The following is a 56,449-nucleotide window of genomic DNA, read 5'->3' on the forward strand; positions in this document are numbered from 1 at the left end:
CTGGCCGTCCTGCGCCGATCGGGAATCGTCACCTCGACACGGGAAGGGTCGACGGTGGTGTACTCACTGGCAGGCGGGGACGTCGTCGAATTGCTGCGCGCGGCCCGGCGCATCCTCACCGAACTCTTGGCCGACCAGAACGTCCTGCTCGCCCAATTGCGCGACGCGGACTGACGCGGTGGCGGGATCGAGGCTTTCGGGACTGCGTTCCCTCCTGCCCGGACGCGAAGACCTGCGCACGCTCACGCGGGCTCCCCGGCGCGATCTCACGGCGGGTTTGACCGTCGCGATCGTCGCCCTCCCGCTGGCGCTGGGCTTCGGCATCTCATCCGGCCTCGGCGCCGAAGCCGGGCTCGTCACCGCGATCGTCGCCGGTGCGCTGGCCGCCATCTTCGGCGGCTCCAACCTCCAGGTGTCCGGCCCGACCGGGGCGATGACCGTGGTGCTGGTGCCGATCATGGCCACGCACGGCGCGGGCGGAGTGCTGACGGTGGGCCTGCTCGCCGGCGTGCTGCTGCTCCTGCTCGCGGTCGCCCGCGCCGGCCGGTACATGCGCTACGTCCCGATCCCGGTGGTCGAAGGCTTCACGCTGGGCATCGCCGGGGTGATCGCGCTGCAGCAGATTCCCGCCGCGCTCGGGGTCGCCACCCCGGAAGGCGAGAAGGTGGCCGTCGTCGCGGCGAAAGCGGTGGCCGACTTCGCCGGGCACCCATCCTGGCCGTCGATCGCGATCGCGGCCGGGGTCGCCGTCCTGATGCTGCTCGGCGCGCGGTGGCGGCCGTCGATCCCGTTCTCGCTGGTCGCCGTGGCGGTCGCGACACTCGTATGCCACTTCACGCAGCTGCCGGTCTCCCGCATCGGCGCCCTGCCCGCCGGTCTTCCCGCGCCCTCGCTGGCCTTCCTGGATCTGTCCACTTTGGGCGCGCTGGCGCCCTCCGCCGTCGCGGTCGCGGCGCTGGCCGCGCTGGAAAGCCTGCTTTCGGCCACGGTCGCCGACGCGATGAGCGTCAACGAACGCCACGACCCGGATCGGGAGCTCTTCGGGCAAGGCCTCGCGAATCTGGTCACCCCGCTGTTCGGCGGAGTGCCGGCCACCGCGGCGATCGCGCGCACCGCCGTCAACGTCCGCGCCGGCGCGAGGTCCCGTCTCGCCGCACTCACCCACGCGCTGGTGCTGGCGGTGATCGTCTTCGCGGCGGCGCCGCTGGTGGCCGCGATCCCGATCGCGGCGCTCGCCGGGGTACTGCTGGCCACCGCCATCCGCATGGTCGAGGCGGGCTCGGTCCGCGCGTTGCTCCGCTCCACCCGCCGCGACGCGCTGGTCCTCGTGCTCACCGCGGCCGCGACCTTGATCCTGGACCTGGTCACCGCGGTCATCCTCGGTCTCGTCGTGGCCGGCGCCTTGGCGCTGCGGGCGATCGCGAAGGCGGCCCGCGTCGAAGAGGTCCCCCTTGACCACGCCGATCACGGCGCCGAGGAGCGGGCGCTGCTGGACGAGCACATCGTCGCGTTCAGGCTCGATGGCCCGCTGGTCTTCGCCGCGGCCCACCAGTTCCTGCTGGAGCTGTCCGAGGTCGCCGACGTCCGGGTGGTCATCCTCCGGATGTCACGGGTGTCGGCCATCGACGCCACCGGCGCCCTAGTCCTGCGAGATGCTGTCGATCGGCTTGAACATCGTGGGATCACGGTGCTGGTGTCGGGGATCAGACCCGGCCACGAAAAGGTGCTCGACGAGCTCGGTGTCGCGGACCGGCTTCGCGCCGAGGGCCGGGTCTTCCCCGACACACCGCATGCCATCGAGTTCGCGCACGCCCTGCTGACGTCACCCTCAAGCGAGGAACGCGCGAAGCAGTGAAGCCGTCCCTTCGACGTGCTCCGTCATCGCACGGCGGGCCGCCTCCGGATCACCGGCCAGGATCGCGTCGACGATGGCCTCGTGCTGGGCGTTGGAGTGCTCCAGATTCGGTTCGAGCAGCGGGATCATGTCGAGCAGCTGGTTGACCCGCATCCGCGCGTCGGCCATCGCCGTGGTCAGCGAGCCGGACGCGGTGACCTCGGCGATCGCCAGGTGCAGCCGCGAATCCTTGCGCCGGTAATCGCCGACGTCGGCCGCCGCCGCCTCGGCGAGCGTGCTGGTCAGATGCTGCCGGTCGGCCGGGCTGAGGGAGCGCGCAGCCGCCATCTCGGCGGCGCCGGTTTCCAGGACGTGCCGCAGGCCGAGCGCGTCTTCCAGGGTGGCGTTGTCGACCTTCCGCCCGTCGGCGGCGGGCGGGTCGGGCAGGACGTCGTTGACGAAAGTGCCGCCGTAACGGCCACGCCGCGACTCGACGTAGCCCGCGTCGGACAGCGCGCGGATGGCCTCGCGCAGCGTCACCCGGCTGACCCCGAGCCGCTCGGCGAGCTCACGTTCCGACGGCAGCCGCTCCCCCGCGCCCACCACTCCGAGCCGGATCGCCTGGAGCAGCCTTTCGACGGTCTCCTCGAAGGCGTTGCCCGCGCGCACCGGGCGGAACAGCGCGTCACCCGCGTTCGCGACCGTGCTCGACTCCACCCTTCGAGTTTAGGCCGCCCGCAATTCGGCACCTGGTTGCGGTACTTGCGCACGCATACATCGCAACCAGGTGCCGAATTGCGTAGGGATCAGCACTCGATGACGTTCACGGCGAGACCGCCGCGCGAGGTCTCCTTGTACTTCACGCTCATGTCGGCGCCGGTCTCGCGCATCGTCTTGATCGCCTTGTCCAGCGTCACGATATGCGAACCGTCGCCGCGCATCGCCATCCGTGCGGCGTGGATCGCCTTCGACGCTCCGACGGCGTTGCGCTCGATGCACGGGATCTGCACCAGCCCGCCGACGGGGTCGCAGGTCAGCCCCAGGTGGTGTTCGACGCCGATCTCGGCGGCGTTCTCCACCTGCGCGGGCGAACCGCCGAGGACCTCAGTGAGCCCGGCGGCGGCCATGGCGCTGGCCGAACCGACCTCGCCCTGGCAGCCGACCTCGGCGCCCGAGATCGAGCCCGTCTGCTTGAGGATCGAGCCGATCGCGCCCGCGGTGAGCATGAACGTCACGATGCCGTCGTCCGACGAGCCCCGGATGAACCGCTGGTAGTAGTGCAGAACGGCCGGGATGATCCCCGCCGCGCCGTTGGTCGGCGCGGTGACGACGCGGCCGCCCGCGGCGTTCTCCTCGTTGACCGCCAGCGCGTACAGGCTCACCCAGTCCATCGCGTACAGCGGGTCGCCGACGCCGTCCTCGGCGAGCAGCTTCTCGTGCAACGCCTTCGCACGGCGCGGCACCTTCAGCCCGCCCGGCAGGACACCCTCGTGCTCGCAGCCGTTGCGCACGCATTCCACCATGACCTGCCAGATCTCCAGCAGACCCTCACGGACCTCCTCGCGCGTGCGCCAGGAGAGTTCGTTGCGCAGCATGATCTCGCTGATCGGCAGCCCGGTGTCCTCGCAGTGCTTCAGCAGATCCGCGCCGGTGCGGAACGGGAATTCCAGCCGAGTCGAGTCTTCGACGACGACGGTGTCGGTCTCGTAGGACTCATCACGCACGAACCCACCACCGACGGAGTAGTAGGTCCGCTCGCGCAGCACCTTCCCGTCGGCGTCGAACGCGCGGAAGATCATCCCGTTCGGGTGCGCGGGCAACGACTTCCGCCGGTGCATGGTCAGATCGGTGTCCTCGGTGAACACGATCTCGTGTTCACCGCGCAGCTTCAGCAGACAGGATTCGCGGATCTCCGCGATCTTGCCCGCCACCGTGTCGGTGTCGATCTCCTCCGGACGCTCCCCGGACAGCCCGAGCAGCACGGCCTTGTCGCTGCCGTGCCCGAACCCGGTCGCGCCGAGCGAGCCGAAAAGCTCACTCTGGACACGCGTCGTGGCCGTCAGGTCACCATCCGCGGCCAGACCGTCCACAAAGGTCAGTGCCGCACGCATCGGGCCCACCGTATGGGAGCTGGAGGGGCCTATGCCGATCGAAAACAGGTCGAAGACGCTGATCGCCATTGATCTGCCCTCCTTCCTATCTGGCCAGCAGTGAGCTGGCTTCTTGGGCCGCGGGCCCTTCGGCGGCGAGATGGGCCAAGTTCTCCGACAGCGCTTCGCCGCGGTGGGCCTTCGTCTGCGCGAACAGCCGCCCGGCGCGGTACGACGAGCGGACCAGCGGCCCGGCCATGACGCCGGCGAAACCCATCGCCTCGGCGGCGTTCGAGTGCTCGACGAACTCCTCGGGCTTCACCCACCGGTCCACCGGGTGGTGACGAGGCGAGGGGCGCAGGTACTGGGTGATCGTCAGGATCTCGCAGCCCGCGTCGACCAGGTCCTTCATCGCCGGAGCCACCTCCTCCGGAGTCTCGCCCATGCCCAGGATCAAGTTCGACTTCGTCACCAGACCGGCCTCACGGGCCCGCGTGATCACTTCGAGCGACCGCGCGTACCGGAAACCGGGCCGGATCCGCTTGAAGATCCGCGGCACCGTCTCCACGTTGTGCGCCAGCACCTCGGGCCGCGAACCGAACACCTCGGCCAGCTGATCCGGATCCGCGTTGAAATCCGGGATCAACAGCTCCACACCGGTACCCGGGTTCAGCGCGTGAATCTGCCGGACGGTTTCAGCGTACAGCCACGCGCCGCCGTCTTCGAGGTCGTCACGCGCCACACCGGTCACGGTCGAGTAGCGCAACCCCATGGCCTGCACCGACTCCGCCACCTTGCGCGGCTCGGTCGTGTCGAGCGCCGCCGGCTTGCCGGTGTCGATCTGACAGAAATCGCACCGACGCGTGCACTGGTCCCCACCGATCAGGAACGTGGCCTCACGGTCTTCCCAGCATTCGTAGATGTTGGGACAGCCGGCCTCCTCACACACGGTGTGCAGGCCTTCACGTTTGACCAGGCCCTTGAGCTCGGTGAACTCGGGGCCCATCCGCGCGCGGGTCTTGATCCACGGCGGCTTCTTCTCGATCGGGGTCTGCGCGTTGCGGACTTCGAGCCGGAGAAGTTTGCGCCCCTCGGGGACCGCGCTCATCGGTCGAGGTCCGCGTACAGCGGGTGCTTCTTGGCCAGCAGTTCGACACGGGCGGACAGCGACTGGCGCAGGGCCTCGTCGAAGTCCGGGCGCAACGCCTCGGCGATGATGTCGCCGACCTCGGCGAAGTCCTCGGCGCCGAAGCCGCGGGTCGCCAGCGCCGGGGTGCCGATGCGCAGGCCCGAGGTGATCATCGGCGGGCGCGGGTCGAAGGGGACGGCGTTGCGGTTGACCGTGATGCCGACCGAGTGCAGCCGGTCTTCGGCCTGCTGACCGTCCAAAGTGGAGTTGACCAGATCGACGAGCACCAGGTGCACGTCGGTGCCGCCGGTCAGCACGCGGACGCCCGCTTCGGAGCAGTCCGTGCGCGAGAGGCGGTCGGCCAGGATCTTCGCGCCTTCGAGCACGCGCTGCTGACGCTCGCGGAACTCCTCGCTCGCGGCGATCTTGAGCGCGACGGCCTTGGCGGCGATGACGTGCTCCAGCGGACCGCCCTGCTGGCCGGGGAACACCGCCGAGTTGATCTTCTTGGCGAGTTCCTGGCGGCACAGGATGATGCCGCCGCGCGGGCCGCCGAGGGTCTTGTGCGTGGTCGTGGTGACGATGTCCGCGTACGGCACCGGGCTCGGGTGCAGGCCCGCGGCGACGAGACCGGCGAAGTGCGCCATGTCGACCATGACCTTCGCGCCGACCTCGTCGGCGATGCGGCGGAACTCGGCGAAGTCGAGCTGACGCGGGTACGCCGACCAGCCGGCGATGATCAGCTTCGGCTTGTGCTCCTTGGCGAGGCGCTCGATCTCCTCGACGTCGACGATCCCGGTCTCCTTGTCGACGTGGTAGGCGACGACGTTGTAGAGCTTGCCGGAAAAGTTGATCTTCATCCCGTGCGTCAGGTGACCGCCGTGGGCGAGGTCGAGACCGAGGATGGTGTCGCCGGGGTTGAGCACCGCGACCATGGCGGCGGCGTTGGCCTGCGCGCCCGAATGCGGCTGGACGTTGGCGTGCTCGGCGCCGAACAGGGCCTTCGCACGGTCGATCGCCAGCTGCTCGATGACGTCGACGTGCTCGCAACCGCCGTAGTAGCGGCGGCCGGGGTAGCCCTCGGCGTACTTGTTGGTCAGCACCGAACCCTGCGCCTCGAGCACGCCCACCGGGGCGAAGTTCTCCGAGGCGATCATCTCCAGGGTCGACTGCTGCCGGTCGAGTTCGGCGGCGACGGCCGCGGCGACCTCGGGGTCCACATCGGACAGGGCAGCGTTGAACATGTCAGTTCTCCTGGGTCAAGACGGCGTACGCCTGGGCGTCGAGCAGGGCGGGCACGTCGCCGGACAGACGCACCTTCAGGAGCCATCCTTCGGCGTACGGGTCCGAGTTGATGAGCTCGGGGGTGTCCGTTGTGGCCTCGTTCACCTCGACGACCTCGCCGTCCACGGGTGCGTAGAGCTCGCTGACCGACTTGGTCGACTCGACCTCGCCGAACACCTCGCCCGCGGTGACGGTGTCGCCGACCGAGGGAAGCTGGACGAACACGATGTCACCGAGCGACTCGGCGGCGAAGGCGGTGATACCCACGGTGGCGACGCCGTCCGCGACGTTCAGCCACTCGTGTTCCTTCGTGTACTTCAGGTCCTGGGGGATGCTCATGATGTCGAAAGGGCCTTTCAGGCGCGGGAGTAGAAGGGCAGGGCGACGACCTCGACGGGCTCGATGCGGCCCCGGATGTCGACGGAAAGCTCGGTGCCGGGCTCGGAGTGCTCCCGGTCCACATAGGCCATGGCGATCGGGTAACCCAGGGTCGGCGACAGGGCACCGCTGGTGACCTCGCCGATCTCGGTCTCGCCCGCCAGGACGGTGTAGCCGTGGCGCGGGGCGCGGCGGCCGGAGCCCTTGAGCCCCACACGCACCCGGGGAACGTCCTTCTTGGACAGCTCCTCGAGCGCGGCCTTGCCGACGAAGTCGCCGGGCTTCTCGAACTTGACGACGCGGCCGAGGCCGGCTTCGAACGGGCTCAGCTGGAGGCTGAGTTCGTTGCCGTACAACGGCATCCCGGCTTCGAGGCGCAGGGTGTCGCGGCAGGCGAGACCGGCCGGGAGCAGACCGTGCGGCTCGCCCGCGTCGGTCAGGATGCGCCAGACGGCGGGGGCCTCACCGGCCGGGACGTACAGCTCGAAACCGTCCTCGCCGGTGTAGCCGGTGCGGGCGAGCAGGACGTCGTGACCCTTCACGACGGCCGGGACGCTCGCGTAGTACTTGAGCGCGCCGAGGTCGGCGTCGGTGACGGCGCCGAGGATCTCGACCGCCTTCGGGCCCTGGACGGCGATCAGCGCGACGTCCTCGGACTTGTTCTCGACGACAGCGTCGAAGCCGGAGACTCGCTCGGCCAGTGCCTCCGCGACCACGGAGGCGTTGCCCGCGTTGGCCACGACCAGGAACTTCTCGTCGGCGAGGCGGTAGACGACCAGGTCGTCGAGCACGCCGCCGTTCTCGTCGCAGATCATCGTGTAGCGCGCCCGGCCCGGCTTGACGCCGGACAGGTTGCCGACCAGCGCGAAGTCGAGGATGTCGGCCGCTTGCGGACCGGTCACCTCGATCTCGGCCATATGGGAGAGGTCGAACAGGCCCGCGGTCTCGCGGACCGCCTTGTGCTCCGCCAGTTCGCTGCTGTAGCGGATCGGCATCGACCAGCCCGCGAAGTCGGTGAACAACGCACCCAGTCCTTTGTGGACTCCGTGCAGGGACGTCTCTTTCGACATCAGTGCCTCAGTTCTCGTAGGCGTTGAGCGGCGGGCAGGAGCAGACGAGGTTACGGTCCCCGCGCGCACCGTCGATGCGGCGCACCGGAGGCCAGTACTTGGCCTTGCGATTCACTCCGGCGGGGTACACCGCCAGTTCGCGGTCGTACGGCAGGTCCCAGTCGCCGACCAGGGTCTCGGCGGTGTGGGGGGCGTTGCGCAGCGGGCTGTTGTCCGCGGCCCACTTGCCCTGCGCGACGGCGTCGATCTCCGCGCGGATGGCGATCATCGCCGCGATGAAGCGGTCGATCTCGCCGAGGTCCTCGGATTCGGTCGGCTCGACCATCAGCGTGCCCGCGACCGGGAACGACATGGTCGGGGCATGGAAGCCGTAGTCGATCAGGCGCTTCGCGACGTCGTCGACGCTGACGCCGGTCTCCTTGGTGAGCCCGCGCAGGTCGAGGATGCACTCGTGCGCGACCAGGCCGTCCTGGCCGGTGTAGAGCACCGGGTAGTGCTGGTTGAGGCGTTTGGCCACGTAGTTCGCGGCGAGGACGGCGACCTGCGTCGCGGCGGTGAGCCCACCGGCGCCCATCATCCGGACGTACGCCCACGAGATCGGCAGGATCGACGCCGAGCCGAACGGGGCGGCGCTGATCGGGCCGACACCGGTTTCGGGGCCCGCCTTCGCCAGCATCGGGTGGTTCGGCAGGTACGGCGCGAGGTGCGCGCGGACCGCGACCGGGCCGACGCCGGGGCCGCCGCCACCGTGCGGGATGCAGAAGGTCTTGTGCAGGTTCAGGTGCGAGACGTCGCCGCCGAACTCACCCGGCTTGGCGAGACCCAGCAGGGCGTTGAGGTTCGCGCCGTCGACGTAGACCTGGCCGCCCGCGTCGTGCACGATCTTGGCCAGCTCGTCGATGCCGTGCTCGTACACGCCGTGCGTGGACGGGTACGTGACCATGATCGCGGACAGCGTGTCGCGGTTGGCCTCGACCTTGGCGCGCAGGTCGTCGAGGTCGACGTTGCCCTCGTCGGTGCACTTGACCACGACTACGCGCATGCCCGCCATGACCGCGGAGGCGGCGTTCGTGCCGTGCGCGGACGACGGGATCAGGCAGACCTCGCGTTCGGCCTGACCGTTGGCGTGGTGGTACGCGCGGATCGCGAGCAGGCCGGCGAGTTCGCCCTGGCTGCCCGCGTTCGGCTGCAACGACACCTTGTCGTAGCCGGTGACCTCGGCCAGCCAGCCGGACAGCTGCTCGACCAGCACGTGGTAGCCCTCGGCCTGGTCGGCGGGCGCGAACGGGTGGATGCCCGCGAACTCGCGCCAGCTGATCGGCTCCATCTCGGTGGTGGCGTTGAGCTTCATCGTGCAGGAGCCGAGCGGGATCATGCCGCGGTCGAGCGCGTAGTCGAGGTCGGACAGGCTGCGCAGGTACCGCAGCATCGCGGTCTCGGAGCGGTGGGAGTGGAAGACCTCGTGCGTGAGGTACTCGCTCTCACGGTGCAAACCGGCGGGAAGCGCTTCGGTGCTTTCGGCCTCGTTGTCGACGCCGAACGCGTTGAGCACCTTCGCGATGATCGCGGGCGTGGTGACCTCGTCGACGGCGATGCGGACGTGGTCGGCGTCGACCGGGCCGAGGTTGATCCCGTGCTCACGCGCGACCGCGACGACCGCTTCGGCCTGTCCGGGCATGCGGGCGAGGACGGTGTCGAAGAAGCCCTCGTGGACGACCTCGACGCCGGCCGCGCGGAGAGCGCCCGCCAGTGTGGTGGCGAGTTCGTGGACTCGGGTCGCGATGCGCTTGAGGCCGTCCGGACCGTGGTAGACCGCGTACATCGCGGCGAGCACGGCGGGCAGCACCTGCGCGGTGCAGATGTTGGAAGTCGCCTTCTCGCGGCGGATGTGCTGCTCGCGGGTCTGCAGGGCGAGGCGGTACGCGGGGTTGCCGTCGGCGTCGACCGAGACCCCGACCAGGCGGCCCGGCAGCGAACGCTCGAGCCCGGCGCGGACGGCCATGTATCCGGCGTGCGGCCCGCCGTAACCCAGCGGGACGCCGAAGCGCTGGGTGGAACCGGCGGCGATGTCGGCGCCGAACTCACCCGGCGCGGTGATCAGCGTGAGGGCGAGCAGGTCGGCGGCGACGGTGTACAGCGCTCCGGCGGCCTTCGCGGTCTCGGAGATGGCGGAGTAGAAGCCCGCGCCGCGCAGCACGCCGGAAGCGCCCGGGTACTGGACGACGACGCCGAAGAACTCCTCCGGCAAGCCGGTGAGCAGGTCGCGGACCTCGACCTCGACACCCATCGCCTCGGCGCGGGTGCGGACGACGGCGATGGTCTGCGGCAGGCACTCGGCGTCGAGGACGACCTTGTCGGACTTGGACTTCGACACGCGGCGCATCAGCATGACGGCCTCGGCGACGGCGGTGGACTCGTCGAGCAGGGAGGCGTTCGCGGTGGTGAGACCGGCCAGCTCGGAGACCATGGTCTGGAAGTTGAGGAGGGCTTCGAGACGGCCCTGCGAGATCTCCGGCTGGTACGGGGTGTACGCCGTGTACCAGGCCGGGTTCTCCAGCACGTTGCGGCGGATGACCGCCGGGGTGACCGTGTCGTGGAAGCCGAGGCCGATCATCTGCGTCATCGGCTTGTTGAGCGCGGCTAGCGCGCGAAGCTCGGCGATGGCGTCCTCTTCGGACGCGGCGGGGGGAAGTTCGAGGTCACGCGTGACCCGGATCGCGGACGGCACCGCGGCCTGCACCAAGGCGTCGAGGCTGCCGTAGCCGACCTCGGCGAGCATCTTGGCCTGCTCGGACTCCGAGGGGCCGATGTGCCGGTCGTCGAAGGACGTACTGGTCAAGGGAGCTCCTTGGGTCAGGCGCCGGATAGACCGGTGCGCTGGGAACTCCCCCTCTGTCATGGCACCTGAGAGTTTCACCGCACGTGATGCGGCTTTCACCTTGGGTGAGGCGCACTTGCGCGCCTGCTTTCCAGAGTGGCCTCGCGGAAGCGGTAGTGAGTACCTGAGAGATTCCGGGGAGTTTGCTCCTTCGGTGCCCCACCACGTTCGTGAGGGCTCTCCCGCTCCAGCTCGACGGCCCTGTCTGTAGTTGTGCGCACACCGTACCTGGCGTGTTCGACGCACGTCTACTTCGACCCGACGACGTCACTTGCGTGCTTGGAGCCGTAACTCACGTGATCAGAGCCGTAACTCGTGAGTTACGCCTTCAATCACGCGAGTGACGGCTCTGATCACGCGAGTTACGCGTTCTCCATCATCATCTCGGCGGTGATGGTGCCGCAGAGCTCGGCGCACCGCGTCATCATGTCGGCCGCGTCGGCAAGCTCGGCATCACCGGTCTTGGCGCACTCCTGGGCGCACATGCGCATCATCTGGGAGGCGAGGCCGCACATCTTCGCGCACATGCGCATCATCTCGAGGTCGGCGACCATGGCGGAGCAGCGCATCATCATGTCGGCGCACATGCGGGACATGTCCGCGCAGGTCACCATCATCATCCCGAGTTTCGCGCCGCCCATCTCCATGCAGCGCGTCAACATCTCCTCGCACCTGACGTGGCACTCGTTGCACAGGTCGATGCAGTCACGCATGGCGGTGCTCATCTGCCGGGTCATTCTTCGGGCCTCCCGCGCTTTCGGATCGTGGAACCGTGCGGCTCCGCGTCTCAGGACTACAGCGCAGGTCAGCGACCCGCCATCCCAGCCACCGGGACGAGTGACAGGGGTGGCGGGCCGGCGCGACGCAATCAGGTGACGAATTGCGACGGTCAGAGAGGGGTCACGTAGGCGCCCGAGATCCCACCGTCCACCAGGAACTGCGAAGCGGTGATGAACGAGGCGTCGTCGCTCGCCAGGAAGGCGACCGCGGCCGCGATCTCCTCCGGCTCGGCGAACCGCCCGACCGGCACGTGCACCAGCCGCCGCGCCGCCCGCTCGGGGTCCTTCGCGAACAGTTCCTTCAGCAGCGGGGTGTTCACCGGGCCCGGGCACAGCGCGTTGACCCGGATGTTCTCCCGCGCGAACTGCACGCCCAGTTCCCGGCTCATCGCCAGCACCCCGCCCTTGGACGCGGTGTAGGAGATCTGCGACGTCGCCGCGCCCATCACCGCGACGAACGACGCCGTGTTGATGATCGAGCCCTTCCCCTGCCGCTGCATATGCGGCAGGACCGCCTTGCAGCACAGGTACACCGACGTCAGGTTGACCTTCTGCACCTTCTCCCACGCGTCGATGCCCGTGGTGAGGATCGAGTCGTCCTCGGGTGGGGAGATACCGGCGTTGTTGAACGCGACGTCGACCGAGCCGAAGGTGTCCACAGTGGTCTGGAACAGGGCCTCGACCTGCTCGGCGTCGGTGACGTCGGCCTGCACGAACAGGCCGCCGACCTCGTCGGCCGCGGCTTTGCCCGCCTCGGCGGAAATGTCGCCGATGACGACCTTCGCGCCTTCACTCGCCAGCCGCCGCGCGGTGGCGAGTCCGATGCCGCTGCTGCCACCGGTGATGACCGCGACGCGGCCTTCGAAACGCTGAACCATTCCTTAATCCTCCGTGCTGATGAAGACGTTTTTGGTCTCGGTGAAGGCGTCGACGGCGTCCGGACCGAGTTCCCGGCCCAGCCCGGACTGCTTGAACCCGCCGAAGGGCGTCCAGTACCGGACGGACGAATGCGAGTTCACCGAAAGGTTCCCCGCCTCGACACCACGGGCGACGCGGAAGGCGCGGCCGACGTCGCGGGTCCAGATCGAGCCGGACAGGCCGTACTCGGTGTCATTGGCCATGGTCACCGCGTCCGCCTCCCCGTCGAACGGGACCACCGCGACGACCGGGCCGAAGATCTCCTCCGAAGCCAGCGGATGCCGCAGATCCGGCGGGGTGACGACGGTCGGCGCGAACCAGTATCCGGGGCCGACGGGCGCGTTGCCCCGGAAGGCGACCGGCGCCGCGTCGTCCACATAGGACGACACCTTCGCATGATGCCCCGCCGAGATCAGCGGCCCCATCTCGGTCACTTCCAGCCGCGGATCCCCCACGACCACGCCGTTCACCGCGGGTTCCAGCAGTTCCATGAACTTCTCGTACGCACTCGACTGCACCAGGATCAGCGACCGCGCGCAGCAGTCCTGCCCGGCGTTGTCGAAGACGCCGTACGGCGCGGTCGCCGCGGCCTTCTCCAGGTCGGCGTCGGCGAAGACGATGTTCGCGTTCTTGCCGCCGAGTTCCAGCGTCACCCGCTTCACCTGTGCGGCGCAGCCCGCCATGATCTGCTTGCCGACCTCGGTCGAGCCGGTGAACACCACCTTCCGCACCGCGGGGTGGTCCACGAACCGCTGTCCCACCACGGATCCCTTGCCGGGAAGCACCTGGAAGACGTCTTCGGGGATCCCCGCCTCACGGGCGAGCTCGCCGAGGCGGATCGCGGTCAGCGGCGTGAGCTCGGCGGGTTTGAGCACGACGGTGTTCCCGGCGGCGAGCGCGGGCGCGAACCCCCAGCCCGCGATGGGCATCGGGAAGTTCCACGGCACGATCACCCCGACCACGCCGAGCGGCTCGTGGAACGTCATGTTCACCCCGCCGGGTACCGGGATCTGCTTGCCGCTCAACCGTTCTGGCGACGCGGAGTAGTACGTCAGCACGTCGCGGACGTTGCCGGCTTCCCAGCGCGCGTTGCCGATCGTGTGGCCGGCGTTGGCGACCTCCAGCGCGGCGAGGTTCTCGATGTCGGCGTCGACGGCGTCGGCGAAGCGGCGCAGCAGCCGCGCCCGGTCGCCGGGGGCCACCGCGCGCCAGGCGGGGAACGCCGCGTGCGCGCGGGCGATCGCCGCGTCGGTCTCCTCGGCCGAGGTCGGCTCGACCGACCGCACCACCTCTTCGGTGGCGGGGTTGATCACCTCGAACGTCATGCGCGCTCCTTAGCTGCTTCTACCAGCGCCTCGAAAAGCCTGATGTCGTCGGGATTCTGTTCGGGATGCCATTGGACGCCGAGGACGAACCCGTCGCCGGGCAGTTCGGCCGCTTCGATGGTGCCGTCGTCGGCCCAGCCGACCGGGACCAGCCCGTCGCCGAGCTTGTCGATCGCCTGATGGTGATAACACGGCACCTTGGTCTCGGTGCCGAGGATCGCCGCGACCCGGCTCCCCTCCGCAAGCGTCACCGTAGTGGTGCCGAAGGTCGCCGGCGCGGGCTGGTGATCAGCACTGTCCAAAGTGTCCGGCAGGTGCTGGGCGAGCGTGCCGCCCAGCGCGACGCTGAGCACCTGTAGCCCGCGGCACACGCCGAGCACCGGCTTTCCGCTGTCCAAAGTGGACCGCAGCAGGCCGAACTCGAACGCGTCCCGGTTCGGCCTCGTGTACGTCGTCGCGTGTTGTTCCTGGCCGTAGCGTGCCGGGTCGACGTCGGCGCCGCCGACCAGCACGAGCCCGTCCACGGCGGACATCAGCCGATCGTGTGCCCCGCTCACCGGCGGCAGCAGGACCGGGATCCCGCCCGCGGCGACGATCCCGTCGACGTAGACCCGGTGCAGCAACGCGGCTTCGGTCTCCCACACCAGGAACTTCGCGGGCTCCAGGTAGGAGGTGAGGCCGATGATCGGTTCAGAGCCGTTCGAAGCCACGGATCCTCTCCCAGTCGGTGACGGCGGCGTCGTACGCGGTGAGTTCGACCTTCGCCGCGTTCAGGTAGTGGTCGACGACCTCGTCCCCGAACGCGGCCCTGGCGAGTTCGCTCTTGTCCAGCAGAGCCGCGGCTTCACGCAGAGTCGTCGGTACGGTCGGTTTGTCGGACCCGTAGGCGTTGCCTTGGAACTCCGGCTCCAGCTCCAGTTCGTTCTCGATGCCGTGCAAGCCGGCCGCGATGAGCGCGGCCACCGCGAGGTACGGGTTCACGTCGCCGCCCGGGACCCGGTTCTCGGTGCGCAGCGAGTCTCCGTGCCCGACGACGCGAAGCGCGCACGTGCGGTTGTCGGTGCCCCATGCGACGGCTGTCGGCGCGAAGCTGCCGGGAACGAAACGCTTGTAGGAGTTGATGTTCGGGGCGAGAAAGTAAGTCAGCTCACGCAGCCCGGCGAGCTGACCGGCGAGGAAATGCTCCATCAGCGGCGAGAACCCGCCGGGGCCGTCGCCGGCCAGGACGGGCTCCCCCTCGGCGGAGCGCAGGCTGATGTGGATGTGACAGGAGTTGCCCTCGCGTTCGTTGTACTTCGCCATGAACGTGAGGCTCTTGCCCTCCTGCGCGGCGATCTCCTTGGACCCGGTCTTGTAGACGCTGTGGTTGTCGCAGGTGGTCAGCGCGTCGGCGTAGCGGAACGCGATCTCGTGCTGGCCGGGGTTGCACTCGCCCTTGGCCGACTCGACGTACAGTCCCGCCCCGCCCATGTCGTTCCGGATGCGGCGCAGCAGCGGCTCGATCCGCGAGGTGCCGAGCATCGAGTAGTCGACGTTGTACTGGTTGGCCGGGCGAAGGTCCTGATACCGCTTGTCCCATGCCGACTCGAAGGTGTCGTCGAAGACGATGAACTCCAGCTCGGTCCCGACGTACGCGGCGAGACCACGCGCGGCGAGCCGGTCGAGTTGACCGCGCAGGATCTGGCGCGGCGAAGGGGCCACGGCGCCGCCCTGCACCCGTTCGAGGTCGGCGAGGACGAGCGCGGTGCCCTCCTGCCACGGAAGCAGGCGAAGCGTGTCGAAGTCCGGGCGCATGACGAAGTCGCCGTAGCCGGTCTCCCACGACGACATCGCGTAGCCGTCGACGGTGTTCATGTCGACATCGACGGCGAGCAGGTAATTGCACGCTTCGGTGGCGTGCTCGACGACCTCGTTGAGGAAGTACTCGGCGGCGCAGCGTTTGCCCTGCAGCCTGCCCTGCATGTCGGTGATCGCCACCAGCACCGTGTCGACCGTGCCGTCCTCGACCAGTTCCCGGAGCCGATCCAGCGTGAGCATGCCGCGCCTGTTCGCCATCAGCCTCACCTAAAGGTTCGAAGCGGTACCTTTGCGGCTTCTTCCTACCGGGTGGACCCGACCTGGTCAACTCGACCAATGGTCTGGTTCGTTACCCATTGCGGACTGTAGTTGATCCCTGGGCGGATTGTCTGCGATGCCCGGCTGAGAAGATGCTGTGAATCCCGCCGGACGGGAGGAGATCCGCACACCCGGAACGTTGTACGGATCAAGAGAGGTGAGAAGGAATGACACAGGCATTCACGCAGCAGACCACGTTCACCGAGCCCCAGGGGCGGGCTCAGCTCCCGACGATGCCCAGTGGGTGGCCGATCGGCTCGTACGAGTCGTACTCCGAAGCGCAGCGTGCCGTCGACCACCTCGCGGGAACGGACTTCCCGATCACGGACGTCACCATCGTCGGGGTCGAGCCGGTCCTGGTCGAGCGGATCGCCGGGCGGATGGGCTGGAGCAAGGTACTGACCAGCTCGGCGCTGTCGGGCGCGATGTTCGGTATGTTCCTCGGCCTCGTGCTGAGCCTGCTGAACCCGGGCGCCGGGCTGGTGCCGATCCTCGTCGGCCTCGTCGGCGGTATCGCGTTCAACCTGCTGTTCGGCGCGCTGGGGTACGCGGCTTCGAAGAACAAGCGCGGGTTCATCTCGCAGAGCCAGCTGGTCGCCCGGCGTTACGACGTCCTGGCCCAGCCGCGCAACGCCGAGAAGGGCCGCGCCCTGCTGGCCGACCTGGCCGCCAGGAGCGCGTTCCTCCACTGAGCCTGTTTCCCACGCGAGCCGGCACCTCAGCACGAGGTGCCGGCTCGCGGCTTTACGGGGTCAAGCGGTGCAGGTCACGCGGGAACAACGTCGCCTGACGGACGTTGGGCAGCCCGAGCAACCGGGCCGTCCAGCGTTCGAGACCCAGCGCGAACCCGCCGTGTGGCGGCATCCCGTGCGCGAAAACGTGCAGGTGTCCCGGTACGGCCTGGGGTCAGCCGTGCCCGGAGTGCCCACAAGGGACATTCCCTGGCGAGTAAGTGTCCCGATTGATGGCTAGTGTGCGGTTTCGCTTAGGGGTCGTGAGTGGCGTTTCGGGCTCTAACCCGAATCGCCACTCACGAGTCCCGCGCAATCGCCCGAGGCGGGCACCACCATCCAGAATGGTGGGAAGGTGCCGGGACGCGGGGGTTCGCTCGCGGCCGTGGGGCACCCAGGTGTCGCGAAAGCCACTTTCGGGACCTCAGGCGTCGCGAAAGTGGCTTTCGCGACGCATCGACCATGGGTTCAACGACGGCACCGGCGCAGCGAAGTCACCCCTGCCTCCGACGTTGCGAAAGCCACTTTCGCAACGTTGAACGTTGCCAAAGTGGCTTTCGCAACCTGCCACCTTCGCCTTACTCCCAATAAGCCGAACGAATCGCCCAAGTCAGGCACCACCATCTCGCATCACATCCATCAAGGACAGAGAGAAGGCGTCGCCTTACCCGTCCAGACCACCCACGAAATCGGGCGGAGGCGCCCCCGACGGCCGCCTCCACCCGGACCACCTAGCGCGTCGGCTGGGCGGAGTTCGGCGGAGGCGCCACCGAGGAGGACGACGGCGGGGCGGCCGAAGAAGGCACCGGCGCGCCCTTCGGGATCGCCGCACTGAACGGGACCTCGGTCTTCTCCTGGCAGTAGGAGCGACTTCCGTTGTAGCCGTCGCGGTTTCCGTCGTAGTCCTGGACACCCCGCTCGATCTGCGGACGCGGATAGCGGTTGTCGTCACCGGCCTTCCGCTTCTCGCCCGTACTCCTCTCGCAGGCGTACCGCGTAGTGCTGAGCGGACGGCCGTTCTCGTCGTAGAGGTAGATCTCGGTCAGCGGCTTGCCTTCGGCGTCGAACGCGTAGATGTTCTCCACGTCCTGGCTGCCGTACATCAACTGCGGGTTGCCGTAGTTGTCGCTGTAGTTCGGCGTGTAGCCGCTGTTGTAGGAACCGTTGCCGTAGGACCGTTTCGCGATCAGGTCGACCGCGGCGCCCGCACCGCCGAGCATGCTTCCGATGACGAAAGCCGAGATCGGCACGGCCAGCCACAGCAGCCGCCGGTCGGTCTTCAGCTTCGGCCCCGCCCACACCACGGCGACGGCCGCCAGCAGCATCAACGGCAGCAGCAAAACGGCCTCGGTATCGCGGACCACGAGCAGCAGGCCGAACACGACCAGCACCGCCGCGCACAGCACCCACCACGCCGGCTTGAGTGTGCGGACGTAGTTCAGCCCCTTGCTGTTCCGGTCTTTCCGGAACGAGGCCACGGTCTCGCGGAGTTTGACCACCTCGGGCAGTTCCGCGATCGGGGCGACGCCCTTGCGGACCACGTAGGCGACGCTGATCGCGAGCACGGGGGCGACGAAAAGCAGGCCCAGCAACGGTTCCACCCGGACCCACACCGCGGCGGCGAAGCCGAACAGCGCGAAGCCGCCGACGGAGAACACCAGGCCCCAGAACGCGAACCGCGCTCCGCCGATCCCGGTCTTCACCTTCAGCACGGTGGTCTTGTCGCCCGCGTCGGCCGGACGCGGCGGATAGCCACCTGACGCCCGCAGTTCGGCCGCATAGCTCTCGGGGCTACCCAGCCGCTCGATCAAGGCGTCGACCTTGGGGTTCTCCCCCAGTTCCGCCTCCATCTCGGCGAGATGAGGCCGGACGTCTTCGAGGATCTCCTCGACTTCGCTCTCGGGAAGGTCGGCGAGCGCGCTCCTGACCCTCGCCAGATACACCCGCACGGCGGTCGGATTCTGCGTGCTCATGCTGCCTCTCCCAACAGGCTGTTCATTGTCGTGGCGAAAGTCCGCCAGGTCTGCCCCGACTCCTCGAGGCGCTGACGACCCGGTTCGTTGAGGCTGTAGTACTTGCGGTGCGGGCCTTCTTCGCTCGGCACCACGTACGACGTCAGCAGGCCTGCCTTGTACAGCCGCCGAAGCGTTCCGTACACCGAAGCGTCGCCCACTTCCTGCAACCCCGCGATGCGAAGTCTTCGGAGTACGTCGTAGCCGTAGCCGTCCTCTCCGCGAAGTACCGCGAGAACGGCGAGGTCCAGCACGCCTTTAAGTAGCTGACTGATCTCCACAGTCGCGTCCCTCCCAGTCTTACGCAACAGAAGGTACCACGCATTGCGCAGTAGTGCGCACGGCGGAACCCGCTTGCGTCAAAGGGGTGGTTCATGGGTTACTTACTCTAGTAATGAACCACTGCACCCGGCACGGGTGCACGAAGACTGGGAACGGAGGTGTCGTGCTCGACGAAGGAACACCCCTGTTCGTGCAGATCGCCGAACAGATCGCCGACGACATCGCCGAGGGAAGCCTGGCCGAGGGGGAACGCGTGCCGTCAACCAACGAACTCGCCGCCTTCTACCGGATCAATCCGGCGACGGCGGCCAAGGGGATCAACGTGCTCGCCGACGACGGACTGCTCGAAAAGCGGCGCGGTATCGGCATGTTCGTCGCCGGCGGCGCGCGGCAGAAGCTGCTCACCGACCGGCGGCAACGATTCGCCGAGCAGTACCTCGACCCGATGCTCATCGAAGCGCGGCGCCTCGGCATCGACGACGAAACCCTGATCTCGCTCATCCGCGGGAACGGACACCGGAACGGAGGACCCGCCGCATGACGCCGACCATTTCGACCACCGGCCTGACCCGGCGCTACGGCGACCACCTCGCGCTCGGCGATGTCTCGGTCGACATCGAAGAAGGCAAGATCACCGGCCTGCTCGGCCGCAACGGCGCGGGCAAGAGCACCTTCCTGCGCATCGTCACCGCACAGGAGTTCGCCGGCGCGGGCTCGGTCCGCGTGTTCGGCGAGAACCCGGTGGAGAACGAACGCGTGCTCCAGCGCCTGGTGCTCGTCCGCGAGGACCAGCAGTTCCCGGACTTCAAGGTCCGGCACGCCCTTTCGGCGGCGTCGTGGTTCTACCCGAACTGGGACGCGGAACTGGCCGACACGCTGCTTCGCGACTTCGACCTGCCGACGAAGCGCCCGATCAAGAAGCTCTCGCGAGGGATGCGCTCGGCGCTGTCGATCACGATCGGGCTGGCGGCACGGGCGGAACTCACGCTGCTCGACGAGCCGTACGCGGGCCTCGACGCCGTCGCGCGCCAACTGTTCTACGACCGGCTGCTCGACGACTATTCGGCCCATCCGCGCACGGTCCTGCTGTCCACGCACCTGATCGACGAGGTGGCGGATCTGCTGGAGCACGTGGTGATGATCGACAAGGGCCGCGTCGTGCTCGACGCTCCCGCCGACGAACTGCGCGGCTCGGCCGCCACGGTCAGCGGGCCGGCCACGGCGGTGGAATCCTTCGTCGCCGGCCGCCGGGTGCTGCACCGCCGCAAGATCGGTTCACGGGCTTCGGTCACCGTCGCCGACGCGCTCGACGCCGCCGCGAAGGCGCGGGCACAGGCCCTGCATCTGAAGCTCGAACCGCTTTCCTTGCAGCAGTTGATGGTGCACACCTCCAACACCGGACAGACGACAGCGGAGGAGGCGTCCGCATGAACACCCTGGTCAATGTCGCGCGCTACCACCTGGTGGACCGGCTCCAGTTCCTGGTCCTCCCGGTCGGCGTCACGTTCTTCGCGTTCCTGGTGAACCTCACCATCTTCGCGGTGATTCCCGAGACGCCCGAGGAGAACTACTCCGGCGGCCTGTTCACGCTGTACGTGTTCATGCTCGTCTGCGGTGCCTTGAGCATGACGAAGTCGCTGCCGTTCGGGCTCGCGCTGGGCGTGTCGAGGCGGTCGTACTACCTGGGCACGATCCTGCTGGTGACCGGGCTGGCCGCGATGTACGCGGTGGGGATCGTCGTGCTCCAGGCGATCGAGAACGCCACCGGCGGCTGGGGGATCGGCCTCAACTACTTCCGGGTGCCCTGGCTGCTCGACGGTTCTTGGTATCTGACCCTGCTCACGTCGTTCGTGTTGCTGACGCTGATGTTCGTCTACGGCATGTGGTACGGCCTGATCTACCGGCGCGCCGCGGTGCTGGGCGTGGTCCTGTTCGCCGCCGCGCAGGTACTGGTGCTGGTGGGCGGGGTGCTGCTGCTCAGCTGGACCGATTCCTGGCCGAAACTCGGCACGTTCTTCAGCACGCTGACCGTCGGCGGCGTGACCGGGGTGCTCGCCCTGCTGGTCTGCGTCGCGGGGGTGGGCGGCTTCGCCACGATGCGCCGCGTGACCGTCTGAAATCCTTCCGCACCAAGGAGTTCCGTTATGACCGTAACTCATGTGGTGTTGTCGGTGCTGCTGGCCGCGATCTTCGCCGTACTGGGGGTGGCGAAGGTCCTGCGTCAGCCGTCGTTGATCTCCCGGACCGAGAGGCTCGGCTTCTCGGTCCGGGAGATCCAGGGGATCGGCGCTCTCGAGATCGCCGGAGCGGCGGGCCTGGTGGCCGGATTCTTCTGGGCGCCGCTCGGGATCGCCGCGGCGATCGGCCTGGTGGCGTTGCTGATCGGGGCGGCGATCGCCCATCTGCGGGCGGGTGACGGGATCAAGGACGTCGCCCCGCCGATCTGGCTCGCGCCGGTCTCGGCGGCGGCCGCCGTCACCGCGATCGTTTCGGCTTAAGCAGCAAGCGTTTCACGGGCTCGGTCGCGAATGCGTCCGACCACGGTGGACCGTCGCCAGGCGCGCGTGACCTCCACCAGCCACGCCGCTTCGGTGGCGATGTCCGGCTCGTCGAGGTAGGTCGCCGGAACGTCGTCGGGGGCGTACCGGCGGCCGGCCTCGGAGGCGACGAGCGCGGCGGCCAAGGCCGCGGCTTCGATCGTCGCGGGGACCCGGGATTCGGGGATCTTCGCCTTGCGTGCTTCGGCTTCCGCCACCGGCGGCACGTCCGGATCGAAGTAGGGACGCAGCGCGAGATGGCCGTCCCGGATCTCGATGACCCTGCGGTACAAGGCGAACTCGACGCCGCCCGGCATACCGGGGCCCGGGTCCAGGGCGATTCCCGGGACGGCTTCACGCAACGCGGTCCACAACGGCTCGATCCGGCGATAGGTCCGGTACGTGCCGATCAGGCGGAACGGGGTGGCCAGCGCGGGCCCCCACACGCTGAGCGTCGCGCCCGCCCCGGCGAGCCCGACGCTCAGCGCCGCCAGGATCGACGAGACGGTTTCCTCACCGGCGTTGACCTCGCCGGTGGTGGCGAGGATGTAGATGTCGTCGACGTCCCAGAAGGTCCAGCCCAGCGCGGCGACGCCGCCGCCGACGAGCAGCCACAGCCCGGTGCGAAGCGGGCCCGGATCTGCATGGCGTGCGAAGCGGGCGAAGACGATCGAGAAGGTCAGCAGGCTGATCAGACCGTAGACGAGGAAAAGGACGTTGTACGCGACGAACCAGCCGAGCCTGCCCGGCCCGGCGGCGGTGTGTTCGCCGACGCGGTAACTGTCGGAGAGGAAGAAGAGCACGATCTCGGCGGCCACGACGATCCAGGACAGCAGCGCGTGCCAGCCGATCCGCTTGCCCTCCCCCAGTTTCAGCGAATGCGCGAACGCGACCGCGAAGGCCATCGCGCCGATCTTGAGCAGATCGGCCGCGAGGTTCAGAAGGCTTCCGATGGGTTCTTCGACGCCGACGGCGTTCTCCATGGCCGGGGTGAGCAGCATGATGCCGCCCGCGATGCACATCCCGAACGCGCTGAGGAACCACATCCGCCGCAGCGGCTGGGTGTGCCGCGCCTGGATCAGCTTGTACCCGAATCCAGCGAAAGCCACCACGCAGCAGAAATACGCGATGGTCTCGGTCACGGCCGGCGCCGTTTCCGGCTGCCGAAGAGGTTGTCGACCCTGGCCATCCCACCGGCGAGGTCGCTCCCGCTCTCGTCGAGACGCGCCGCTCCACGCACCGTCGTCCGTGCGACGCGCTGCGCGAGCAGACTGGCGAGCAATTCGGCCTCCTGCTCCTCGACGGCGCTGTAACTCGTGCGGCCGAGGACACGGCGGACGAGTTCGGGCGACAGGTTCGGCATGAGGGTCTTGCCGGCGGCGGCGTCGAGCACGATCCCGTCGGCGCCGACGTCCGAACCGGTGTGGCCGCACAACAGGTGGCCGACCTCGTGCAGGAGGATATGCCGCCGGTGCAGGGCGGTGGTGTTGGTCGGATAGAGGATGTAGTCCGCGCGCTCGGTGCTCATCAACAGCCCGCAAGGGCCGCTGGAGGGGACGCTGACCTGCATCAACTCGATCGGGCGGCCGCGTTCGGCCGCCAATTCGGCGGTGAAGGCCTCGGCGTCGAAGGGTTCGGGAAGAGCGACGCCGTCGGCGAGCCCCCGGCAGCGGCGCCACAGCTCTTTACGGCGGCGGTCCACTCACGTCTCCTTCTTCGTGCCGCCCCGTCCGGATTCCCTGCGGGCGATCGCGTCGATCATGTCGCTGATGGTGTCGAGTCCGTCGGGGGAGAGTGTTACGGCCCGCAGCGCGACATCCCGGACGCCGGCGTCGCGGAGGGCGCCGAGCAAAGCGAGCTCCTCGGCGATCTTGGCGCTCTGCACGTCGTCGAAGAAGTACGCCGGCGAGACACCGAAGAACTGGGCGAGGGCCTCGAGGTGGCGTTTCGTGGGATTGTCGCGGCGACCTGTGCGCAACTGCCACAGGTACGTCGTCGAGAAGCTCTCGCCGGTGGCTTCACGGCACGCCTTGGCGACCTCTTCGTGGCTGTACGGCTCACGATCGGGCCTCAGCACGATCTGGAACAGCTTGTCGATCTTCTCGGCGAGCGTCGTCTTGCCGGGCTCGGTCGCGGCCACCATCCCACTCCCTCAATGTCGTGCCCGTTCATGCTAGTTGACGCGACACCCGCGCCGTACACGACAGTTTTCACCTCAAGCGCGGACGCGGCTGGCACCGGGGGCACGAAAAGGACGAGCGGTTCATGAAGGGATCACGCCGGATCGCGGTTCCGCACCGGCCACAGGGCAGGCCTTCCTGGCCATAGGCGTCGAGCGATCGGTCGAAATACCCGGATTCGCCGTTGATGTTGACGTACAAGGCGTCGAACGACGTCCCGCCCGCGACGAGCGCGGCGTCCATGACCTCGCCGGCGGCGGTGAGGACCGTCCGGCCCTGTGCCGCGGTGAGCTTTTCGGTGGGCCGGGCCCAGTGGAGCTTGGACCGCCAGAGGGCTTCGTCGGCGTAGATGTTGCCGATACCGGAGACGAGGGTCTGGTCGAGCAGGGCGCGTTTGATCTCGGTCCGCCTCGACCGCAGCGCGCGGACGGCCTGGTCGAGGTCGAAGCGCGGGTCCATCGGATCGCGAGCGATATGCGCGATGGTGGACGGCAACGCCGTCCCGTCGACCTCGGTGAGTTCCGCGAGCGCGAGACCACCGAAGGTCCGCTGGTCGACGAAGCGCAACTCGGGCCCGCTGTCGGCGAAACGGAATCGCACGCGAAGGTGCTTCTCGTCAGGCGCTTCTTCGGGCTGGACCAGCATCTGGCCGCTCATGCCGAGGTGCGCGAGCATGGCCTGGCCGTCGGAAAGCTCCAGCCACAGGTACTTGCCGCGACGGCGGGCCGCGGTGATCTTGGTACCGGAAAGGCGTCCGGTGAAATCCTCGGCGCCGAGTTCGTGACGGCGGATCGCGCGGGCGTGGAGAACTTCGACCTCGGTGATCGTCCGGCCGGAGGCATGCGCCTCGAGCCCGGCGCGAACCACCTCGACCTCGGGGAGTTCGGGCATGACGTCGATTCTCCCACCGGCCCTCGTGAGTGGTAATGACGGCCAGAACCGTTATTACCACTCACGAGGGAGTGCGGGACTCAGGTGGTCTTCGGCGGCTGTTCGACGTCGAGTTCGGCCGAAAGCTGTCGCCAGGCCGTCTCGGCGGCCTTCTGCTCGGCTTCCTTCTTGGTCGTTCCCGAGCCGTAGCCGAGTTCACGCCCGCCGACGAGGACGGTCGCGGTGAACTCCTTGCGGTGATCGGGACCGGTGTCCTCGACCTTGTACTCGGGCACGCCGAGCCCGGCCGACGCGGTCAGCTCCTGGAGGCTGGTCTTCCAGTCCAGTCCGGCGCCACGCAGCGGCGCTTCGGCGAGCAGACCGTCGAACAGGTGGTGCACGAGCTTACGCGCGATGTCGATGCCGTGCTCCTGATACGCGGCGCCGATGACGGCCTCGAGACCGTCGGCGAGGATGCTCGCCTTGTCCCGGCCGCCGGTGAGCTCTTCGCCCTTGCCCAGCAACAGGTGCTTGCCGAGCCCACCTTCGCCGAGGCCGCGCGCGACCCTGGCCAGCGCGTGCATGTTGACCACGCTGGCGCGAAGCTTCGCGAGCTGACCTTCGGCCAGGTCGGGATGGGTGTTGTAAAGGTGGTCGGTGACGACCAGACCCAGCACCGCGTCCCCGAGGAACTCCAGGCGCTCGTTCGGCGGCAACCCACCGTTCTCATAGGCATAAGAACGGTGGGTCAGCGACAATGTCAGCAGCTCGGGCTCGATCGTGATCCCGAGTGCTTCGAGCAGTGGTGCGGTGTCCACGGGTGGTCCACCGGCCGACTTGCCCCCCATGTCGTCAGCTGCCGATCAGGCGGGCTCGACGACCTGGCGACCGTTGTGCTGGCCGCAGGCCGGGCACGCGATGTGCTGGAGCTTCGGCTGCTTGCAGGCGCGGTTGGAGCAGGGCACCAGCTGAACCGGAGCCGCCTTCCACTGGCTGCGGCGCGCGCGGGTGTTGGATCGCGACATCTTCCGCTTCGGGACGGCCACGAGTAGATCTCCTTCAGACGGTCTGCCCGCGGTCGCGAGCGAACTTGCTTCTCCGGAACGAGCTGGTGCTCGTCAGGCTTGCTTTCCGGGGCCATCAGCCTGGTCATCGGCCGTTTCGTCGCCGAAACGCCTCACCAGCGTGGCCCACCGAGGGTCTATCTTCTCATGCCCGTGCCCGGGCTCGAGATCGGCCCACTTGACACCGCATTCGATGCACAGTCCCCGGCAGTCCTCGGTGCACAGCGGGGCCAGCGGCAGCGCCAGCACCACCGCGTCCCGGACCGTCGGCTCGAGGTCGATCCGGTCGTCCACCAGGCGAGGGATCTCGTCCTCGTCGGTGGTCTCCTCGGTCGCGGAGCCGGGGTAGGCGAAGAGCTCGGTCAGGTCGACCTCGACGTCTTCCGTGATCGGGTCGAGGCACCGCGAGCAGTGCCCCGTCGCGACGGCGGACGCCGTACCGCTGACGAGCACACCCTCGACGACGGATTCGAGCAACAGGTCGAGTTCCAGGCTGGAGCCGGCGTCGATGGTGATGACGTCGGGCACACCGAGCGCGGTCTCGACGGGAATGGCGCGTTGGACGGCCTTGCTCAGGCCGGCGTGACGGCCGAGTTCGCGGGTGTCGAGCACCCACGGGTTCCGGCCGTCCAGTTGCGCAGGCCTGGCCTGCGGCGACTTGTTCTCAGACATCGATGACCAGGGTACGCAGTCCCCGCCACCGACTTTCGGGCACGCCCCGCGAAGCCCCGGCGGGCAGCTGCCCGTCCGTGAAGGACTCCTTGAGGCACCAAGCGTGGAGGTCCTTTCCCGTGTACATGAAGGCCCCCTTCCTGTACCTGGGCGCGAGGAAGGGGGCCTTCATGTACTTCAAGCGAGCAAGGGGGCGCCGGAACGCCCGGGTCAGGACTGGTAGTCGTACAGCGACGTGCGGCTGTTGCCCGGCAGGTTGACCGGGGACCGCAGGTGGTTGCGTCCGGAGTCGACCGTCCGCAGCGTGGTCGCCAGCAGTTCGGAGAACTCGGCCAGCTTGCCGTCGACGTAGGCGTCGCAGTCGCTGCGCTGCTTGTCGGCCTCGACGTGCGCTTCGTCGACGATGCGGGCCGCCTCGCCGTGCGCGGCTTGGACGACCTCGGTCTGGGCGACGAGCCGGGCCTGTTCGGCGCGGCCGTCCTCGATGGCGCGCTCGTAGGCGTCGCGGCCGGCTTGGATCATCCGCTCCGACTCCGCGCGGGAGCGGTCGGTGAGGCTCTGGAACTCGGCCTGTCCGGCGGCGACCATGCGCTCGGCCTCGCCGTGCGCGTCGCTCATCATCTGCTCGGCGCGGGCGCGGGCGTCGGCGAGGATGCGCTCGGCCTCCGCCTGGGCGTCGGCGACCGTGCGGTCGGCCTCGGTGTTCGCCGTGGTGATCGTCTCCGCCGCTTCGGTGCGGGCGGTCTGGATCAGCTGGTCGCGCTTGTCGAGGACGTCCTGCGCGTCGTCGACTTCACCCGGGAGGGCGTCGCGGATGTCGTCGAGCAACTCGAGGGTGTCCCCGCGTGGAACGACGCAACTGGAGGTCATCGGCACGCCGCGGGCTTCCTCCACGATGGTGACGAGCTCGTCGAGCGCCTCGAAAACCCGGTACACGGCCCACTCCCTACCTACTGCTACAGCGATCCCCACATTCCCTGAGATCAGTTTGCCCTCATCGCCGCCGTAAGGGGTGAAAGCGCGCGGTACCGGGCGTGTCCCCACCGGTACCGCGCGCCACCTACCGGAGGTTGAGCTCCGGATCCGTGACCAGTCCGATCAGCTGGTCGTCGGCCGGAATCGAGCCGCCGCCGCCCGTGCCGGCGGTCACGGTGACCGACGTACCGGCGGTCACGGCGACCGACGTACCGTCGGCTCGGTACATGGTCACGCTGCGGGCAGGTTCGACGTCGCCGGCGGGCAACGTCGGGACGAGTCCGGAGACGACGACGGTGCTTCCGTCGGCTCGGGGCGTCTTCGTACAGTCCACCGGTTCCCCGCTCGTCACCCCGCCGATGTCCGCATCGAATCCGTTGATGGCCTTCCGGCCGGGTTTGCAGCTGTCTTCCAGGGAGAAGCCGAGCTTGGCGGCCTCGGTTCCGCTGATCGTGATCACCAGGGGCCGTTCGGCGCCGGCGGCGTCCCGGTAGCCGACCATGACGACGAGCACGTCCCAGTCGTTCTCGGTCCGCAGCTGATGTACGGAGCGGACCCGAATGTCACTGGTCCCGGCGAGCACGGTGGGCAGGGTGGCCGCCAGATGCCCGGTGATCCGCGCTTTCTGCGCCGTCAAGTCCACCTTCGGCGACACCGGCGGTTTCGGGGTTTTCGCCGGCCCCGCTTGGACAGTCGTCGGGGATGGCGGCCCGGCCGGTGCGACCACGGGATCGTGACCTGGTGCCACGAACACCACCGCGGCCGCGATGATCGCCAGTGTCGCGGCCCCCGTCACCGCGACCGCCCGCCGGTTTCGCACCTTCTTCGCCGCCGTCCCGGCGACTTCGTCCGGGTCGAAGCCGAGCGGTGGCTCGGCCAGTTCGATCCCGCGCAGCCTGTTTTCGAGTTCGTCCATCACGCGCTCCTCCCGGAGACAGCCTCGTCATGCTGTCTCTGCAGGGCCGCACGCAGGGCGTCGAGCCCTCGCGCGGCCTGGCTCCTGACCGTCCCTTCCGAACAGCGCAGCGCGACGGCGACCTCCGCGACCGGGAGATCGGCGCAGTAGCGCAGCACGACGACGGCGCGCTGTTTCGGCGGAACTTCGGCGAGGGCGCGAAGCAGCGAATCCGAGACCCCGGCATCGGCCGGGGCGGCGGGCTCTTCGGGGACGACGCCGTCGCGGTTCTCTCTGCTCCGCCAAGGTCGTCGCCGCTCGTCGAGCCAGCAGCGCATCAGGATCTGCCTCGTGTAGTTGTCGACGGGCCCTTTCCGGCGGACCTTCGGCCAGACCCGGTAGAGCTTGATGAGCGCGGTTTGGACCAGATCCTCCGCGAGATGCCAGTCGCCGCAGAGGAGATACGCCGTCCGCCTGAGCGGTAGCGCCTTGTCCCTGGCGAACTCCCTGAAGCTCGCATCGTCCCCAGACCGCATCGTGCCTCCTCGTCCGTGTTCCGGTGTATCTCACGGACGAGGAGGCACGAAATGTTGCATGAGCGGATCAGCCGTCGAGGTTCACCAGCTTGAAGGTCGCGTAACGGTCCGGGGTGTAGACGATCTCGCCGCCCTTGCCCGAGATCACGCGGTCGCTCGTGCCCACCGGGAACAGCTGGTAGTAACCGGCCGCGCACGACGGCAGCACGCCTTCGCGGTTCTCGTAGACCGTGCCGGTCGCGCCACCGCGGGCCTTGTCCACCACGGACTTCGCCGCGGAGGACAGCGTCGAGTAGCCGACCTTCGTCAGCTTCGAGGTGTCGCCGCAGGACGGCGACGGCGTGCCGTCGGCGTCGATCACGGAGAAGGTCTTGTAGTGGTCGGCGGTGTAGAAGTGCTCGCCGGCGTTACCGGTGACGATGCGGCGCGCACCGCGATCGGGCGAACCCGGGGTCGGGACCGTGTACTCGCGGTAGTAGCCCGAAGCGCACTTCGGGAGGATGTTCTCGCGGTTGGAGAAGACCGTGCCGTCCTTGTCCGGGTACGGGAACGGGCCACCCTTCTGGATGAGGTTGTAGGTCGTCGTCGCCTCGGCGGGCAGCGACGAGAGCGACACATGCTTGAACCCGGTGAGATCCCCACACGGATTCTGCTGGATCGAGACCGGGGCGGCCGTGGCCTGCGCGGCACTCAGCCCGCCGAAGAACGTGACAAGCAGAACGAGCAGCGCGGCGGCGATCCGCGATCGTTTGTTGGTCATTTTCGGACCGTAACCCGATCGTGTATTCACCAGAAGGCGCCGAGATGAACTCTTCACCGCCGTTCACCGTTGACCGACCAACGGCTTCGGCCGTTCGGGTCAACCTCGTTCGGAGTGCTTCTCCATGAGACGTTTGAACACTATCGGCGGGACGAGGTGCTCGATGTCGCCCCCGAGCGCGGAGACCTCTTTGACCAGCGAGCTCGACACGAACCCGTACGCCGGGTTGTTCGCCATCAGCAGGGTTTCCAGCCCGGTCAGCTCACGGTTCATCTGCGCCATCTGGAGCTCGTAGTCGAAGTCGCTGACCGACCGCAGCCCCTTCGCGACCGCGACGATGTCGTTCTCGCGGCAGTAGTCGACCAGGAGGCCCTGCCAGGAATCCACGCGCACGTTCGGCAGCTTCGCGGTGATCTCACGCAGCATGTCCATCCGCTCCTCGGTGGTGAACAGGCCTTTCTTGCTCTTGTTCACCCCCACCGCGACGACGACCTCGTCGAACAGCCTCGCCGCCCGCTCGATGATGTCGAGATGTCCATTGGTGGCCGGGTCGTAGGACCCGGGACAGACCGCACGCCGCATGCGCGGACGCTACCAAGGAGAAGGGACCCCTGCGCGTTCATCAGTGCGCCGTCTCACACCTGATATTCCGCCCAGTAGAGCGCGGTGTCGCCGTAGCGCTTCGTGCGCATCGGTTCGAACCCGGGCGGCCAGTCCGGTTCACCGTCCCGCGCGGCCCGTTCGATCACCACCAGCGCCCCGTCCACGACCCACCGGCCTGCGGCGAGCGCGGCCATGACCTCGCCCAGGCGGGTGGAATCGACAGCGTACGGCGGATCCGCGAGGACGATGTCGAACGTTTCCGGCGCCGGAGCGGCGACGACGGACTCGACGGTCCCGGCCCGGACCGTGCCGCCGAGCCCCAGCGCGGCGACGTTCCCCTTGAGCACTTCGACCGCGCGCCTGTCGTGTTCGACGAACAGCGCGCCCGACGCGCCGCGGGACAACGCCTCCAGCCCGAGCGCGCCCGAACCGGCGTAAAGGTCGAGGACCTGGGTCCCCTGGAGCTCGCCGGCGACCTCCAGCGCGTTGAACAGCGCCTCGCGCACGCGTTCCGACGTGGGCCGCGTGCCCTTCGGAGGGACCTTCAACCGCCTGCCGCCCGCGGTCCCCGCCACGATCCTGGTCATTGGAGCATCGTGCCTCAACGCCTTCGGCCGTGACGTTGGCCGGGACTTGGTGAAGCCGCCGCCCAGCTCGCGTAGAGTCGTCCTTCGCCCTCGGAGGCGATAGAAGCGTTTAGGAGCGTTGCGTGTCCGAACCTCGGGTCAGACGGGCCGAGATCGCCATCGAGCAAGCCCATGTGGACACGGTCTACACCCGGCTCGCCGAACTGCGAGCCCAGGCAGAGGCCATGCGTACCAAGGGCTATGAAATCGGCCATGGCGCCGGGCGGGAAGCGATCTTCGAGCAGGCGTCGATGCTGTTCGAACGGGACATGATGGTGTACCACGCCAATCAGACCCTGCAGACCCTCGACGCGGAGTACGAAGGCCTGGTCTTCGGCAGGCTCGACCATCTCGACAACGACCACATCTACGTCGGCCGTCTCGGCATCCGCGACGCCGAGTTCGACAACCTCGTCACCGACTGGCGCGCGCCCGCAGCGGCGGCGTTCTACCAGGCGACGGCCGAAGAGCCGATGGACGTCGTCCGGCGCCGGGTGATCCGGTGCTCCGGCCAGAACGTGCTCGACGTCGACGACGACGTCCTGATCGCCGACGCGGTCCCCGAGAACATGCAGATCGTCGGCGAAGGCGCGCTGATGGCCGCGCTCGGGCGGTCGCGCGGCGAGAAGATGCGGGACATCGTCGCCACCATCCAGAAGGAGCAGGACGAGGTCATCCGGGCGCCGTGGCGCGGGGTCACGGAGATCACCGGCGGCCCCGGCACCGGCAAGACCGCGGTCGCGTTGCACCGCGCGGCGTACCTGCTCTACCGCTACCGCCGCCAGCTCGGCGGCGCCGGCGTGCTGGTGATCGGCCCGTCCGGGGTGTTCACCAGCTACATCTCGCGGGTGCTGCCGTCGATGGGTGAGACGAACGTCGAACTGCGCGCGCTCGGCGAGGTCCTCGACGGTCTCGAAGCGACCCGTCAGGACCCGGCGCCGCTGGCGGCGATCAAGGGATCGCTGCGGATGCGCAAGATCCTGCTGCGCGCGCTGCGGGACACGCCGGAAGACGCGCCCGAGGACATGAAGATGGTCTACCGCGGCGAGGTGCTGCGGCTGAACGCGCGCGAACTCGACAAGGTGCGCCGCAAGGTGCACACCGCGGGCGGGCCGCCGAACCGGTCGCGGATCCGCGCCGCCGAACTGCTGCTCGACGCGCTCGCCGCGAAGGCCGACCAGCACGCGAAGGACGACGGCCGTCAGATCGACAAGGCCGAGCTGATCAGCGAACTCGGCGAGCGCATCGAGTTCCACCGGTTCCTGGTGGTCTGGTGGCCGATCCTGTACCCGGCGCAGATTCTGCGGTGGCTCGGCGTGGAGAAGCGGCTCGCCGCCGCGGCGAAGGGCCTGCTCAACCGCAACGAGATCAGCCTGCTCGCGGCCGACTTCGCCGACCGCTCGCGCGGCTGGACCATCGCGGACGTCGCACTGCTCGACGAGCTGCGCGTCCTGATCGGCGAGCCACCGAAGCGGCGCAAGGGCAGGCAGAGCATCGAGGTCAACCCGGAACGCGGCGGCGCCCCGACCCGGCCCCGGCACTACGACGAGTACTCGCACGTGGTCGTCGACGAGTCGCAGGACCTCTCGCCGATGCAGTGGCGGATGGTCGGGCGGCGCGGGAAGTACGCGAGCTGGACCGTGGTCGGCGACCCGGTGCAGAGTTCGTGGCCGGATCCGGCAGAGGCCGCGATGGCGCGTGACCAGGCCTTCGGGCTCAAGACGACGCGGCGCCGGTTCACCCTGCGCACCAACTACCGGAACTCGGCGGAGATCTTCGACCTGGCCGCGAAGGTCGTCGCCGGGCACGCCGAGGCCGACGAGCTCCCGCGCGCCGTGCGGCAGACCGGCATCACGCCGGAGGTCCGGCCGGTCGAGGCCGCCGGCCTGGAGGCGGCGACGCAGGCCGCGGTGAAGGAGCTGATGGGGGCCGTCGAAGGCACCGTCGGCGTGATCACCGCCATGGACCGGGTGCCCGAGGTCGAGGGCTGGCTCGACGGGCTCCTCGACGAGCGGCTCAAGGTCGTCGGCAGCCTCGACTCCAAGGGCCTCGAATACGACGCCGTCGTCCTGGTGGAGCCCAACGACCTCATCACGGAGTCGACCACCGGACGCCGCGTGCTGTACGTCGCGCTGACCCGCGCGACCCAGCAGCTGACCGTCCTCGCGTCGAACCCGGACTGGATCCCGGCCGCCTGACCCCCGCAATTCGGCACCAGGTTGCGGTAGTTCGCATCGCCGACTACCGCAACCTGGTGCCGAATTGCGTGACGGGGCGGGGCGACAAAAGCTGAAGGGCTCCTTCAGGACACTGGTGAATGCCCTGAAGGAGCCCTTCAGACCCCCGGTGAGTGAACGATGTGGGGACGCATCGCACGTCCAGGGGTATTTCTAGCGCCTCTTCGTTGTTCGGTGTCACGACCGTTCCACCGAACAACAACGCCGAACAACGAATCGGCCGTGGTCACGGGCACGGCGGCCGGTAATCGAGCCCCGGCAGGTGTTGTTCCCACTCTTCGGGCGTGATCCGCGGGTACACGGTCGCGCAGATGCGTTCGGCGGCCCGTTCGGGGCTGGTTTCCCACAACCGCACGCTGCCGTCCGCTACGGAACCCGCGAGGGTGTGCCCGTCGGGAGCGAACGCCACCGCGTTGACCCGATCGACGTCGTCGGTCAGGTTCGCCGATTCCCGGACGGCTCCGGGATCGGAGACATCCCATAGTCGCACGGACCGGTCGTAGCTGCCGGTCGCGAGCGTCTTCCCGTCCCCGCCGAACGCGACCGAGATGACGTTGTCGGTGTGCCCGGACAGCAGCGCAGCCTGCCGGGGAGCCGCCGGATTCGTCACGTCCCACAGCCTGCCGGTGCGATCGGCGCTCCCGGTGGCGGCGAGTTTTCCGTCCGGGCTGTAGGCCACCGAGAACACCGTGTCGGAATGTCCCTCCAGCACCGAAAGCTGCTTCGGCGCCTTCGCCATCGAGATGTCCCACAGCCGCGCGGTGTGGTCCCAGCCGCCGCTCAGCACGGTGCGGCCGTCCGGGCTGAACGCGATCGAATGGACGTCGTCCTCGTGCCCGGTGAGAGTCGCGAGTTCGACGGGCCGCCGGATGTCGGCCACGTCCCACAGTTTCACCGTGTGCCCGCTGCCCGCGGTCGCGAGCGTCCGGCCGTCCGGGCTGAACGCGACCGGGTCGATCTCCTCCTCCGGCCGGTAGAAGACGCCGGTGTCGACCGGCTTCCGCGGATCGGTGACGTCGATCAGCCGCATCGTGTGGTCCCAGGAGCCGGCGGCGAGCGTCCGGCCGTCCGGGCTGAACGCGAGACCGCAGACACCTTGGCCGAAGCCCGCGATCTTGCCGAGCTCACGCGGGTTCCGGGTGTCGGCGACGTCGACCAGGCGCACCACGCCGTCCTGGCTGCCGGTGGCCAGCAGTTTCCCGTCGGAGCCGTAGACCGCCCGGCAGGCCGACCTCGCCGGACCGCTGATCGCGGGCCCCGGCAGATCCCACAGCCGCACCGTCTGGTCGTCGCTCGCGGTCACCAGTGTGCGGCCGTCCGGCGAGAACACCGCCCAGACCACCGCGGCGGTATGCCCGATGAGCACCGGTTTCTCGCGCGGCTTCGCCGGATCGGTGATGTCCCAAAGCCGCGCGGCGCGGTCGAAACCGGTGGTGACCAGCGTCGTCCCGTCCGGACTGAACGCCACGGACCGCACGATGGTCTTGTGTGCGGTCATCGTCCCCAGCGGCGTCGGCGCCATCGGGTCGCCGACGTTCCAGAGACGCGCGGTCTGGTCGATGCTCGCGGTGGCGAGCGTCCGGCCGTCCGGGCCGAACGTCGCGGAGTGGACCCCGGCCGTGTGCCCGTTCACCACGCCGAGCGGCTTGGCCTTGAGCGGGTCGGCGACGTCCCACAACCGCGCGGTCTTGTCGGCGCCGGTCGAGACGAGCGTCCGCCCGTCGGGGGCGTACGCGAGACCGTTGACGTTGCCGGTGTGCCCGGTGAGGGTGGCCGCGAGCACCGGTTTCGCGGGATCGCGGACGTCGAACAGGCGCACCGTGCCGTCGCCGTCCGCGGTGGCGAGCACCGCCGCCTTCGGGCTGAACGCCACCGCGTTGACCCGGCTCGGGTGCTCCCCCACCACCACGCCCGGCCCGGGTTTCGCCGGATCGGCGACGTTCCACAGCCGCACGGTCTTGTCCCAGCCCGCCGTCGCGACCACGCCGGCGCCGAACGCCACAGAATTGACGTTCTCGGTGTGCCCGGACAACGTGGCCAGTTCCCTCGGCCGATGAGGATCGCCGACGTCCCACAGCTTGGCCGTGTGGTCCCAGCTGCCGGTCACCATCACCTGGCCGTCGCCGCGCAGGGCGGCCACGTTGACGCGGTGGCCGTGTCCGCCGACCCGGGTCGAGTACGGCGATTCGAACATCCCGAGCACGCTGCCGCGGGTGTCCACGCTCGGGTCGACGCGGTACGCCGCCAGCGCGAGCTGCGCGGCCAGCGCCGGATTCGTCGGCCGCATCCCGATGGCCTGCCCGGCGACCTTCTGCGCGAGGGCGTTGTTGCGCTGGCTCGTCGCGGTCTGCTCGGCTCGCACGGCGTACGCCATCGCGGCCGTCGCCAGCACCAGTAGCACGGCCAGGAGGGCGACCAGCTGGCGCAACCTCCTGGTGCGTCGCCGCGCGACGGTCTGTTCGTGGTTCTCGATCGCCACGCTCGCGTCGAGGAACCGGCGTTCGCGCTGGGAAAGCGCGCTGTCGTGCTCCCCCGCCCATTCCCTGGCGATGGACAGCCGCGCGCCGCGGTAGAGCCAGCCGTCGTCGCGGCCGACCGATTCCCACGCGTCGGTCGCCTCGGTGAGCTGGCGGTGCACGCGCAGGCCCTCACGGTCTTCGGCGAGCCACTCACGCAGGCGCGGCCAGCCCCGGATCAGCGCCTCGTGCGCGATCTCGATGCCGTTGTCGTCGAGGGTGACCAGCCGCGACGATGCCAGCCTGTCCAGCACGACGGCGACGTCCGGGTCGTCCGCGTCCACCTCGTCGCGGGTGATGCGGCGTTTGGTGTCCTCGGTACCTTCGCCGAGCGCGGTCATCCGGAGGAAGATCTGGTTCGCCAGCCGTTGCTGGTGTTCGCTCAGCGCGGTGAAGGTGTGCTCGGAGGTCTGCGCGACCGACCGTTCGATGCCCCCGGTGGATTCGTAGCCGGTGAGGGTGAGGGTGTTGCCGTGGCGGCGGCGCCAGGTCTCCAGCAGCGCGTGCGAGAGCAGCGGCAGGACGCCGGGCTGCCCGGTCGCGTCGGCGACGAGCCGCGAGACCAGCGCGTTCTCGACACGGTACCCGGCGTCGATGGCCGGCCGCGAGATGGCCTGCCGCAGCTCTTCGGTGCTCATCGGGCCGACGAGGATCTGCGCGTCCTGCATGGCCTCGACCAGCTCGGGATGCCGCGCGCAGTGGGTGTAGAAGTCGGTGCGGATGCCGAGGACGACCCTGGTCCGGCTCTCCGGTTCGGTCGTCGCGGTGACGAGCGCGGACAGGAAGGCGGCCCGCTCGTCGACGTCCTGGCACAGGGTGAAGACCTCTTCGAACTGGTCGACGGCCAGCACGACGTCACCCTCGCGGTCGGCGACCAGCTGACGGGCGGCGAGGCCGAGGTTGCGCGGATGTTCGGTGAACTCGGCGAGCAGCCCGCCGGGCGCGAGCCCGAGCGCGGCGCCGAACTGGACGGCGCACTCCTGCAGCGGCCGTGAACCGGGGGTCATCAGCAGGGTCACGGACGTCTCGCCCGCCGCCGGGAGCAGACCCGCACGGAGCAAGGACGACTTACCGGAACCGGAAGCGCCGAGAACCGCCAAGAATCGTTGGTCCGAAAGCCTGGTGACGAGTTTTCGGACAAGTCGTTCGCGACCGAAGAATCGGCTCGAGTCGTCCGGTCCGAATGCGGTCAGACCGATATAAGGGGCCGATTCCCCATTCGGTGCGGCAACCGGTGAATCGCTGACTCCGGTGCGCGTCCGCTCGGTCACGTCATGCCAGCGGGCCGCCCACTCCTCCTCGGGGCCGTCGCACGCCCGGACGTAGGCCAACGTGACCGCCAAGCTGGGCATCTTCTTCCCGCCGGCCGCTTCGGAGAGGGTGCCCGCGGAGTAATGGGCACGCCTGCCCAGCTCGCGGTACGTCGGATTTCCGGCCTTCTCCCGCAGACGCCGGAGATCGGCGGCGAACTCCAGTAACGGATCGTCCCCGGGGTCCAAAGGTCGCTCCGGACGCGGCACCCTTAATCCTTTCTTTTCAGTGGTTTTCCCACGGTCGCATTCGGGGGCAACCGTACCTTGGAAACGGGGGGACTCCGCCGAGTACCGGGTACATCGAGTCGGTTAATTTCGATCGATCGACAGGTGCGGGAAGGGATCGGGGACCCGCCGCGTTGTACCGATGCGTGACCTCTTTGCCTGACATCCCGCTGTCCGTACTCGACCTCTCGCCCGTCGTGGCCGGGGGCGGCGTGAGCGACTCGCTGCGCAACACCCTCGACCTCGCGCGCCGGACCGAGGCGCTCGGCTATCACCGGTACTGGCTCGCCGAGCACCACAACATGCCCGGGATCGCCAGCTCCGCGACCGCCGTGATGATCGGCCAGGTCGCCGCCGCCACCGAACGCATCCGGGTCGGCTCCGGCGGGGTCATGCTGCCGAACCACGCGCCGCTGGTGGTGGCCGAGCAGTTCGGCACCCTGGAGGCGTTCCACCCCGGCCGGATCGACCTCGGCATCGGCCGCGCGCCGGGCACCGACCAGCGGACCGCGCTGGCGCTGCGCGGCCCCGGCGGGCTCTCCGCGGAGAACTTCCCGCAGCAGTTCGCGGAACTGCTGGCCTACTTCGAGCACTCCGACCAGCGCGCGGTCAACGCCGTGACCGCCGAGGGCAACAAGCCGCCGGTGTGGCTGCTCGGGTCGAGCGGCTTCAGCGCGCGGATGGCGGGCGAACTGGGCCTGCCGTTCTCGTTCGCACACCACTTCAGCGCCGAGAACACTCTTCCCGCCGTGGCGCTCTACCGCGACGCGTTCAAACCGTCGGACGTCCTGGACGAGCCGTACGTGATGCTCGGCGTCTCCGTGGTCGCCGCCGAGACCGACGAGCGCGCCCAGTACTTGGCCGCCCCCAGCGGCCTGACGTTCCTCAGCCTGCGCAAAGGCCGCCCCATCCCGCTGCCGACGCCGGAAGAGGCCGCGGCCTACCCGTACACCGACATCGAGCGCGTGTTCATCGAGGACCGGGCCGCGAGCAGCATCATCGGCTCGCCCGAGACCGTCCACAAGGGACTCGAGACTCTGCTCGCCGACACGGGCGCGAACGAGCTGATGATCACGACCATGGTGCACGATCAGGCGGACCGGGTGCGGTCGTATGAGTTGGTGGCCGACTTGGCGCGCTGACGCTCCCTCGCGCCGCCGGAGGGGGCTGCGGGCGTGCGATGAAGGACTCCTTCATAGCAAATTTTGCTATGAAGGAGTCCTTCATCGCAGCCGGAGGTCTGCCTGCGGCGAGCGCGTGAAGTGCCAGGGGCCCCGCTGGCGCGCGAGGCAGCACCGCGAGCCACTCAAGACCCGATCGAGAGCCACCCCGCGCCACGAATGGACCAACGCTCCGCCGAGCACGAAAGAACGGACAAGATCCCCGTTCGCCTTTGTCAAAAAAGAACAAGAATTCACCGGTTACCAGGACGTGACGTCTTGATCACACCGAAGTTCTTGTCACCAGGCAGGCACGTGATTAGCGTACCGACCAGTAGCAAACAGCACGGTAACACCCCGTTGACCCTATTCAACGATTCCGTTCCGCCATTCGGAGCAAAGGAATTGCGCAAGCTGGGGTGTATTCGCCGTGCCCGGAAAACTGGAGGGTCGGCGTGGGCGTCCGGACTAACGCACCCTCATTCCCCGGCGCGGGTGCGCTCCGGGAGACCGGCAGGCTCTACTCACTCGGTCTCGACGTCGTCCGCCTGACCTTCCGGCGGCCGTTCCAGGCCCGCGAGCTGATCCAGCAGTTCTGGTTCATCGCGAGTGTGTCGATCCTGCCGACGGCGCTGGTCGCGATCCCGTTCGGCGCGGTGATCGCGTTGCACATCGGTTCGCTGACCGCGCAGATCGGCGCGCAGTCCTTCACCGGCGCGGCCAGTGTGCTGGCGATCATCCAGCAGGCCAGCCCGATCGTGACGGCGTTGCTGATCGCGGGTGCCGGCGGGTCGGCGATGTGCGCGGACCTCGGGTCGCGCACGATCCGCGAGGAGATCGACGCGATGGAGGTGCTCGGGGTCTCCCCGATCCAGCGCCTGATCGTGCCGAGGGTGCTCGCCGCGATGGGGGTCGCCGCATTCCTCAATGGAATGGTCAGTGTGGTCGGCGTCCTCGGCGGCTATTTTTTCAACGTCATCATGCAGAACGGGACACCGGGTGCGTATCTGGCCAGTTTCTCCGCTCTCGCGCAACTTCCGGACCTCTGGATCAGCGAGATCAAGGCGGTCATCTTCGGTTTCGTCGCGGCGATCGTCGCCTCTTATCGCGGGCTCAATCCGAAAGGCGGCCCGAAAGGCGTCGGTGACGCGGTGAACCAATCCGTGGTGATCACGTTCCTGCTCCTGTTCCTGTTGAACCTCGTGCTGACGACGCTTTACCTGCAGCTCGTCCCGGCGAAGGGCAGCTGATGGCCACGATCACACCTCCCCCCAAACGCGCGGAACGGGTCCGCGAGGCCGTGGACCGCCGGTTCGGGTTCCTGGACACGCTCGGCGACCAGATCCTCTTCTTCCTCAAGGCGCTCGCCTGGGTGCCGCGCGCGGTACGCCGCTATCTCCGTGAGATCACCCGCCTGCTGGCCGAAGTCAGTTTCGGCAGCGGCGCGCTCGCGGTCATCGGCGGCACGATCGGCGTGATGATCGGGATGACCGTGTTCACCGGCACGGTCGTCGGGCTCCAGGGTTACTCGGCGCTCAACCAGGTCGGCACGTCGGCGTTCGCCGGGTTCGTCTCCGCGTATTTCAACACCCGCGAGATCGCGCCGCTCGTGGCCGGGCTGGCCCTGTCGGCCACCGTGGGCTGCGGCTTCACCGCCCAGCTCGGCGCGATGCGCATCTCCGAGGAGATCGACGCGCTGGAAGTGATGGGCATCCCCAGCGTCCCGTACCTGGTGACCACCCGGATCATCGCGGGGTTCCTCGCGGTCATCCCGTTGTACGCCATCGGCCTGCTGACCTCGTATCTCGCGTCACGCCAGATCACCGTCTGGTTCTACGGCCAGTCGGCGGGCACCTACGACCACTACTTTCTGCTGTTCCTGCCACCGGGCGACGTGCTCTGGTCGTTCGGCAAGGTCCTGGTGTTCAGTGTCGTGATCGTGCTCGCCCACTGCTATTACGGCTTCCGCGCGAGCGGCGGCCCGGCGGGCGTCGGCGTCGCCGTCGGACGCGGGGTGCGGACCGCGATCGTGGCGGTCAGCGTGCTGGACTTCTTCCTCAGCCTCGCGATCTGGGGCGCGACCACGACGGTGCAGGTGGCCGGATGAGCCGGCGCGGGCTGCGCAAGGCCGGGGTCAGGACCGCCGGGGTGCTGTTCCTCGTGGTGATGTCCGCCCTCGTGCTGCTGTCGATCAAGATCTACCGGAAGGATTTCGTCGAATCCGTGCCGGTGACCCTGCAGGCGGACCGGGTCGGCAACCAGTTGCGCACGGGCGGGCAGGTCAAGGCACGCGGCGTGGTGGTCGGCGAGATCCGCGACGTCCGCGCGACGCCGGGTGGCGCGGAGATCGACCTGGCCATGGAGCCCGGCAAGGTTTCGCAGCTGCCGAAGAACGTGTCCGCACTGCTCGTGCCGAAGACCCTGTTCGGCGAGCGGTACGTGCAACTGTCCATTCCGGACGGATCACCCGCCGGACCGTTGGGCGCGGGCGACGTGATCACCCAGGACCGCTCGGCCAACGCGATCGAACTAGAGCGGGTCTTCGACAATCTGTTGCCGCTGCTCAAGGCGGTGCAGCCGCAGAAGCTCGCCACCACGCTGACCACGGTCGCCACCGCGCTGGAAGGTCGCGGTGACCAGATCGGCGACACGCTCGCCACCGCGGCCGCCTATCTGAAGGACTTCAACCCGAACCTCCCGAAGCTGAACGACAACATCCGCGATCTGGCCACGGTCACGAAGCTGTACGGCGACATCGCGCCGGACGTGCTCGACGCGCTGAGCGCCTCGGCGGTCACCCTCGACACCGTCAAGGAGAAACGTGCCGAACTGGCGACGGTGTACCAGCAGGTGACGTCGTCTTCCCAGCACGTCACGACGTTCCTCCTCAACAACCGCGCCAACATCATCGCGCTCGCCGCCGACAGCAGGGCACCGTTGGAGGTCGGCGCGAAGTACTCGCCGAGTTTCGCCTGCACGCTGGACGCGCTCGCCAAGCTCAAGCCGCAGATGGACAAGGTGCTGGGCGCCGGCACGGACGAGCCCGGGCTGCACGCGGAGATCATCGTCAGCCAACCCCGCGGCAAGTACGTGCCGGGCAAGGACGATCCGGTCTACAACGCCACCGGCGAACCGCGCTGTTATCCGACGAACGGCCTGATGGGCCAAGGGATCGTGGCGACCGGTGAGAAGACCGCGGCGCTCCCTGGCGCGCAGGGCGACCTCGGCCTGGCGAACTCGCCGCAGGAACGGAACCTGATCTCCACTCTTGTCGCGCCCTCGATCGGTGTCCCGGCCGACCAGGTCCCCGCGTGGGGCAGCGTGCTCGTCGGGCCGCTCTACCGGGGTACGGAGGTGACCGTGCGATGAGGAACTTCGTGAGCCCGCTGATCAAGGGGCTGATCTTCATCGTCGTCACGACGCTGGCCACGGTGCTGCTGGCGGTGTCCATCACGAACACCGGCCTCGGCGACACCAAGACCTACAGCGCCAAATTCCTCGACGCGACGTCGCTGAACGTCGGCGACGACGTCCGGATCTCCGGGGTGCGGGTCGGTCAGATCGAGGAGCTCGAGATCGCCGACCACAGCCTGGCCCTCGTCCGGTTCTCCCTCGACTCGCAGCGCAGGCTGCCCGCCGACGTGAACGCGGTGATCAAGTACCGCAACATGGTCGGCCAGCGCTACATCGCACTCCAACGCGGCAAGGGCACCCGCGAGCTCCTGGAGCCCGGAGCGGAGATCCCGCTGGAGCGCACGACGCCCGCGCTGGATCTCACGGAACTGTTCAACGGCTTCAAACCGCTGTTCCAGGCCCTGTCCCCCAAGGACGTCAACCAGCTCTCCGGCGAGATCGTCCAGGTGCTGCAGGGCGAAGGCGGCACGGTGGAAAGCCTCTTGGCGCACACCGGTTCGCTGACCACCACGCTCGCCGGCCGCGACAAGGTGATCGGTGACGTGATCACGAACTTGGACACGGTACTGAAGAGCATCAACGGCAAGGGTGACGCACTGTCCACTTTGGTCTCCACGCTGAAGGAGCTGGTGTCCGGCCTCGCCGGTGACCGCACCGAGATCGGGGAGGCCGTCTCCGGGATCGCCGGCCTCACCACCGCCACTGCCGGTCTGCTCGAACAGGGCAGGAAACCGCTCAAGGACAGCATCGAGGGGCTCGGCCTGCTGGCCGGTCAGCTGACGACCGACGAGGCCAAGGCCGAAGTCGATCGTGTCCTGACCGTGCTCCCGGGGAAACTGAACGAACTGGGCCGGATCGGCTCCTACGGATCGTGGATGAACTTCTACCTGTGCTCGTCCGTCCTCCAGACCAAACCTCCGCGCGGGGTCCCGGCGACGGCGGAGAGGTGCACGGCGTGAAACCCTTCAAGGAGCGGAACCCGATCGTCATCGGTGTCGTCGGCAGCGTCATCGCCGCCGGGCTGCTGACCGCGACGCTCAACTACGAGGCCCTGCCGATCATCGGCTCGGGGACCACCTACCAGGCCGAATTCTCCGAAGCGGCGGGCTTGCAGGCCGACGACGAGGTCCGCATCGCCGGGATCAAGGTCGGCACGGTGAGCGACGTCCGGCTCGCCGAAGACCACGTGGTGGTCAGCTTCCGGGTCAAGGACGCCTGGGTCGGCGACAAGACCGCCGCCGAGATCAAGATCAAGACCCTGCTCGGCCGGAAGTTCCTTGCGCTGCGCCCGACCGGCGAGACGGTGCAGAACCCGAAGCAGGTCATCCCGCGCACCCGGACCGTGACGCCCTACGACGTCACCGAGGCGTTCAACGGGCTGGCCGACACCGCGGGCGCGATCGACACGGATCAGCTCGCTGAAAGCTTCACCACACTCAGCGACACGTTCAAGAACTCGCCCGAGCACATCAAGAAGGCGCTCGAAGGGCTGACGTCGCTGTCGAAGACCGTGTCCTCCAGGGACAACGAGCTCGCCAGCCTGCTGTCGAACGCGCACGGGCTCACCACGACACTCGCGAACTCGAACGACGACTTCGCCAAGCTCCTCTCGGACGGCAACCTGCTGCTGACCGAACTCGACAACCGGCGACAGGCGATCCACGACCTGCTGGCCGGCTCGCAGGAACTCGCCACCCAGCTTTCGGGCCTGGTGAAGGACAACAAGGACCAGCTCGGCGGCGCGCTCGCCCGGCTCGGAGAGGTGACCGACATCCTGCAGCGGCAGAACGACAATCTCGCCAAGAGCCTCGACCTCGCCGCGCCGTACTTCCGTGTGGTGAACAACTCGCTCGGCAACGGACGCTGGGTGGACAGCTACCTGTGCGGGCTCGTCCCGGAGAACCGGGACCCGTGCCTGCCGAAGATCCCGGGAGGTGGCCGGTGACCAGCCGCTTCGTCACCCTCGCGCTGGTACTCGCGCTGGCCGTCGTCGGCGGTCTCTGGTGGATCTTCTCCGGCAACGGGCTCGACCGCGTCACCGTGTACTTCTCGCGGGCCGTCGGTGTCTACAGTGGATCGGACGTGCGGGTGCTCGGCGTCCGGGTCGGTCAGGTCGAATCGGTGAATCCACGCGGGGAACAGGTCGAGGTCGTGCTGACCGTCGACGGGTCGACGCCGATCGCGGCCGACACCAACGTGCTGGTCGTGGCGCCGAGCGTGGTGGCCGACCGCTACGTCCAGTTCACCAAGCTGACCCGTGCGGGGAACCGGTTGGACGACGGCGCGGTGATCCCGGTGGAGCGCACCGGCACGCCGGTGGAACTCGACCAGCTCTACTCCAGCCTCGACACCCTCGCCAAGGCACTCGGCCCCAAGGGCGCGAACGCCGACGGCGCGCTTTCGGAACTGCTGCGCACCGGCGCGAAGAACCTGCAGGGCAACGGCAAGCCGTTCAACGAGTCGGTGCGCAACTTCGCCGACCTCGCGAGGACCTTGTCCGGCAACTCGCAGAACCTGTTCGCCACCGTCGACGAACTGCAGCGGTTCACGTCGATGCTGGCGACCAACGACCGGAACGTCAGCGAGGTCAACAAGCAGCTCGCTTCGGTGACCGGCACGTTGGCACAGAACAAGGACGAACTCGCCCGCGCGCTCAACGGCCTCGGCGGCGCGCTCGCGGAGATCCAGCAGTTCATCCGGGACAACCGCGCGCAGATCAAGTCCAATGTGGACAAGCTCGCGGTGACAACCGGGACGCTGGTCGACAAACGCGCCGCGCTGGCCGAAACCCTCGACACGATCCCGCTGGCGGTGACGAACGTGCTCGGCGCCGTCGACCCGAAGACCGGGAAGCTGCAGAGCCGCGGCAACATGCTCGAATACGCCCCGCTCCCGCTGCCGGTCGCCGGCGACACCTACACCGGGGGGCGCTGATGGCCACGAAACGGTCGATCGCCGTACTCGCCGCGTGCTGTGTCGCGCTCACCGCCTGTTCCTCCGATTTCAAGGGCGTCTACGACCTGCCGCTGCCCGGCGGCGCGGACATCGGCGACCACCCGTACCGGGTGACCGTGCAGTTCGCCGACGTCCTCGACCTGGTCCCGCAGGCCGCGGTGAAGGTGGGCGACGTGCCGGTCGGCCGGGTCGAGAAGATCCAGCTCGGCGAGGACGGCTGGACGGCCGAGACCGTCTTGGCCGTCAACGGTGACGTCCACCTGCCCGCCAACGCCATCGCGCGGCTGCGGCAGTCCAGCCTGCTCGGCGAGAAGTTCATCGAGCTCGCCCCGAGCGCGGCGAAGGCCGAAGGCAGGCTGGGCGACGGCGGGGTGATCCCGGTCGCGAGCACGAACCGCAACCCGGAGTTCGAAGAGGTCTTCGGCGCGCTGTCCCTGCTGCTCAACGGCGGCGGGATCGGCCAGTTACAGACCATCAACCGCGAGCTGTCGAAGGTGATGGACGGCAACGAGGAGGAGATCCGCTCCTTCCTGTCCACTGTGGAACAGCTGGTGTCCAATCTGGACTCCCATCGTTCGGAGATCACCTCGGCGCTCGACGGGCTCAACCAGCTCTCGGCGACCCTGGCCAACCGGAAGAAGCAGGTCGAAGGCGCGCTCACCGACCTCACCCCCGGTCTCCAGAGCCTTTCCGACCAGCGCACGCAGCTCGTGTCGATGCTGCAGGCGCTCGACCGGCTTTCCGGGGTCGGCGTCGACGTGATCAAGAAGAGCAGGGCCGACCTCGTCGCGGACCTGACCGCGCTCGCGCCGATCCTCAAGCGGCTGGCCGACGCCGGCGAGAACCTGCCCAAATCGCTGGAGATCCTGCCGACGTTCCCGTTCACCGACGCCGTCCGCGACGGGATCAAGGGCGACTACCTGAACGTCTACGCCTCGATGATCCCCGCACCGGGCGTCGAACTCCCGCCACCGGGCGAGGGTGTCCCGCCGGACCTCCCGACCTTGCCGCTGCCGTCCTCCGGAGGTAGCTGATGCTCACCGCCCGTATCCGGATCCAGGTGATCGCGTTCGTCGTCCTCGCGCTGGCGACGACGGCGTTCGTCGGCGCCAACTACGCGGGACTCGACCGGCTCTTCGGGGCGAGCGGGTACACCGTGAAGCTCTCGTTGACCGACGGCGGCGGCCTGTTCACCAACGGCGAGGTGACCTATCGCGGCGTCGCCGTCGGCCGGGTCGGCGAACTGCGGCTCACCGACGGCGGTATGGAAGCGGATCTCCTGATCGACGACGACGCGCCTCGGATTCCGGCGAACTCGCGGGCGGTCGTGGCGAACCGGTCCGCGGTCGGCGAGCAGTTCGTCGACCTGCAGCCGCGGACCGGCGACGGGCCGTTCCTCGCCGAAGGTTCGGTCATCCCGCGTGAGGCGACGAGTGTGCCGCTGCCGGTGCAGCATCTGCTGACCGACCTGGACTCGCTGACCGCGTCCGTGCCGACCGAGGATCTGCGGACCGTGGTCGACGAACTCGACAACGCCCTGCGCGGTTCCGGCGCGAACCTCCAGGTGCTGCTGGATTCCACCACCGACTTCACCAAACAGGCCGCCGATCACCTGCCGCAGACGGAGAGCCTGCTCACCGACGGCTCGACCGTGCTGAAGACGCAGGTCGACTCGTCACAGGCTTGGCGGCAGTTCAGCGGCAACGCCAAGCAGTTCGCCGAACAGCTGTCCCGTTCGGACGGTGATCTGCGACGGCTGATCACCACCGCGCCGGAAGCGGCGACCCAGCTCTCCGGACTGTTGCGGGACAACGAGCCGGGCCTGCCGATCCTGCTGGCGAACCTGCTCACCACGTCGCAGGTGTTCTCCGCGCGCACCGACGGCCTCCGCCAGCTGCTGATCAACACCCCGAAGGCGGTGTCGGCGGTCGACGCCTCCGTCGACGAGCAGTCCGGGAAGATCGAACTGGTACTGACCTTCTTCGACCCGATGCCCTGCACCAAGGGCTACGAAGGCACGAAGGTCCGCAGCAGCGCGGACCTCTCGCCGCTGCCGTTCAACACCGGTGCCGCGTGCACACTCGACAAGGGCGACCCGAGTTCGGTCCGCGGCTCGCAGAACGCGCCGAAGGGCGGCGTCCCGCCCGCCGCGATCCCCGGCGGCTTCGGCGCCGACGGCCAGCCGACGTCCACCAGCCTCGAGGAGATGTTGTGGCTGCGCAACTGAAGATCGCGATCGCCGTGTTCGCCGCGGCCTGCGCGTTCGCGGGATGGGCCGGGTACACCTGGTTCACCGCGACGGGTTCGACGGCGGTGGCCTACGGCAACTCGCGCGACGAAGCGCTGAGGAGCGGACGTGAACTCGTCGCCCGGCTGACCAGCCTCGATCACCATCGGGTCGACCAGGGCATCGCCGACTGGCTCGCCGCGTCCACCGGCCCGCTGCGCGATCAGCTGGGCAAGACCGACGACGCGACCAAGCAGACGCTCACCAAGGACGCGACGGTCTCGACGGGCAAGGTGCTGGACGCGGCCATCAGCGAACTGGACGACCACGCCGGAACGGCCAAGATGCTGGCTTCGGTGGAGATCACGATGGCGAAGGAAGGCGCGGCGCCGACGACGAAGCGCAACCGGTTCGCCGCCGGGCTGACCAGGACCGGCGAGGGCTGGAAGCTCAGCGCGCTCGACCAGCTCCCGGTGGGTGCGCGATGACCGCCACCGCCGACACCGACGCCGCTGTCGAACCCGAAGCCGAGGTCGTCACCGAGAAGCCGCCCCGCCGCTCGAAACCGCCGTTGATCCTGCTGGTCGCGGCGGCCGTGCTGGTGGCGGCGGGCGCGTGGTTCACGCTGGAGGCGAGGTCGATCTCGGCGGCGCCGTCGGCGGCCAACACCGCGCTCACCGACGTCGGCGCGACGGCCGAGGTGAACTCCGCGGTGACGGTGGCGCTCAACAAGATCTTCTCCTATTCCTACGACCGGACCGACGTCACCGAAAAGGCGGCCGCTTCGGCGCTGAGAGGTAAGGCGCTGGAGTCGTACAACCAGTTGTTCGCCCAAGTCCGGGAAAAGGCACCGGCACAGAAACTCGTCCTCACGACCCGCGTCTCCTCATCCGCCGTCCAGGAACTCGGCGGCGGTAAAGCGAGGCTGCTGGTATTTCTCGATCAAGCGGCGACAAGGGCCGACAACAATTCGTCGACGACGGCCGCGGCGCAGCTTTCGGTCACCGCTGAACGCGAAGGCGAGAACTGGGTCATCACCGACCTTGTCCCCCGATGACAAACCGGTCAGTCCCCCTTTCGTCCGCTTTGTAAAACAGGAGAGAAAACGAGGAGAATCCCATGTTCGGTCGAACGCGCCCGAAAACCGCTCGTCGCCGTCTCGGCACGGTCGTCGCGCTCACTTCCGCGATCGCCGTGGCGGGCAGTCTCGCCGCGTCCCCCGCCCTCGCGGACGACCCGGTGGAGATCCCGGTGTCCTACACCGTCACCGGGAAGACCACGGTCAAGAAGACCGGCGGCACCCTCGACCTCGGCCCCGGCCAGCTCGACGGTGCCCTCGTCATCGACGGTGACAACGTCGGCATCCGAGGCGACCTTTCCCTGCCGCCCTCGACGGCGAACATCTCGCTGGTCTCGGGGGTCTTCAAGATCAAGGCCCGCGTGCGGATCGAGCCGACCGGCCCGGTCACCGGCACCCTCGCCAACGGCGATCTGACCACCCATTCGCAGGCGAACATGCTGATCGACAACATCGTGGTCGGCCTGTTCTGGCCGGTCATCCCGCTCCCGACGGTGCCGAACGCCTGCAAGACCGTCAAGCCGCTGGACCTGACGCTGGTGTCGAAGAACGTCGACCTGTTCGCCCCGTCGATCCCGTCTTCGGGGACGTTCACCATCCCGGAGTTCAAGGACTGCTTCATCAACGACCTCGCGCTGGGGGCGTTGATCTCCGGTCCCGACAACACCATCAACCTGGACATGAAGTCCAACGTCTGAGGCTCAAGCCCGGTCTGTGAAGGCCTCCTTGAGGGACTCTGGGTCCCTCAAGGAGGCCTTCACAGACTCGGCCCCCAGCCACAACAGTGGTCGTGGGGATGTCGTGAAGGGCCATCCCCGCGTCTCAGCAGAACTGCGGCGCGGCAGGGTCGACCAGCGCGACGCCGGTGCCGTCACCTGCGGAAACGGCGTAGATCGGAGCGCAGACGCCCGAGAACTTCCACATGTCCATCGGCGGTTCCGAGCTGGTGTCCCGGCTCTCCTGTTTCAGGTTGCTGCCCCAGGCGAAAACGCTTCCGTCCGTCTTCAGCGCCACGTTGTGGTTGTAGCCGGCGTCGATGGCGACGACGTCCGATTGCGCCTCGGGCGGCACGGAAGCCTGGCCGTAGGTGTTGTCGCCCCAGGCGAGGACGCCGCCGTTCTTCAGCGCGATGCTGTGGCGGAACCCGCCCGAGATCGCCGTCACGCCGGAGGTCGCCGCCGCCGGGACGGTGATCTGGCCCTTCGAGTTGCCGCCCCACCCGATCACGCCGCCGTTCTTGAGCGCGAGGCCGTGGTCGACACCCGCCGAGATCGCGGTGACCCCCGAAGAGACCGTCGCGGGGACGGCGGTCCGCGAACCCCAGCTCAGCACGCTGCCGTTCGTCTTGAGCGCGAGGTTGAAGTAGGCGCTGGTGGAGATGGCCTTGACGCCAGAGGTGGCGGCGGCGGGCACGACGTTCTGGCCGTAGAAACCGTTGCCCCAGGCGATCACACCGCCGTTCTTGAGGGCCAGTTCGTGCGCCCAGCCCGCGGCGATCGCCGACACGCCGGACGTGGCCGCGGCCGGAACGGTGGCCTGGCCGTAGTTGTCGTTCCCCCAGGCGACCACGCCTCCGTCCTTCAGAGCCAGATGAGTGAGCCCGCCCGCGGAGACCGCGCTCGCGCCGAACGCCGAAGCGGGCACGGTGCCCTGCCCCTGCCCGTAGTCGTTGCTCCCCCACGGCCGCGGTTCGCCGGACGGCGCGGCGTCGGCGATACCGGAAAGGGAAACCGTGGCGATCATTACGGCTATCGTGGATGTCGTCACGCGCCGTGTCGTGGATCGTCGATTGACTGAAGCCATGCGGGAAATGTTAACCCGGTTCCGCCGATCGGCCCCGTCTTTGTCACCGGCGAACAAACTTCATAATCGCATTCAGCGCGGACTGACAAGAAAGAACGGTTTCCACCCCCACTTCGAAACCTGTCGACATGGATACTTGTTACGTACATAACTCGCGGGTAACCTCGGTTTACCCCACCACCGAGAAAGCCGCTCAAGTCGAGCATATTTGATCAGAAAAACTCGCCGAAAGGCGCATGGGGAAAGCCGTCCGAGACGTAAACTGGATCAAAGGAGATGACAGGTATGTCCCGCAGACTTGGCAAGTTGTCAGCCGGTGTCGCCACCACCGCCGTCGTGATGGGCGCCGTCGCCGTGCTCACCGCCGGTACGGCCGCCGCCCTCGCCCCCTACGCGACGGGCACTGTCGCGTACATGTGCAACTTTCCCGCCATCGGCCAGCAGCAGCTGGACGTGAAGGCCCAGTTCGACGGACCGGCTTCGGTCGCTTCGGGCGGCACCTTCACGCCGTCGAACATCTCGGGTACCGCGACGATCAGCGCCACCATCAACGCGCTGCTCAACAGCGCCAACTACGACGGTGTCCGCGGCAAGGTGAACATGCCGGTCACCGTCACCAACGCCACCCCCGCCTCGGCGACGGTGACGAACCTCGACGTCCCGACCCAGATCAACCCGTACGTGCCTGGGACGCGGACGTTCAACATCCTCCAGGACGCGGGCACCGGCGTTCCCACCTTCACCGCCGGCACGCCAGGCTCCGCGACGGCTTCCCTCGGCACCACGATCACCGCGCCGCTGGAGTTCCACAAGAAGGACGGTTCCTGGACCGCGTGGAGCTTCAACTGCACGGTGAAGAACACCAACCCGGCGCAGAACCGCGCGTTCAGCCCGGCCATCCCCATCACCTGATGAACCATCCGTGCGGGGCGGGGACGCCCGCCCCGCACGGTCTCCATCGCCGACCACGAGAGGAACCCTTATGGGACAGCAGGTCCGCCGGGCGGGCGCGGTCTCCGTCATCGTGCTCGGCGCGGCCTCCCTGCTCACCATCGGGCAGGCGTCGGCCGCCACCTCTCACACGACCGGGACCGTCACGTACCTGTGCGGCTTCCCGATGATCGGCCGGCAACCTCTCGACATCACGGCGAGGTTCGACAGCCCGGGCCCGGTGCCCGCGGGCGGCGCCTTCACACCGGCCGCGATCGCCGGCACCGCGACCTTCAGCGCCATCCACAACGCGACGATCTTCAGCGCCGCCAACTACGACGGCCTCCGCGGCAAGGTGAAAGCACCGGTGACCGCGACGAACGCCACCCCGGCTTCGGCGACCGTCACCGGGCTGGACCTGCCCGAGCAGATCACCCCGTACGTTCCCGGGCCGCGCACGGTCGGCTTCACCCAGGACGCGGCCACCGCCGTTCCCGTTTTCACCGCGGGTGCACCCGGCCAGGTGACCTTCGCGCTCGGCACCACGTTCGAACTCGAAGTCGAATTCCACAAGCGGGACAACACGTGGACCCCGTGGACACTCGGCTGTACGGTCGAAAACACCAACCCGGCACAGAACCGCGCGTTCGCCCCGGCGATCCCCGTCGTTTGACGCGAGAGGAAACCAGATGACGCAGCAGGTTCGCCGGACACTCGGGAGGCTTCCCGTACTGGCGGGCGTGATCCTGCTCGCGGGAGTGAACGGCGCCTTGGCCTCCTCCGCGGCGACCGATCCGGCGTCCCCGCCGAAAGCGCCCTTGCAGGGGGCTTCCCCCGCGCACCAGACCCTGGCGAACACCTGCGTCTTCCCGGATCCGGTCGGCGAACGTCCGGTCACCATGGACGTTCAGGCCACTCTGCCCAAGGTCGTCCAAACCGGAAAGCCGGTGCAGGTCAAGGATTTCTCCGTCACCTTCACCCTCGGCGAGGGAACGCTGGGCACGCTCACCGAGGTGGCGGGCGAGGCGAAGATCGAACTCACGGCCACGCGCGAGGACAAGAAGGCCCAGATCCCGGTGACCCTCGAGATCCCGGCGACCAAGGTGCCCGCCACCGGTGAGCTGAAGCTGGTCGCGACGGGCAAGGTTCCCGACATCATGGCGACCCGCCCCGGCGAACTCCGGCTCACCACGGGCGCGCCGTCCTTCGCGCTGACCGCGGCGCAGGCGGAGGCGCCGCGGAATCCGATCACCTGCAAGCAAGCGCCGGATCAGGACACCAAGCTGGGCAGCGTCACGATGCTCGAGATGGGCATCGCCAAACCGAAGCCCGGCAAACCCGGGCAGAAATCCGGCGCCGGAACGCACGCCACGAACGAAGACCCACCGCCGGACGCCGTGTTCCCCTTGCAGCCCTTCGAAGCGCAAGGCACGTCGTCGGTCAAGAAGCTCGGCGCCTTCGTCCGGCTGACCCCGTCGTTCATCTTCAACGCCTTCTACTACCTCTACCCGGCGCCTCCCCATCGCAGCACCGGCTCCACCGTCTTGCCGCCGAGCAAGATGACGATCCTCGGCTTCGGCTTCGTCCCGATCAACGGGACGATGGAGCTTCTGCCCGCCGACTACAAAACGGGCAACACCGTCATCGACGTCGAGACCATGCTGCACGGGGACACCACGACGACGGCCACCTTGCGGCTCGAACTGTTCGGGAAACTGAAGGATCTCACCATCAACGGTGTCCCACTCGACGTCGGCGACAAGTGCATGACCAGCGAACCGATCCTGCTGAACCTGCGCGGGCCGAACTGGAACGCGTTCACCGGCGGCGTGCTGCGGACCGATCCGAACGACCCGGAACCCGCCTACCAGGGCTTCACCCTGCCCAAGTTCTCCGGCTGCGGGGTCAAGGAGAACCTCGACTCCCTGCTGAGCGGCATGGGGTCGGGGCCGGACAACCAGGCGTGTATCGGGGTCAACCAGGTGGGCTTGCCCTGGGAAGCGGAACGCAAATGCCCGAACACGGACCCGCCGGTGGGACGCCGCTGACCGCTTCCGAGAGTGTCATGAAAGGGTCGTTCAGGACGTTTTTCGTCCTGAACGACCCTTTCATGACATCCAGGTGCCTAAGACCCGCTCGGCGTCCACTGTGGACTCTTGCGCGGCGACGGCAGCACCTCCGGCAGCGCGAACCCCGCTGACGCCGAAGAAGGACTGACACCGGCCCGCAGTGCGAGTTCCATCTCGAACCGCGCCCCCGGGTCGCGCAGGTGCTCGCCGAAGGTCGCCTGCAACTGCCGCATGCGGTACCGGACGGTCTGCGGGTGCACCTGGAGGCGCTCGGCGATGTCGACGACGTTGCCCTGACTGTCGAGCCAGGCGCGAAGGGTTTCGAGCAGCCGTTCCTGCTGTTTCCCGGTCATCTCGGCGAGCGGGGCGAACAGACGGTCACGCAGACGGCAGGTGAGCGCCGCGTCGGCGTTCACGAGCAGGGTGGCGAGGTGGTCTTCGGCGCGGATCACCCGGCGCGCCTGGATGATGCCGCGTTCGGAGAGGTGCAGGGCGTCGCGCGCCCAGCGGAGGGAATCGGCGACGGAGTCCAGCGGACGGCACGGGCCGATCGACAGCCGGTAGTCCGGCAGCGCGGCCTGCAAGGTGGCCAGGCGGGCGCCGGAGATCTCGCCGGGGACGAGCAGACGCGGCTCGGCGGAGTCGAGTTCGGCGAGGACGTCCGAATCGACGACGTTGTGCCGCCGGGGTCTGGCGTTGTCGCCGAGCGGGTGCAGCACCACCGGCGTCGCTCGCTCGGGCACCGTCCAGCCGGTCAGCTGCGCGAGTTCCGCGATCGCCTTCGACGGCGCCGGCGGCGTTTCCAGCACCAGGTGCAGCAGTTTGCGGCGCCACGTGTCCAGTGCCCCCGCGGTGCGCGCCTTCGCTTCGAGGTACCCGTCCAGCGCGACCGACGCGAGTTCGTCCATGAACGCGAGCATCGCGTCGGCCAGTTGCGACATCACCGCGGACGAAAGCCCGCTGCGGCGGCCGACGCGCATGATGCGCCGCCACGAGACGCGGGCGCCGACCCGGTACGCCGACTGGAGGGTGTCGAGGCTGCGGCCTTCCCGCATCTCGTTCTGCCCGAGCCGATGGTGGACCTCGTGCGACTGTTCCTTGGAGACGCTCGGATCCGCGATCTGCGCGACGAACAACGTGATCGCGTATTCGACGCCTGCCCGGATGGACTTGCCGTAGGGCCCGTCGAGCGGGCGCGCGTACGCGGGGATGGTCGCCCGGATCTCGTCGACGATCTCGTTGGCGAGACTGCCCAGTTCCGGTCGCAAAATGTCGGCGAGCTTACGCGGCAGTGCTGCGGGAGGCTGCGCAGCGTGTTCGATTCCGCGCTCCACCGACATCGCAGCTCCTTTGCTCCGCCCAGCGTCCTGACATCCCACGATCGTCGTGAGGTGACAACGAACACATCGCACGGTCGCTTGTTAATGTGTCACCTCTCGCAGAGGAAACCGATTTCTTGTCATCATCGTGACAAAATCACGGGTCATCCCTGAATTTTGATGACAAGTGCCCGGCAAACGCCTCGCGCGGTACGTACGAACGGCCGATGAATACGGAGCGTCACTGTTTTCCGGTGAGCAATTCCCCGAGTACTTCGAGCACGGGCTCCAGCACGCGGACCTCGGTGCCGACGCATTCGGTGATTCCCGCGCCGACGACTTCGAAGCCGCTCAGCCCGCGAAGCATCGCCACCAGACGCTCGATCGTCAAGCCACCCGGCTCCGGATAGTTCAGCCCGTCGAACTCCGCCGGGTCGAGCACGTCGAGGTCGAGATGGACGTAGACCTTGTCCGCACCTGCCAGGCCGGCGGCGGCGTCGGCCGTCTCGACGACGAGTCCGCGATCGACCACGGCCCGCTCGGCGTCGTCGAAAGCCCTCGTCCCGGCGAGGACGACGCGTCCGGGTTCGACCGGCGGATTCGCGGCGAACTCCGGGTCGCCCTCGCCGAGCAGCGACCGCAGCACCATGCCGTGGAACGCGCCGGACGGTGACGTCTCCGCGGTGTTGAGGTCGGAATGCGCGTCGAACCAGGCGACGCCGAGCCCCGGTCCGAAGCGGTAGCGCGCGACCCCGATCGGGATCAGCTCGACGCCGCAGTCCCCGCCGATGGTGAGCACCGGCCCGCCCGGCGCCTCCAGCGCGGCGAGCTGTGCGGCGCGGTTCGCGCCGGTGAGCACCGCGCGGTTGGCGATGCCGTCGACCACGGGCGAGGTCTCGCGGGTCTGCCGGATGTGGTGCACCGGCGCGCCCAGCACGTGGCCCGCCAGCTCGGCGAGCGCGACGCAGCCTTCGGGCAACTCGGGCGCACGCTCGGTCAAAGCGCCCTGGAACTGGGGTACGGCGTTGATCAGCACCCGGTCCAGGCTAGCGGCGGCCGCAAGTCCGTGAAGGCCTCCTTGAGGGACTCTGGGTCCCTCAAGGAGGCCTTCACGGACCGGTGCGGGCTCTCAGCTCACTCCAGGACGAGCAGGAGGTCCCCGCCTTCCACCTGCTGGACGGCGTTGATCGCGCGCCGCGACACCTTGCCGCCGGTCGACGCCGTGATCGACGCCTCCATCTTCATCGCCTCGATGGTCGCGACCGTCGCACCGGCCTCGACCTCGTCGCCCTCGGACACCTGCAGCGTGACCACGCCCGCGAACGGCGCGGCGATCTGCTTCGGGTCGCCCTTGGCGGCCTTCTCAGTCGCCGGGATGTCCGACGCGATCGAGGTGTCGCGCACCTGGATCGGCCGCAGCTGGCCGTTGAGCGTGGACATCACCGTGCGCAGCCCGCGTTCGTCGGCCTCGCCGATGGCCTCCAGCTCGATCAGCAGCCGGACACCCTGTTCGAGGTCGACCGAGTACTCCTCGCCGGGGCGCAGGCCGTAGAAGAAGTCCTTGGACGGCAGGACCGAGGTGTCACCGTACTGCTCGCGGTGCGCCTCGAAGTCCTTCGTGGGCCCGGGGAACAGCAGCCGGTTCAGCGTCGCGCGCCGGTTCTCGGCCAGCCCCTTGTGGTCCTCTTCGGACAGTTCCTGCACCGGCTTCGGCTGCGCGCGGCCTTCGAGGGCCTTGGTGCGGAACGGTTCCGGCCAGCCGCCGGGCGGGTCGCCCAGTTCGCCGCGCAGGAAGCCGATCACCGAGTCGGGGATGTCGAACTTGTTCGGCTCCGCCTCGAAATCCGACGGCGAGACACCCGCGCCGACGAGGTGCAGCGCGAGGTCACCGACCACTTTGGACGAAGGCGTGACCTTGACCAGGTGCCCGAGGATCTTGTCCGCGGCCGCGTACATCGCCTCGATGTCCTCGAACCGCTCGCCGAGACCGAGCGAGATCGCCTGCGTGCGCAGGTTCGACAGCTGACCGCCCGGGATCTCGTGGTGGTACACCCGCCCGGTCGGCGACGAGAGCCCCGCCTCGAACGGCGCGTAGATCTTGCGCACGCTCTCCCAGTACGGCTCCAGGTCGCCGATGGCCTGCAGATCCAGCCCGGTCGGCCGGTCCGAGTGGTCGGTGGCGGCGACGAGCGCCGAAAGCGACGGCTGCGACGTCGTGCCCGCCATGGACGCGACGGCACCGTCGACGGCGTCCGCGCCCGCCTGGATCGCGGCCAGGTACGTCGCCAGCTGACCACCCGCGGTGTCATGCGTGTGGATATGCACCGGGAGGTCGAACTCCTTGCGCAGCGCGGAAACCAGCCGTGCCGCCGCCGGCGCCCGCAGCAGGCCCGCCATGTCCTTGATGGCAAGGACGTGCGCCCCCGCGCCGACGATCTGCTCCGCCAGCTTGAGGTAGTAGTCCAGCGTGTACAGCTTCTCCGACGGGTCCGACAGATCCGAGGTGTAGCAGAGCGCCACCTCGGCGACCGCGGATCCGGTCTCGCGGACGGCTTCGATCGCCGGGCGCATCTGCTCGACGTCGTTGAGCGCGTCGAAGATCCGGAAGATGTCGATGCCGGTGGCCGTCGCCTCCTCGACGAAGGCGTGGGTCACCTCGG

At 68.4% G+C, this 56,449-nt stretch carries 57 protein-coding genes and 1 riboswitch (2 of these 58 running past the window's edge); of the genes, 23 read left to right on the forward strand and 34 right to left on the reverse strand.

The window, feature by feature from the left end; genetic code table 11:
- Together DL991_RS24210 and DL991_RS24215 are read left to right on the forward strand one after the other, a co-directional pair.
- On the forward strand, window positions 1–174 hold the 3' portion of the coding sequence (locus DL991_RS24210; RefSeq protein WP_125786625.1) for a helix-turn-helix transcriptional regulator. 156 nt of this gene lie to the left of the window's left edge; the window shows 174 of its 330 coding nt (coding positions 157–330); its start codon lies beyond the left edge, outside the window; it ends in the stop codon at window positions 172–174.
- Between the two features lie 4 nt (window positions 175–178).
- On the forward strand, window positions 179–1,855 hold the full coding sequence (locus tag DL991_RS24215) for a SulP family inorganic anion transporter (RefSeq protein ID WP_125786626.1): 1,677 nt from the start codon (window positions 179–181) through the stop codon (window positions 1,853–1,855).
- Here DL991_RS24215 and DL991_RS24220 read toward each other — a convergent pair.
- The 12 genes from DL991_RS24220 to DL991_RS24275 form a co-directional block, all read right to left on the reverse strand.
- The gene (locus DL991_RS24220) at window positions 1,829–2,551 is read right to left on the reverse strand and encodes a FadR/GntR family transcriptional regulator (RefSeq protein WP_125786627.1); all 723 of its coding nucleotides are present in this window, start codon (window positions 2,549–2,551) and stop codon (window positions 1,829–1,831) included. The two genes, DL991_RS24215 and DL991_RS24220, sit on opposite strands and share 27 nt — an antisense overlap.
- Before the next feature lie 89 nt (window positions 2,552–2,640).
- Window positions 2,641–4,014 carry an L-serine ammonia-lyase gene (locus DL991_RS24225; RefSeq protein ID WP_125786628.1) on the reverse strand — a complete coding sequence of 458 codons (1,374 nt, stop codon included), beginning with the start codon at window positions 4,012–4,014 and terminating at the stop codon, window positions 2,641–2,643.
- A gap of 16 nt (window positions 4,015–4,030) precedes the next feature.
- A complete protein-coding gene (gene lipA, locus DL991_RS24230; protein ID WP_125786629.1) occupies window positions 4,031–5,032 on the reverse strand; it encodes a lipoyl synthase in 1,002 nt (333 codons plus the stop codon).
- Window positions 5,029–6,297, reverse strand: coding sequence for a serine hydroxymethyltransferase (gene glyA, locus DL991_RS24235; RefSeq protein WP_125786630.1), 1,269 nt, complete (start codon window positions 6,295–6,297; stop codon window positions 5,029–5,031). The genes lipA and glyA overlap by 4 nt, the downstream gene beginning before the upstream one ends.
- 1 nt (window position 6,298) lies before the next feature.
- Window positions 6,299–6,676, reverse strand: coding sequence for a glycine cleavage system protein GcvH (gene gcvH / locus DL991_RS24240; RefSeq protein WP_016336369.1), 378 nt, complete (start codon window positions 6,674–6,676; stop codon window positions 6,299–6,301).
- A gap of 17 nt (window positions 6,677–6,693) precedes the next feature.
- The gene (gene gcvT / locus DL991_RS24245; RefSeq protein WP_125786631.1) at window positions 6,694–7,785 is read right to left on the reverse strand and encodes a glycine cleavage system aminomethyltransferase GcvT; all 1,092 of its coding nucleotides are present in this window, start codon (window positions 7,783–7,785) and stop codon (window positions 6,694–6,696) included.
- A 7-nt stretch (window positions 7,786–7,792) separates the two neighbouring features.
- On the reverse strand, window positions 7,793–10,624 hold the full coding sequence (gcvP, locus tag DL991_RS24250) for an aminomethyl-transferring glycine dehydrogenase (protein WP_125786632.1): 2,832 nt from the start codon (window positions 10,622–10,624) through the stop codon (window positions 7,793–7,795).
- 43 nt (window positions 10,625–10,667) lie between these two features.
- Window positions 10,668–10,768: riboswitch (glycine riboswitch) on the reverse strand.
- A 257-nt stretch (window positions 10,769–11,025) separates the two neighbouring features.
- Window positions 11,026–11,400, reverse strand: coding sequence for a hypothetical protein (locus DL991_RS24255; protein WP_125786633.1), 375 nt, complete (start codon window positions 11,398–11,400; stop codon window positions 11,026–11,028).
- A gap of 152 nt (window positions 11,401–11,552) precedes the next feature.
- On the reverse strand, window positions 11,553–12,320 hold the full coding sequence (locus tag DL991_RS24260) for a 3-oxoacyl-ACP reductase (protein ID WP_125786634.1): 768 nt from the start codon (window positions 12,318–12,320) through the stop codon (window positions 11,553–11,555).
- 3 nt (window positions 12,321–12,323) lie between these two features.
- Window positions 12,324–13,685 carry an aldehyde dehydrogenase gene (locus DL991_RS24265; protein WP_125786635.1) on the reverse strand — a complete coding sequence of 454 codons (1,362 nt, stop codon included), beginning with the start codon at window positions 13,683–13,685 and terminating at the stop codon, window positions 12,324–12,326.
- The gene (locus DL991_RS24270) at window positions 13,682–14,395 is read right to left on the reverse strand and encodes a gamma-glutamyl-gamma-aminobutyrate hydrolase family protein (protein WP_125786636.1); all 714 of its coding nucleotides are present in this window, start codon (window positions 14,393–14,395) and stop codon (window positions 13,682–13,684) included. The genes DL991_RS24265 and DL991_RS24270 overlap by 4 nt, the downstream gene beginning before the upstream one ends.
- Window positions 14,376–15,740, reverse strand: coding sequence for a glutamine synthetase family protein (locus DL991_RS24275; RefSeq protein WP_199754042.1), 1,365 nt, complete (start codon window positions 15,738–15,740; stop codon window positions 14,376–14,378). The genes DL991_RS24270 and DL991_RS24275 overlap by 20 nt, the downstream gene beginning before the upstream one ends.
- A 227-nt stretch (window positions 15,741–15,967) precedes the next feature.
- Between DL991_RS24275 and DL991_RS24280 the strand changes: the two genes are divergently transcribed.
- Window positions 15,968–16,492, forward strand: a complete 525-nt coding sequence (locus DL991_RS24280) for a general stress protein (RefSeq protein WP_125786637.1) — start codon at window positions 15,968–15,970, stop codon at window positions 16,490–16,492.
- 52 nt (window positions 16,493–16,544) lie between these two features.
- On the opposite strand, the gene DL991_RS24285 is transcribed toward DL991_RS24280, so the two are convergent.
- The 3 genes from DL991_RS24285 to DL991_RS24295 all read right to left on the reverse strand — a co-directional run bounded on the left by DL991_RS24285 (window position 16,545) and on the right by DL991_RS24295 (window position 18,824).
- Window positions 16,545–16,685 (reverse strand): amino acid--tRNA ligase-related protein, encoded by a 141-nt coding sequence (locus tag DL991_RS24285; protein ID WP_125786638.1) that lies wholly within the window; start codon window positions 16,683–16,685, stop codon window positions 16,545–16,547.
- 577 nt (window positions 16,686–17,262) lie between these two features.
- Complete coding sequence (locus tag DL991_RS24290) at window positions 17,263–18,504, reverse strand: DUF1700 domain-containing protein (protein WP_125786639.1); 1,242 nt, start codon at window positions 18,502–18,504, stop codon at window positions 17,263–17,265.
- A complete protein-coding gene (locus DL991_RS24295) occupies window positions 18,501–18,824 on the reverse strand; it encodes a PadR family transcriptional regulator (protein ID WP_034323457.1) in 324 nt (107 codons plus the stop codon). Before DL991_RS24295 ends, DL991_RS24290 begins: the two co-directional genes overlap by 4 nt.
- A 164-nt stretch (window positions 18,825–18,988) precedes the next feature.
- Between DL991_RS24295 and DL991_RS24300 the strand changes: the two genes are divergently transcribed.
- Genes DL991_RS24300 through DL991_RS24315 form a run of 4 tightly spaced genes read left to right on the forward strand, consistent with a single transcriptional unit; the run spans window position 18,989 to window position 21,323 of the window.
- Window positions 18,989–19,366, forward strand: coding sequence for a GntR family transcriptional regulator (locus tag DL991_RS24300; RefSeq protein ID WP_005160428.1), 378 nt, complete (start codon window positions 18,989–18,991; stop codon window positions 19,364–19,366).
- Window positions 19,363–20,256 carry an ABC transporter ATP-binding protein gene (locus DL991_RS24305; RefSeq protein ID WP_125786640.1) on the forward strand — a complete coding sequence of 298 codons (894 nt, stop codon included), beginning with the start codon at window positions 19,363–19,365 and terminating at the stop codon, window positions 20,254–20,256. Before DL991_RS24300 ends, DL991_RS24305 begins: the two co-directional genes overlap by 4 nt.
- Window positions 20,253–20,942 carry an ABC transporter permease gene (locus DL991_RS24310; protein WP_125786641.1) on the forward strand — a complete coding sequence of 230 codons (690 nt, stop codon included), beginning with the start codon at window positions 20,253–20,255 and terminating at the stop codon, window positions 20,940–20,942. Before DL991_RS24305 ends, DL991_RS24310 begins: the two co-directional genes overlap by 4 nt.
- A gap of 27 nt (window positions 20,943–20,969) precedes the next feature.
- Complete coding sequence (locus DL991_RS24315; RefSeq protein WP_125786642.1) at window positions 20,970–21,323, forward strand: DoxX family protein; 354 nt, start codon at window positions 20,970–20,972, stop codon at window positions 21,321–21,323.
- On the opposite strand, the gene DL991_RS24320 is transcribed toward DL991_RS24315, so the two are convergent.
- The 14 genes from DL991_RS24320 to rsmD form a co-directional block, all read right to left on the reverse strand.
- On the reverse strand, window positions 21,320–22,504 hold the full coding sequence (locus tag DL991_RS24320) for an MAB_1171c family putative transporter (RefSeq protein ID WP_125786643.1): 1,185 nt from the start codon (window positions 22,502–22,504) through the stop codon (window positions 21,320–21,322). The genes DL991_RS24315 and DL991_RS24320 overlap by 4 nt on opposite strands.
- Entirely contained in the window at window positions 22,501–23,064 is a 564-nt protein-coding gene (locus DL991_RS24325; protein ID WP_125786644.1) for a hypothetical protein, read from the reverse strand. Before DL991_RS24325 ends, DL991_RS24320 begins: the two co-directional genes overlap by 4 nt.
- On the reverse strand, window positions 23,065–23,505 hold the full coding sequence (locus DL991_RS24330) for a helix-turn-helix domain-containing protein (RefSeq protein WP_125786645.1): 441 nt from the start codon (window positions 23,503–23,505) through the stop codon (window positions 23,065–23,067).
- Between the two features lie 67 nt (window positions 23,506–23,572).
- Window positions 23,573–24,433, reverse strand: a complete 861-nt coding sequence (mutM, locus tag DL991_RS24335) for a bifunctional DNA-formamidopyrimidine glycosylase/DNA-(apurinic or apyrimidinic site) lyase (protein WP_125786646.1) — start codon at window positions 24,431–24,433, stop codon at window positions 23,573–23,575.
- A gap of 80 nt (window positions 24,434–24,513) precedes the next feature.
- The gene (rnc, locus tag DL991_RS24340; RefSeq protein WP_199754043.1) at window positions 24,514–25,260 is read right to left on the reverse strand and encodes a ribonuclease III; all 747 of its coding nucleotides are present in this window, start codon (window positions 25,258–25,260) and stop codon (window positions 24,514–24,516) included.
- A gap of 15 nt (window positions 25,261–25,275) precedes the next feature.
- Window positions 25,276–25,458, reverse strand: coding sequence for a 50S ribosomal protein L32 (rpmF, locus tag DL991_RS24345; protein ID WP_005160412.1), 183 nt, complete (start codon window positions 25,456–25,458; stop codon window positions 25,276–25,278).
- A 72-nt stretch (window positions 25,459–25,530) separates the two neighbouring features.
- On the reverse strand, window positions 25,531–26,148 hold the full coding sequence (locus DL991_RS24350) for a DUF177 domain-containing protein (RefSeq protein WP_125786647.1): 618 nt from the start codon (window positions 26,146–26,148) through the stop codon (window positions 25,531–25,533).
- On the reverse strand, window positions 26,141–26,275 hold the full coding sequence (locus DL991_RS43775) for a hypothetical protein (protein WP_255433342.1): 135 nt from the start codon (window positions 26,273–26,275) through the stop codon (window positions 26,141–26,143). Before DL991_RS43775 ends, DL991_RS24350 begins: the two co-directional genes overlap by 8 nt.
- 83 nt (window positions 26,276–26,358) lie before the next feature.
- Window positions 26,359–27,084 (reverse strand): DivIVA domain-containing protein, encoded by a 726-nt coding sequence (locus DL991_RS24355; protein WP_125786648.1) that lies wholly within the window; start codon window positions 27,082–27,084, stop codon window positions 26,359–26,361.
- A gap of 124 nt (window positions 27,085–27,208) precedes the next feature.
- On the reverse strand, window positions 27,209–28,039 hold the full coding sequence (locus DL991_RS24360; protein ID WP_125786649.1) for a hypothetical protein: 831 nt from the start codon (window positions 28,037–28,039) through the stop codon (window positions 27,209–27,211).
- Window positions 28,039–28,554 (reverse strand): SigE family RNA polymerase sigma factor, encoded by a 516-nt coding sequence (locus tag DL991_RS24365; RefSeq protein WP_125786650.1) that lies wholly within the window; start codon window positions 28,552–28,554, stop codon window positions 28,039–28,041. The genes DL991_RS24360 and DL991_RS24365 overlap by 1 nt, the downstream gene beginning before the upstream one ends.
- 67 nt (window positions 28,555–28,621) lie before the next feature.
- Window positions 28,622–29,314, reverse strand: coding sequence for a ribonuclease domain-containing protein (locus tag DL991_RS24370; RefSeq protein ID WP_125786651.1), 693 nt, complete (start codon window positions 29,312–29,314; stop codon window positions 28,622–28,624).
- Between the two features lie 99 nt (window positions 29,315–29,413).
- Window positions 29,414–29,896 (reverse strand): pantetheine-phosphate adenylyltransferase, encoded by a 483-nt coding sequence (gene coaD, locus DL991_RS24375; protein ID WP_125786652.1) that lies wholly within the window; start codon window positions 29,894–29,896, stop codon window positions 29,414–29,416.
- Between the two features lie 53 nt (window positions 29,897–29,949).
- The gene (rsmD, locus tag DL991_RS24380; protein ID WP_199746409.1) at window positions 29,950–30,504 is read right to left on the reverse strand and encodes a 16S rRNA (guanine(966)-N(2))-methyltransferase RsmD; all 555 of its coding nucleotides are present in this window, start codon (window positions 30,502–30,504) and stop codon (window positions 29,950–29,952) included.
- A 122-nt stretch (window positions 30,505–30,626) separates the two neighbouring features.
- Here rsmD and DL991_RS24385 point away from each other — a divergent pair, with 122 nt between their 5' ends.
- Complete coding sequence (locus DL991_RS24385) at window positions 30,627–32,741, forward strand: ATP-binding domain-containing protein (protein ID WP_125786653.1); 2,115 nt, start codon at window positions 30,627–30,629, stop codon at window positions 32,739–32,741.
- Window positions 32,742–33,006: 265 nt separating this feature from the next.
- Here DL991_RS24385 and DL991_RS24390 read toward each other — a convergent pair whose 3' ends face one another.
- Window positions 33,007–36,795, reverse strand: a complete 3,789-nt coding sequence (locus DL991_RS24390; protein WP_158634450.1) for a helix-turn-helix domain-containing protein — start codon at window positions 36,793–36,795, stop codon at window positions 33,007–33,009.
- 185 nt (window positions 36,796–36,980) lie between these two features.
- Here DL991_RS24390 and DL991_RS24395 point away from each other — a divergent pair, with 185 nt between their 5' ends.
- The 12 genes from DL991_RS24395 (at window position 36,981) to DL991_RS24450 (ending at window position 48,366) form a co-directional block, all read left to right on the forward strand.
- Window positions 36,981–37,976, forward strand: coding sequence for an LLM class flavin-dependent oxidoreductase (locus DL991_RS24395; RefSeq protein WP_199746407.1), 996 nt, complete (start codon window positions 36,981–36,983; stop codon window positions 37,974–37,976).
- Window positions 37,977–38,449: 473 nt separating this feature from the next.
- Window positions 38,450–39,244, forward strand: a complete 795-nt coding sequence (locus tag DL991_RS24400; RefSeq protein WP_037311541.1) for an ABC transporter permease — start codon at window positions 38,450–38,452, stop codon at window positions 39,242–39,244.
- Window positions 39,244–40,101: an ABC transporter permease gene (locus tag DL991_RS24405; RefSeq protein ID WP_125786654.1), complete on the forward strand. Its 858-nt coding sequence runs from the start codon at window positions 39,244–39,246 to the stop codon at window positions 40,099–40,101. Before DL991_RS24400 ends, DL991_RS24405 begins: the two co-directional genes overlap by 1 nt.
- Window positions 40,098–41,363 (forward strand): MCE family protein, encoded by a 1,266-nt coding sequence (locus DL991_RS24410; protein WP_125786655.1) that lies wholly within the window; start codon window positions 40,098–40,100, stop codon window positions 41,361–41,363. Before DL991_RS24405 ends, DL991_RS24410 begins: the two co-directional genes overlap by 4 nt.
- Window positions 41,360–42,367: an MCE family protein gene (locus tag DL991_RS24415; protein ID WP_125786656.1), complete on the forward strand. Its 1,008-nt coding sequence runs from the start codon at window positions 41,360–41,362 to the stop codon at window positions 42,365–42,367. Before DL991_RS24410 ends, DL991_RS24415 begins: the two co-directional genes overlap by 4 nt.
- A complete protein-coding gene (locus tag DL991_RS24420; RefSeq protein WP_125786657.1) occupies window positions 42,364–43,353 on the forward strand; it encodes an MCE family protein in 990 nt (329 codons plus the stop codon). The genes DL991_RS24415 and DL991_RS24420 overlap by 4 nt, the downstream gene beginning before the upstream one ends.
- Window positions 43,350–44,342 carry an MCE family protein gene (locus DL991_RS24425; RefSeq protein ID WP_125786658.1) on the forward strand — a complete coding sequence of 331 codons (993 nt, stop codon included), beginning with the start codon at window positions 43,350–43,352 and terminating at the stop codon, window positions 44,340–44,342. Before DL991_RS24420 ends, DL991_RS24425 begins: the two co-directional genes overlap by 4 nt.
- The gene (locus DL991_RS24430) at window positions 44,342–45,397 is read left to right on the forward strand and encodes an MCE family protein (RefSeq protein ID WP_125786659.1); all 1,056 of its coding nucleotides are present in this window, start codon (window positions 44,342–44,344) and stop codon (window positions 45,395–45,397) included. The genes DL991_RS24425 and DL991_RS24430 overlap by 1 nt, the downstream gene beginning before the upstream one ends.
- Window positions 45,397–46,590, forward strand: a complete 1,194-nt coding sequence (locus DL991_RS24435) for an MCE family protein (protein WP_125786660.1) — start codon at window positions 45,397–45,399, stop codon at window positions 46,588–46,590. The genes DL991_RS24430 and DL991_RS24435 overlap by 1 nt, the downstream gene beginning before the upstream one ends.
- Window positions 46,575–47,078, forward strand: a complete 504-nt coding sequence (locus DL991_RS24440; RefSeq protein WP_125786661.1) for a hypothetical protein — start codon at window positions 46,575–46,577, stop codon at window positions 47,076–47,078. Before DL991_RS24435 ends, DL991_RS24440 begins: the two co-directional genes overlap by 16 nt.
- A complete protein-coding gene (locus DL991_RS24445; protein ID WP_125786662.1) occupies window positions 47,075–47,647 on the forward strand; it encodes a hypothetical protein in 573 nt (190 codons plus the stop codon). Before DL991_RS24440 ends, DL991_RS24445 begins: the two co-directional genes overlap by 4 nt.
- A gap of 62 nt (window positions 47,648–47,709) precedes the next feature.
- Window positions 47,710–48,366 (forward strand): hypothetical protein, encoded by a 657-nt coding sequence (locus tag DL991_RS24450; RefSeq protein ID WP_125786663.1) that lies wholly within the window; start codon window positions 47,710–47,712, stop codon window positions 48,364–48,366.
- A gap of 124 nt (window positions 48,367–48,490) precedes the next feature.
- Here DL991_RS24450 and DL991_RS24455 read toward each other — a convergent pair whose 3' ends face one another.
- On the reverse strand, window positions 48,491–49,411 hold the full coding sequence (locus DL991_RS24455; RefSeq protein ID WP_125786664.1) for a hypothetical protein: 921 nt from the start codon (window positions 49,409–49,411) through the stop codon (window positions 48,491–48,493).
- A gap of 345 nt (window positions 49,412–49,756) precedes the next feature.
- Here DL991_RS24455 and DL991_RS24460 point away from each other — a divergent pair, with 345 nt between their 5' ends.
- From DL991_RS24460 to DL991_RS24470, 3 genes are all read left to right on the forward strand, one after another.
- The gene (locus DL991_RS24460) at window positions 49,757–50,383 is read left to right on the forward strand and encodes a DUF6801 domain-containing protein (RefSeq protein ID WP_125786665.1); all 627 of its coding nucleotides are present in this window, start codon (window positions 49,757–49,759) and stop codon (window positions 50,381–50,383) included.
- Between the two features lie 70 nt (window positions 50,384–50,453).
- A complete protein-coding gene (locus DL991_RS24465; protein ID WP_125786666.1) occupies window positions 50,454–51,074 on the forward strand; it encodes a DUF6801 domain-containing protein in 621 nt (206 codons plus the stop codon).
- 16 nt (window positions 51,075–51,090) lie between these two features.
- Window positions 51,091–52,449: a DUF6801 domain-containing protein gene (locus tag DL991_RS24470; RefSeq protein WP_125786667.1), complete on the forward strand. Its 1,359-nt coding sequence runs from the start codon at window positions 51,091–51,093 to the stop codon at window positions 52,447–52,449.
- Window positions 52,450–52,526: 77 nt separating this feature from the next.
- Here the strand turns inward: DL991_RS24470 and DL991_RS24475 are convergent, their stop codons facing one another.
- The 3 genes from DL991_RS24475 to DL991_RS24485 form a co-directional block, all read right to left on the reverse strand.
- A complete protein-coding gene (locus DL991_RS24475) occupies window positions 52,527–53,810 on the reverse strand; it encodes a CdaR family transcriptional regulator (protein ID WP_125786668.1) in 1,284 nt (427 codons plus the stop codon).
- 220 nt (window positions 53,811–54,030) lie between these two features.
- Window positions 54,031–54,825, reverse strand: coding sequence for an arginase family protein (locus tag DL991_RS24480; protein WP_125786669.1), 795 nt, complete (start codon window positions 54,823–54,825; stop codon window positions 54,031–54,033).
- A gap of 98 nt (window positions 54,826–54,923) precedes the next feature.
- Window positions 54,924–56,449, reverse strand: partial view of a pyruvate carboxylase gene (locus DL991_RS24485; RefSeq protein WP_125786670.1) — the end only. The gene runs 1,852 nt beyond the window's last position; the window shows 1,526 of its 3,378 coding nt (coding positions 1,853–3,378); its start codon lies beyond the right edge, outside the window; the stop codon is at window positions 54,924–54,926.

This window comes from Amycolatopsis sp. WAC 01375 (assembly GCF_003947325.1).
Taxonomy (GTDB): Bacteria; Actinomycetota; Actinomycetes; order Mycobacteriales; family Pseudonocardiaceae; genus Amycolatopsis.

Excerpts from the sequence above, each read along its gene's own strand:
- DL991_RS24225 (WP_125786628.1), bottom strand. The coding sequence starts at position 4,014 with ATGGCGATCAGCGTCTTCGACCTGTTTTCGATCGGCATAGGCCCCTCC.
- lipA (WP_125786629.1), bottom strand. The coding sequence starts at position 5,032 with ATGAGCGCGGTCCCCGAGGGGCGCAAACTTCTCCGGCTCGAAGTCCGC.
- glyA (WP_125786630.1), bottom strand. The coding sequence starts at position 6,297 with ATGTTCAACGCTGCCCTGTCCGATGTGGACCCCGAGGTCGCCGCGGCC.
- gcvH (WP_016336369.1), bottom strand. The coding sequence starts at position 6,676 with ATGAGCATCCCCCAGGACCTGAAGTACACGAAGGAACACGAGTGGCTG.
- gcvT (WP_125786631.1), bottom strand. The coding sequence starts at position 7,785 with ATGTCGAAAGAGACGTCCCTGCACGGAGTCCACAAAGGACTGGGTGCG.
- DL991_RS24255 (WP_125786633.1), bottom strand. The coding sequence starts at position 11,400 with ATGACCCGGCAGATGAGCACCGCCATGCGTGACTGCATCGACCTGTGC.
- DL991_RS24260 (WP_125786634.1), bottom strand. The coding sequence starts at position 12,320 with ATGGTTCAGCGTTTCGAAGGCCGCGTCGCGGTCATCACCGGTGGCAGC.
- DL991_RS24265 (WP_125786635.1), bottom strand. The coding sequence starts at position 13,685 with ATGACGTTCGAGGTGATCAACCCCGCCACCGAAGAGGTGGTGCGGTCG.
- DL991_RS24275 (WP_199754042.1), bottom strand. The coding sequence starts at position 15,740 with ATGGCGAACAGGCGCGGCATGCTCACGCTGGATCGGCTCCGGGAACTG.
- DL991_RS24280 (WP_125786637.1), top strand. The coding sequence starts at position 15,968 with ATGACACAGGCATTCACGCAGCAGACCACGTTCACCGAGCCCCAGGGG.
- DL991_RS24290 (WP_125786639.1), bottom strand. The coding sequence starts at position 18,504 with ATGAGCACGCAGAATCCGACCGCCGTGCGGGTGTATCTGGCGAGGGTC.
- DL991_RS24305 (WP_125786640.1), top strand. The coding sequence starts at position 19,363 with ATGACGCCGACCATTTCGACCACCGGCCTGACCCGGCGCTACGGCGAC.
- DL991_RS24310 (WP_125786641.1), top strand. The coding sequence starts at position 20,253 with ATGAACACCCTGGTCAATGTCGCGCGCTACCACCTGGTGGACCGGCTC.
- DL991_RS24315 (WP_125786642.1), top strand. The coding sequence starts at position 20,970 with ATGACCGTAACTCATGTGGTGTTGTCGGTGCTGCTGGCCGCGATCTTC.
- DL991_RS24330 (WP_125786645.1), bottom strand. The coding sequence starts at position 23,505 with ATGGTGGCCGCGACCGAGCCCGGCAAGACGACGCTCGCCGAGAAGATC.
- mutM (WP_125786646.1), bottom strand. The coding sequence starts at position 24,433 with ATGCCCGAACTCCCCGAGGTCGAGGTGGTTCGCGCCGGGCTCGAGGCG.
- rnc (WP_199754043.1), bottom strand. The coding sequence starts at position 25,260 with ATGGGGGGCAAGTCGGCCGGTGGACCACCCGTGGACACCGCACCACTG.
- DL991_RS24350 (WP_125786647.1), bottom strand. The coding sequence starts at position 26,148 with ATGTCTGAGAACAAGTCGCCGCAGGCCAGGCCTGCGCAACTGGACGGC.
- DL991_RS43775 (WP_255433342.1), bottom strand. The coding sequence starts at position 26,275 with ATGTACACGGGAAAGGACCTCCACGCTTGGTGCCTCAAGGAGTCCTTC.
- DL991_RS24360 (WP_125786649.1), bottom strand. The coding sequence starts at position 28,039 with ATGGACGAACTCGAAAACAGGCTGCGCGGGATCGAACTGGCCGAGCCA.
- DL991_RS24365 (WP_125786650.1), bottom strand. The coding sequence starts at position 28,554 with ATGCGGTCTGGGGACGATGCGAGCTTCAGGGAGTTCGCCAGGGACAAG.
- DL991_RS24370 (WP_125786651.1), bottom strand. The coding sequence starts at position 29,314 with ATGACCAACAAACGATCGCGGATCGCCGCCGCGCTGCTCGTTCTGCTT.
- coaD (WP_125786652.1), bottom strand. The coding sequence starts at position 29,896 with ATGCGGCGTGCGGTCTGTCCCGGGTCCTACGACCCGGCCACCAATGGA.
- rsmD (WP_199746409.1), bottom strand. The coding sequence starts at position 30,504 with ATGACCAGGATCGTGGCGGGGACCGCGGGCGGCAGGCGGTTGAAGGTC.
- DL991_RS24405 (WP_125786654.1), top strand. The coding sequence starts at position 39,244 with ATGGCCACGATCACACCTCCCCCCAAACGCGCGGAACGGGTCCGCGAG.
- DL991_RS24410 (WP_125786655.1), top strand. The coding sequence starts at position 40,098 with ATGAGCCGGCGCGGGCTGCGCAAGGCCGGGGTCAGGACCGCCGGGGTG.
- DL991_RS24415 (WP_125786656.1), top strand. The coding sequence starts at position 41,360 with ATGAGGAACTTCGTGAGCCCGCTGATCAAGGGGCTGATCTTCATCGTC.
- DL991_RS24430 (WP_125786659.1), top strand. The coding sequence starts at position 44,342 with ATGGCCACGAAACGGTCGATCGCCGTACTCGCCGCGTGCTGTGTCGCG.
- DL991_RS24435 (WP_125786660.1), top strand. The coding sequence starts at position 45,397 with ATGCTCACCGCCCGTATCCGGATCCAGGTGATCGCGTTCGTCGTCCTC.
- DL991_RS24445 (WP_125786662.1), top strand. The coding sequence starts at position 47,075 with ATGACCGCCACCGCCGACACCGACGCCGCTGTCGAACCCGAAGCCGAG.
- DL991_RS24450 (WP_125786663.1), top strand. The coding sequence starts at position 47,710 with ATGTTCGGTCGAACGCGCCCGAAAACCGCTCGTCGCCGTCTCGGCACG.
- DL991_RS24455 (WP_125786664.1), bottom strand. The coding sequence starts at position 49,411 with ATGATCGCCACGGTTTCCCTTTCCGGTATCGCCGACGCCGCGCCGTCC.
- DL991_RS24460 (WP_125786665.1), top strand. The coding sequence starts at position 49,757 with ATGTCCCGCAGACTTGGCAAGTTGTCAGCCGGTGTCGCCACCACCGCC.
- DL991_RS24465 (WP_125786666.1), top strand. The coding sequence starts at position 50,454 with ATGGGACAGCAGGTCCGCCGGGCGGGCGCGGTCTCCGTCATCGTGCTC.
- DL991_RS24470 (WP_125786667.1), top strand. The coding sequence starts at position 51,091 with ATGACGCAGCAGGTTCGCCGGACACTCGGGAGGCTTCCCGTACTGGCG.
- DL991_RS24475 (WP_125786668.1), bottom strand. The coding sequence starts at position 53,810 with ATGTCGGTGGAGCGCGGAATCGAACACGCTGCGCAGCCTCCCGCAGCA.